At 70.6% G+C, this 57,671-nt stretch carries 35 protein-coding genes (1 of these 35 running past the window's edge); 16 read left to right on the top strand and 19 right to left on the bottom strand.

Going from position 1 to position 57,671, the window contains the following annotated elements:
* From ACIRVH_RS27385 to ACIRVH_RS27355, 7 genes are all read right to left on the bottom strand, one after another.
* Window positions 1-1,159 carry the 5' portion of a bi-domain-containing oxidoreductase gene (locus ACIRVH_RS27385; protein WP_403958121.1) on the bottom strand. The gene continues 1,013 nt to the left of window position 1, outside the view, so 1,159 of the gene's 2,172 nt are visible here — the first part of the coding sequence; the start codon lies at window positions 1,157-1,159; its stop codon lies off the left edge, out of view.
* A 17-nt stretch (window positions 1,160-1,176) separates the two neighbouring features.
* Complete coding sequence (gene asnB, locus ACIRVH_RS27380; protein ID WP_403958118.1) at window positions 1,177-3,111, bottom strand: asparagine synthase (glutamine-hydrolyzing); 1,935 nt, start codon at window positions 3,109-3,111, stop codon at window positions 1,177-1,179.
* 3 nt (window positions 3,112-3,114) lie between these two features.
* Window positions 3,115-4,635: a Wzz/FepE/Etk N-terminal domain-containing protein gene (locus ACIRVH_RS27375; protein WP_403958115.1), complete on the bottom strand. Its 1,521-nt coding sequence runs from the start codon at window positions 4,633-4,635 to the stop codon at window positions 3,115-3,117.
* Window positions 4,632-5,999 carry a Wzz/FepE/Etk N-terminal domain-containing protein gene (locus ACIRVH_RS27370; protein ID WP_403958113.1) on the bottom strand — a complete coding sequence of 456 codons (1,368 nt, stop codon included), beginning with the start codon at window positions 5,997-5,999 and terminating at the stop codon, window positions 4,632-4,634. The genes ACIRVH_RS27375 and ACIRVH_RS27370 overlap by 4 nt, the downstream gene beginning before the upstream one ends.
* Window positions 5,996-7,276, bottom strand: a complete 1,281-nt coding sequence (locus ACIRVH_RS27365; protein WP_403958110.1) for a glycosyltransferase family 4 protein — start codon at window positions 7,274-7,276, stop codon at window positions 5,996-5,998. Before ACIRVH_RS27365 ends, ACIRVH_RS27370 begins: the two co-directional genes overlap by 4 nt.
* Window positions 7,266-8,582: a nucleotide sugar dehydrogenase gene (locus ACIRVH_RS27360; RefSeq protein WP_403958107.1), complete on the bottom strand. Its 1,317-nt coding sequence runs from the start codon at window positions 8,580-8,582 to the stop codon at window positions 7,266-7,268. The genes ACIRVH_RS27365 and ACIRVH_RS27360 overlap by 11 nt, the downstream gene beginning before the upstream one ends.
* 79 nt (window positions 8,583-8,661) lie before the next feature.
* Window positions 8,662-10,131, bottom strand: coding sequence for a sugar transferase (locus ACIRVH_RS27355; protein WP_403958104.1), 1,470 nt, complete (start codon window positions 10,129-10,131; stop codon window positions 8,662-8,664).
* 955 nt (window positions 10,132-11,086) lie between these two features.
* Here ACIRVH_RS27355 and ACIRVH_RS27350 point away from each other — a divergent pair.
* Both ACIRVH_RS27350 and ACIRVH_RS27345 read left to right on the top strand, forming a co-directional pair.
* Window positions 11,087-12,952 carry a multicopper oxidase family protein gene (locus tag ACIRVH_RS27350; RefSeq protein ID WP_403958101.1) on the top strand — a complete coding sequence of 622 codons (1,866 nt, stop codon included), beginning with the start codon at window positions 11,087-11,089 and terminating at the stop codon, window positions 12,950-12,952.
* Window positions 12,953-13,105: 153 nt separating this feature from the next.
* A complete protein-coding gene (locus ACIRVH_RS27345; RefSeq protein WP_403958099.1) occupies window positions 13,106-13,759 on the top strand; it encodes a TetR family transcriptional regulator in 654 nt (217 codons plus the stop codon).
* A 114-nt stretch (window positions 13,760-13,873) separates the two neighbouring features.
* Here ACIRVH_RS27345 and ACIRVH_RS27340 read toward each other — a convergent pair whose 3' ends face one another.
* Entirely contained in the window at window positions 13,874-14,368 is a 495-nt protein-coding gene (locus tag ACIRVH_RS27340) for a MarR family winged helix-turn-helix transcriptional regulator (protein ID WP_403958096.1), read from the bottom strand.
* Window positions 14,369-14,426: 58 nt separating this feature from the next.
* Between ACIRVH_RS27340 and ACIRVH_RS27335 the strand changes: the two genes are divergently transcribed.
* Entirely contained in the window at window positions 14,427-15,368 is a 942-nt protein-coding gene (locus tag ACIRVH_RS27335) for an amidohydrolase family protein (RefSeq protein ID WP_403958093.1), read from the top strand.
* Between the two features lie 96 nt (window positions 15,369-15,464).
* Here the strand turns inward: ACIRVH_RS27335 and ACIRVH_RS27330 are convergent, their stop codons facing one another.
* Window positions 15,465-16,103: a TetR family transcriptional regulator gene (locus tag ACIRVH_RS27330; protein WP_403958089.1), complete on the bottom strand. Its 639-nt coding sequence runs from the start codon at window positions 16,101-16,103 to the stop codon at window positions 15,465-15,467.
* Window positions 16,104-16,235: 132 nt separating this feature from the next.
* Between ACIRVH_RS27330 and ACIRVH_RS27325 the strand changes: the two genes are divergently transcribed.
* Genes ACIRVH_RS27325 through ACIRVH_RS27315 form a run of 3 tightly spaced genes read left to right on the top strand, consistent with a single transcriptional unit; the run spans window position 16,236 to window position 19,722 of the window.
* Window positions 16,236-17,837: a bifunctional 3-(3-hydroxy-phenyl)propionate/3-hydroxycinnamic acid hydroxylase gene (locus ACIRVH_RS27325; RefSeq protein WP_403958086.1), complete on the top strand. Its 1,602-nt coding sequence runs from the start codon at window positions 16,236-16,238 to the stop codon at window positions 17,835-17,837.
* Between the two features lie 8 nt (window positions 17,838-17,845).
* Window positions 17,846-18,718: an alpha/beta fold hydrolase gene (locus ACIRVH_RS27320; RefSeq protein ID WP_403958084.1), complete on the top strand. Its 873-nt coding sequence runs from the start codon at window positions 17,846-17,848 to the stop codon at window positions 18,716-18,718.
* On the top strand, window positions 18,715-19,722 hold the full coding sequence (locus ACIRVH_RS27315; RefSeq protein WP_403958081.1) for a VOC family protein: 1,008 nt from the start codon (window positions 18,715-18,717) through the stop codon (window positions 19,720-19,722). The genes ACIRVH_RS27320 and ACIRVH_RS27315 overlap by 4 nt, the downstream gene beginning before the upstream one ends.
* Before the next feature lie 18 nt (window positions 19,723-19,740).
* On the opposite strand, the gene ACIRVH_RS27310 is transcribed toward ACIRVH_RS27315, so the two are convergent.
* Complete coding sequence (locus ACIRVH_RS27310; RefSeq protein WP_403958078.1) at window positions 19,741-21,519, bottom strand: non-ribosomal peptide synthetase; 1,779 nt, start codon at window positions 21,517-21,519, stop codon at window positions 19,741-19,743.
* Window positions 21,520-21,708: 189 nt separating this feature from the next.
* On the opposite strand from ACIRVH_RS27310, the gene ACIRVH_RS27305 reads away from it, so the two are divergent.
* Window positions 21,709-22,452: a tryptophan 2,3-dioxygenase gene (locus tag ACIRVH_RS27305; protein WP_403958565.1), complete on the top strand. Its 744-nt coding sequence runs from the start codon at window positions 21,709-21,711 to the stop codon at window positions 22,450-22,452.
* A 78-nt stretch (window positions 22,453-22,530) separates the two neighbouring features.
* Here the strand turns inward: ACIRVH_RS27305 and ACIRVH_RS27300 are convergent, their stop codons facing one another.
* Complete coding sequence (locus ACIRVH_RS27300) at window positions 22,531-24,114, bottom strand: (2,3-dihydroxybenzoyl)adenylate synthase (protein ID WP_403958076.1); 1,584 nt, start codon at window positions 24,112-24,114, stop codon at window positions 22,531-22,533.
* Window positions 24,115-24,127: 13 nt separating this feature from the next.
* Window positions 24,128-25,333 (bottom strand): cytochrome P450, encoded by a 1,206-nt coding sequence (locus ACIRVH_RS27295; protein ID WP_403958073.1) that lies wholly within the window; start codon window positions 25,331-25,333, stop codon window positions 24,128-24,130.
* 180 nt (window positions 25,334-25,513) lie between these two features.
* Here ACIRVH_RS27295 and ACIRVH_RS27290 point away from each other — a divergent pair, with 180 nt between their 5' ends.
* The 4 genes from ACIRVH_RS27290 to ACIRVH_RS27275 are packed head-to-tail and all read left to right on the top strand — an operon-like array spanning window position 25,514 to window position 29,007.
* On the top strand, window positions 25,514-26,233 hold the full coding sequence (locus ACIRVH_RS27290; protein ID WP_403958070.1) for a thioesterase II family protein: 720 nt from the start codon (window positions 25,514-25,516) through the stop codon (window positions 26,231-26,233).
* Window positions 26,230-27,318: an isocitrate/isopropylmalate dehydrogenase family protein gene (locus tag ACIRVH_RS27285; RefSeq protein ID WP_403958066.1), complete on the top strand. Its 1,089-nt coding sequence runs from the start codon at window positions 26,230-26,232 to the stop codon at window positions 27,316-27,318. Before ACIRVH_RS27290 ends, ACIRVH_RS27285 begins: the two co-directional genes overlap by 4 nt.
* Complete coding sequence (locus ACIRVH_RS27280; RefSeq protein WP_403958063.1) at window positions 27,305-28,684, top strand: FAD-dependent oxidoreductase; 1,380 nt, start codon at window positions 27,305-27,307, stop codon at window positions 28,682-28,684. Before ACIRVH_RS27285 ends, ACIRVH_RS27280 begins: the two co-directional genes overlap by 14 nt.
* On the top strand, window positions 28,675-29,007 hold the full coding sequence (locus ACIRVH_RS27275; protein WP_403958060.1) for an antibiotic biosynthesis monooxygenase family protein: 333 nt from the start codon (window positions 28,675-28,677) through the stop codon (window positions 29,005-29,007). Before ACIRVH_RS27280 ends, ACIRVH_RS27275 begins: the two co-directional genes overlap by 10 nt.
* A gap of 85 nt (window positions 29,008-29,092) precedes the next feature.
* On the opposite strand, the gene ACIRVH_RS27270 is transcribed toward ACIRVH_RS27275, so the two are convergent.
* The 4 genes from ACIRVH_RS27270 to ACIRVH_RS27255 form a co-directional block, all read right to left on the bottom strand.
* Window positions 29,093-30,031, bottom strand: a complete 939-nt coding sequence (locus tag ACIRVH_RS27270) for an FAD-dependent oxidoreductase (protein WP_403958058.1) — start codon at window positions 30,029-30,031, stop codon at window positions 29,093-29,095.
* Window positions 30,032-30,112: 81 nt separating this feature from the next.
* The gene (locus ACIRVH_RS27265; RefSeq protein ID WP_403958055.1) at window positions 30,113-32,491 is read right to left on the bottom strand and encodes an ATP-binding cassette domain-containing protein; all 2,379 of its coding nucleotides are present in this window, start codon (window positions 32,489-32,491) and stop codon (window positions 30,113-30,115) included.
* 184 nt (window positions 32,492-32,675) lie between these two features.
* Complete coding sequence (locus ACIRVH_RS27260) at window positions 32,676-34,061, bottom strand: DoxX family protein (RefSeq protein ID WP_403958052.1); 1,386 nt, start codon at window positions 34,059-34,061, stop codon at window positions 32,676-32,678.
* A gap of 63 nt (window positions 34,062-34,124) precedes the next feature.
* Window positions 34,125-34,823, bottom strand: a complete 699-nt coding sequence (locus tag ACIRVH_RS27255; protein ID WP_403958050.1) for a class I SAM-dependent methyltransferase — start codon at window positions 34,821-34,823, stop codon at window positions 34,125-34,127.
* Between the two features lie 316 nt (window positions 34,824-35,139).
* Between ACIRVH_RS27255 and ACIRVH_RS27250 the strand changes: the two genes are divergently transcribed.
* The 4 genes from ACIRVH_RS27250 (at window position 35,140) to ACIRVH_RS27235 (ending at window position 53,246) form a co-directional block, all read left to right on the top strand.
* Window positions 35,140-42,894 (top strand): amino acid adenylation domain-containing protein, encoded by a 7,755-nt coding sequence (locus tag ACIRVH_RS27250; RefSeq protein WP_403958047.1) that lies wholly within the window; start codon window positions 35,140-35,142, stop codon window positions 42,892-42,894.
* A 7-nt stretch (window positions 42,895-42,901) separates the two neighbouring features.
* Window positions 42,902-52,339 (top strand): amino acid adenylation domain-containing protein, encoded by a 9,438-nt coding sequence (locus tag ACIRVH_RS27245; RefSeq protein ID WP_403958044.1) that lies wholly within the window; start codon window positions 42,902-42,904, stop codon window positions 52,337-52,339.
* 46 nt (window positions 52,340-52,385) lie between these two features.
* Entirely contained in the window at window positions 52,386-52,598 is a 213-nt protein-coding gene (locus ACIRVH_RS27240; RefSeq protein WP_386575816.1) for an MbtH family protein, read from the top strand.
* A 267-nt stretch (window positions 52,599-52,865) separates the two neighbouring features.
* Entirely contained in the window at window positions 52,866-53,246 is a 381-nt protein-coding gene (locus ACIRVH_RS27235; RefSeq protein ID WP_386575815.1) for a winged helix-turn-helix domain-containing protein, read from the top strand.
* 120 nt (window positions 53,247-53,366) lie between these two features.
* Here ACIRVH_RS27235 and ACIRVH_RS27230 read toward each other — a convergent pair whose 3' ends face one another.
* The 3 genes from ACIRVH_RS27230 to ACIRVH_RS27220 all read right to left on the bottom strand — a co-directional run bounded on the left by ACIRVH_RS27230 (window position 53,367) and on the right by ACIRVH_RS27220 (window position 56,483).
* Complete coding sequence (locus ACIRVH_RS27230; protein ID WP_403958039.1) at window positions 53,367-54,554, bottom strand: erythromycin esterase family protein; 1,188 nt, start codon at window positions 54,552-54,554, stop codon at window positions 53,367-53,369.
* Between the two features lie 124 nt (window positions 54,555-54,678).
* Window positions 54,679-55,503: an ABC transporter permease gene (locus ACIRVH_RS27225; RefSeq protein WP_403958037.1), complete on the bottom strand. Its 825-nt coding sequence runs from the start codon at window positions 55,501-55,503 to the stop codon at window positions 54,679-54,681.
* Window positions 55,500-56,483: an ATP-binding cassette domain-containing protein gene (locus tag ACIRVH_RS27220; RefSeq protein ID WP_403958034.1), complete on the bottom strand. Its 984-nt coding sequence runs from the start codon at window positions 56,481-56,483 to the stop codon at window positions 55,500-55,502. The genes ACIRVH_RS27225 and ACIRVH_RS27220 overlap by 4 nt, the downstream gene beginning before the upstream one ends.
* 131 nt (window positions 56,484-56,614) lie before the next feature.
* Between ACIRVH_RS27220 and ACIRVH_RS27215 the strand changes: the two genes are divergently transcribed.
* Window positions 56,615-57,361, top strand: coding sequence for a TioE family transcriptional regulator (locus ACIRVH_RS27215; protein ID WP_403958031.1), 747 nt, complete (start codon window positions 56,615-56,617; stop codon window positions 57,359-57,361).
* Window positions 57,362-57,671: the final 310 nt, after the last annotated feature.

Raw genomic sequence — 57,671 nt, 5'->3', positions numbered from 1 at the left:
GCACGGCCACCGCGGGAGCCTCCGCTTCCACGGCTTGTTCGGGGTACCGGAACAGCACGGCCACGGCCTTCAGGTCGCCGCCCTTCAGCCGCTGGTACGTCTCGACGGCGTCGTCGAACTCGGCGATGTGGGAGACCAGGGGCTCCACGTCGACGCGGCCGCGGGCGACGAGGTCGAGGAAGCACGCCAGGTTGCGGCGCTCGGTCCAGCGCACGTAGCCGATCGGGTAGTCCCGCCCCTCGAGCTCGTACTCCGGGTCGTAGCGCCCGGGGCCGTAACTGCGGGAGAACCGGACGTCGAGCTCCTTCTCGTAGTACGCGTTCCACGGCAGGTCCAGGCGGCACTTGCCGATGTCGACGACCCGGCCGCGGTCCCGGCAGAGCCGGGCGGCCAGCTCGACGGGCTGGTTGCTGCCGCCGCCGGCGGCCAGGTACACCTGGTCCACGCCGTGACCGTCGGTGAGTTCGGCGACGGAGTTCTCCACGGCCGCGGACGCGGGATCGCCGCAGGCCGCCGCGCCCAGGCGCTCGGCCAGCTCGCAGCGCACCGGGTCGGGGTCGGCCCCGATGACCCGGACTCCCGAGGCGGCCAGCAGCTGCACCACCAGCTGCCCGATCAGCCCGAGGCCGATGACCAGCGCCACTTCGCCGAGCTGCGGCTCGCCCTGGCGGACGCCCTGCATCGCGATCGACCCGACGGTGCCGAAGGCCGCGTGCCGCGGCGCGAGGCCGTCCGGCACCGGGGTGTAGAGGTTCTTCGGCACCCAGTTGAGCTCGGCGTGCAGCGCGTGCTCGTTGCCGGCGCAGGCCACGAGGTCGCCGACCTTCACATCGTCGATCCCGGTGCCGACCTCCTCGACCACCCCGCACAGCGAGTAGCCCAGCGGTGTGTAGGAGTCCAGCTTGCCCATCACCTTGCGGTAGGTGGCGGGCAGCCCGTTCGTGGCCACGCTCTGCACGACCTTGGCCACCTGGTCCGGCCGCGAGCGGGCCTTGCCCAGCATCGACATGCCGGCCTCGGACACCTTCATGAGCTCGGTTCCGGTGGATATCAGCGAGTAGGCGCTCCGGACCAGCACACCCCCCGGCTTGCACCCCGGCACCGGCACGTCGAGCAGCGCCAGCTCGCCACTCTTGTAGTTCTGCACAACCTGTTTCACCCGAAGTCCTCTTGTCTCTACGCAGTCGAGGGAGAGTTCTGGCCGGCCCCGGAGGTCGCGCCGCGATACCAGTACTCGAGGGTCAGCACATGCCACAGATGTTTGGAGAAGTCCCGCTGCCCGGCGGCGTCCTCGGCGACCATGTGCGCCAGCGCGTCGCGGCGCAGGAGCCCTGAACGGACGAGCTCGCCGTCGTTCACCACCTCGCGCACCAGCGGTGCCAGATCCCGGCTCATCCAGGCGCGCAGCGGGGCGCTGAACAGGCCCTTGGGCCGGTACACGATCTCCCGGGGCAGGATCGAGGTGGCCGCCTCCTTGAGGACGGCCTTGCCCTGCCGTCCGACGATCTTGCGATCACCGGGCACGGCGAACGCCGCCTTGACCACCTCGACGTCCACATACGGCACCCGCACCTCGGTCGACGCGGCCATGCTCGACCGGTCCGTGTACGTGAGGTTCAGACCCGGCAGGAACATCCGGGCGTCGCCCAGGCACATGCGGTTGACGAAGTCGTCGAGGTCGTTGTCCTGGTAGACATCCGCATGCTCGGTCAGCACGTCCTCGACCGTCCCGGCCAGGTCCGGATCGACCAGGGCGAGCAGCTCGTCCTGGTCGTACATGGTGTAGCTGCGCCGGAACGCGGTCTCCTCCGGCAGATCGGCGAAGGAGAGGAACCGCTTCGCGAAGCGCACCGACCGGTACCCCCGGCGGGCCGTTGCGACCGGCAGCCGGTCCACGGCCCTGGACAGACCGCGCCGCAGGGGCCGTGGGACGCGCTGGTAGCGCAGCGCGATCAGGTTGGCCAGGTGCTTGCGGTACCCGGCGAACAGCTCGTCGGCGCCCATCCCCGAGAGCATCACCTTGACCCCGGCCTCCCGGGCGGCCGAGCAGATCAGGAAGGTGTTGATCGCGGCGGGGTCGCCGATCGGCTCGTCCAGGTGGTACGTCATCTGCGGCAGCAGGTCGAGCACGTTCGGAGCGATCTCGATCTCGTGCAGGTCGACGCCGAACCGCTCGGCCACCTGCCGGGCATAGCGCAGGTCGTCCGGCATCGCCTCGAACCTGGCGTCCTCGGCGCGGAACCCGATCGTGTAGGCGGAGATCCCGGGTCGGTCGCGGGCCGCCAGCGCGGTCAGGTAGCTGGAGTCCAGCCCGCCGGAGAGGAAGGTCGCCACGGGTACGTCGGAGAGCAGGTGACGCCGGGTCGACTCCTCGACGATGGCGGCGACATCCGGCTGCTCGCCGTCCCGGGCCCGCTCCCGGGCCTCGGCGGCGACGTCCCGGAGGTGCCAGTACCGGCCGCGCTCCACCCGGCCGTCGGGCCGGCACCTGAGCCAGCTCCCCGGCGGCAGCTTCTCCGCCTCGCGGAACGCGCACCGTGAGTCCGGCACCCAGTAGTACAGCAGCGAGGCCACCAGCGCCGCATGGTCCACCTGCAGCGACCCGCCGGTCACGGCGGCGAGCGCCTTGAGCTCGGAGGCGAACACCAGACCCTCGCCGCGCCGGAGCAGGAACAGCGGCTTGATGCCGAGCTGGTCGCGGGCGAGCACCAGTTCACCGGTTCGCTCGTCGAAGATCCCGAACGCGAACATGCCGCGCAGCCGGGGCAGGCAGTCCGTGCCCCAGCGCCGCCAGGCCTCCAGCAGCACCTCGGTGTCGGAGGTACCGCGGAAGCGCACCCCGGCGGCTGCCAGCTCGGCCCGCAGCTCGGGCGCGTTGTACAGCTCGCCGTTGTACGTCAGGACGAGGCCGCCCGAGACCATCGGCTGGGCGCCGGTCTCGGACAGGTCGATGATGGCCAGCCGGCGGTGCCCGAGGTGCACTTCGCCGTCACCGGCGGGGTGGCTGTACCGGCCCGCCCCGTCCGGACCGCGGTGGGCGAGGGTATCGGTGAGCCGGTCGGTCACGACCTTCCCGTCCGGCCATCGGTAAGTGCCTGCGATGCCACACATGTCCTACCGCGCCTCCTGGTCGCTGTCCGGGACCCGTGCCGACCACTTCGGCAGCCGCTCCGCCCGCCGCCGGCCCGCCCCATGCTGTCGGGCCAGCCGCTCGTTCTGGCCGCGTAGCGCGGTGTGCAGCCCGTCCCACAGCGTGCCGTCGGACCGGTCCCGCGGATCAGGGTCGATCAGCACCACACCGATCACCGGAATGCACTGGTCCGCGAGCTGCCGCGCCACGGTGTGCAGCCATGCGGCGCTGCCGTGCCCGGCCCGCACGACGAGCACGGTCTGAGTGCCGAGGTACTGGAGGTCGGTCCACGCCGTACCGGGCCCCACCGAGCCGACGCCGAGCCGGCGTTCCTGGTGCGGCACAGCCGCGGCACGGTCGCCGCTGACCACGGTCGGGTCGCCCGGCTTCGGGCGATGCTTGGCCAGCTGCGGGCCGGGCAGACCGTCGATGACGGTCACGGGCCCGTCCGCCGCCAGTGCCCTGGCCACCTCCAGGGCGATCACACTCGCGCTGCGCGCACAGCCCAGCTCCAGCAGCGACACGGGGTCCGCGGAGCCGCGCACGGTGCGGGCCAGGGACGTGGTGAGCCGTTCGCGTGCCGTCCGGATCCGTCGGCGCCGCCACAGCCTGCCCGACCGGCGGGGCAGCTCCGCGATGACGGAGGCGCCGAGGTTCGCCGCGATCTCCCGGCGCAGCACGGGGCGGTCCGCCACCACCGTGCCGACCGCGGCCACCGCGAGTCCGAGGACGAGCCCGAGGACGAGCCCGATCGCGGCGTCGGTGGCAGCGGTCCTGGGCAGGGAGTGCCGCACCGCGCGCGGGGCGTCCACGACCTGTGTGCCGGCGATGAGCTGGGGCGTGCCGATGCGCGCCTCCGCGGCGCGCTGGCTGAAATCGGAGATCCGCGAGGTCAGCTCGGCCCGGCGGGCGAAGAGCGACTCCAAGTCCGCCGACGCCTTCGGCCCGCTTCCCGACGACCCGTCTCCGATCGCCTTGTTGACCTGGGCGAGTTCGCCCTGCAGCCGGTCACGCTGGTCGAGCAGGGCCTTGGCTTCGGCGTTCGCGGCTTCCTGTATCCGCCTCACGTGGTCCGCGACGAACGCATCGGCCAGCGCCTTGGCGCGGGCCACCGCCTCCGCGTCGCCGTCACCCGTCACGGTGATCTGCAGCAGGTTGTTGGTCAGGCCGACAGCGCTGTAGTCCTTCATAAAGTCCTCCGGTTTCTCCGGGGACTTGACGGACTGCAGGGCCGTGGCGGCGATCCGCGTGGTCTGCAACAGCCCGACGTCGGTGCGGATCAGCGTTCCGGGGTCGTTCGGCTGGTCCTCCTGATGTGCGACCAGCACCTTGGCCACGGCGGTCGGAGGCGGCGGCAGCAGGATTGCCATCGCCGCGCCGACGAGCAGGCCCAGCAGCGCCGTGGAGCACCAGAGGCGGCGGCGCCGGCGCACCGCCACCACCAGCGCCTGCAGGTCCAGCAGCGGAGCGGTGGCCGACGACTCCGACGTCGTACTCGTCGTCACCCTGAACTTCCCTTCACCTTGTCGCCCACCGCGAGCACCGGCGTGCCGGTCTCCCGGGGACGGCCGGCGGACTGCGTCGGACGGGCCCGGACCGGGCTCGCGAGGACGATGCCGACGACCTCGTGCTTGGCGTCCGCACACGCCTCGGCGATGGCGGCGAGCTCGACCGCGGTCCAGTTGCCCGCACTGAGCACGACGAGGGCACCGGACTCGTTGTCGCGGTCCGGCACCAGCGGCTGGGACACCGAGACCTCCACCATCCGCAGCACCGGATCGCTCCCGGCCTCGGCGACGAGCTGCCCGGCGGCCCGGCGGGCGATCTCGTCGCCGTCCGGGACGACGACCAGCAGCCGCCGCAAGGAAGGCAGTTGGTCCCGGAGGCGGGCGCACACCCGCCGGTAGCGGATCTGCAGGCCGGCCTCGTCGCCCGACGTCTGCGGGGTGGGCAGGTCCCACCGGATGTCGGTGCCCAGCAGCCGGCGGATCCGGGCCCGTGGGCCGCGGCCTTGCGGGCGGTGCGCGGAGCGTTCACCCGGTACGTCGACGGTGCCGAGCAGCGTCGAGCCCAGCGCCGCGGCGATGTCCGGTTCGCTGCGCAGCCGACGGCTCATCCGCGCGGCGGTGAGATGGCCGATGACGGCGAGCAGGAAGAACAGCAGCGCCCCGCCGACGATGAGCTGCAGTCTCGTCGGCGGTGCCTCGCCGGTCGGCCGGGCGGCCGACCCCATGACGACCATGTTGGCCTTGTTGGCGGCCGGGGCGGCCTGGTCCAGCTTGTTGATGGCCTCCTGCAGCGAGGTGCGCAGCTTCTCCAGTTCGGTGCGAGACTGCACGCTCTCCACGGTCCGCCCCGGATCCGCCGCGTCGGCCAGGTCGGTGATACGGCGGTTGGTCTGCACCACCGACTGCCGCAGGGCCTCGAGCTGTTCGGCCGCTTCGGGGTCGGTGTTGCCGTCCGCGACCCGTGCGGCGAACGTGACGAACTGCTGAGCCACTTGATCGGAGAGCTGCTGTGCGCGCTCCGGGGTGTCGGCCGTGCCCGAGATCTTGATGATGTTCCCGTCGGCGGCCGTGGCGCTCACCTGGTCCCGCAGCTTGCTGCCGCTGGTTCCGGGCCAGTGGAGCGTGGCGGCCGCGCGGTCGACCACCACCGAACTGGTCGCGATCTCCTGCTGCGTGAGCAGCTCGCGCTCCTCCCACGCGCCCGGCAGCAGTACCGATGCCGACGTCGTGTAGCGCGGTGGAAACAGCAGAGAGGTGCCGTAGCCGGCGAGCGCGCCCACCAGAGCGAGGATGGTGAGGAGCCGCCAGCGCCGGCGGATGATCCGCCCGACCGTGACCAGGCGTATCGTGTCGTCGTTCAACTGCGCGGCCTCCGCCCTGCACGGTTCTTGTCGCCCGCCCGGACCGGAACGCGGTCACGGCAGGCAGCGGCGTAGGCGGCGAGCAGCGAGCGCTGGGAGTTCCGCCAGGAGAGCGGTCCGCTGATCCGCTCCTGGCCGATCTTGCCCATCAGGGCCCGCTTCTCCGGATCGTCCAGCAGCAGCGCGACGAGCCCGGCGAACTCGGCCTCGTCGTTGGCGGGCGCGTAGACGGCGGCGTCACCGGCGGAGACTCGCGCCTCCCGGAGGTCGAACGAGACGACCGGCCGGCCCATCACCATGTACTCCAGGACCTTGTTCATGGTCGACACGTCGTTGAGCGGATTGTGCGGGTCGGGGGAGAGGCACACGTCCGCGGTGGACAGGTAGCGCACCAGGTCGGCGTCCGGAATGCGCCCGGTGAACTGCACCTGCTCCGAGAGCCCGAGCTGCCGGGACAGCTCCACCATCGCGTCGAAGGTGTCGCCGGCGCCGACGAACACCGCATGCCAGTCGGTCCGCCCGAGCTCGTCGCGCAGTTTCGCGAGGGCCCGCAAGGCGTAGTCGACGCCGTCCTGCGGGCCCATGACGCCGAGGTAGCACAGCAGATGAGGCTTGCCGCGCTTCAACTCCGGCTCGGGCGGGACGGGGTGGAAGCGGTCGATGTCGGGCGCGCTGCGCACCACGAAAACGTCCTCGGGCCGCCGGCCGCCACGGCGCACCGCGACGTCCCGGTAGCTCTCGTTCGTGGCGAGCACGACGTCCGCGGCCCGGTAGGTCAGCCGTTCCAGTGCGCACACGCCGCGGTAGAGCAGATCTTCGCCGCGGCCGAACCGGGAGAGATACAGCTCGGGCACCAGGTCGTGCTGGTCGAAGACGAACCGCGCTCCGCGCCGCTTCAGCCACAGTGCCGGCAGGAACAGCAGGTCGGGCGGGTTGCAGGCGTGGACCACGTCGACCGGGCCGACCTTCCGGGCCAGCCGGACCGTGTGCCACAACGCCGATCCGTACTCCCGCAGGTAGCCGGCCGGCCCTCCGGTGGCCGCGCGCAACGGGTAGCGGTGGATCCGCACCCCGTCGATCTCCGCCTCCGGCTCCGTGTCCCGCTTGCTTCCCTGGGGGCAGATGACGTGCACCTTCCAGCCCGCGTCGCGCAGCGTCGTGCACTCCTGCCACACACGCCGGTCGAACGGCACCGACAGGTTCTCCACCAGAATCAGCGCGCGTCGGCCCGGCCGGTCGGCGCCGGCCGTGTCACCGAACGATGTGTCACCAAGCAAGGCCCACGTACCCCGGTTCGGCCCGGCGCGCCTCGGCGTCGGGAAGGCGGATGAGATCGACAACCACCGGGCTGCCACCATGGGGCAGCGCCGACAGCACGGCCGGATCCCTGGTCCCGACCAGGCACACCTCGGCGTGCTCGAGCACCTCGTCGACGGAGTCCGCGAGCAGCTGCGCGAGGTGCGGCAGCCGGGACTCGATGTACTCGCGGTTCGCGCCGAGCAGCCGGGAAAGACTCACGTTGGCGTCGTAGATCTTGAGGTCGTACCCCTTGCCGAAGAGCCGCTCCGCCAGCTCGACGAGCGGGCTCTCGCGGAGGTCGTCGGTGCCGGGTTTGAAGGACAGCCCGAACAGGCCCACCCGGCGCTTGCCGGTGCGCTCGACCAACTCCACCGCGCGCTGCAGATGGTCGGAGTTGGAGGGCAGCACATGGGCGAGGATGGGCACCGAGACGTCGGCCCGCTGCGCCGCGTGGACCAGGCTGCGCAGGTCCTTGGGCAGGCAGGAGCCACCGAAGGCGAAGCCGGGCCGCAGGTAGGCGGGGCTGATGTTCAGCTTGCGGTCGGCCAGGAACACGTCCATCACCTGGTGCGAGTCCACCCCGAGCGCCTGGCACACCGCGCCCAGCTCGTTCGCGAAGCCGATCTTGAGGCCGTGGAACGCGTTGTCCGCATATTTGATCGCCTCGGCCGTCGGGACCGGCACCCGGAACACCTCGCCGGGCAAGCCGTCGTACAGCGCCAGCACCGCGTCGCCGCTTGCCGGGTCGAGCTCGCCGATGACGGTCTTGGGCGGGTCGAAGAAGTCCCGCACGCTCGTGCCCTCGCGCAGGAACTCCGGGTTGACCGCGACCCCGATGTCCACGCCGGCCGTGCCGCCGACGTACTTCTCCAGGATCGGTACCAGCAGGTTCAGGCAGGTGCCGGGGAGCATGGTGCTGCGGAACACGACGGTGTGCCGCCCTCCCCGCTCGGCCAGCGCGGCGCCGATCTGCTCGGTGACCCGCTCCAAGTACGTGGTGCACAGGCTGCCGTTGGGCTCCGACGGCGTGCCCACACAGACCAGCGACACCTCGCTGTCCATGATCGCCTCGCGGACGTCGCCGGTGGCGCGCAAGGCTCCGGTCCGCACGACCTCGGCGATGAGCTCGCCGATCCGCTCCTCGACCACCGGGGCCTTGCCGTCGTTGACCAGGTCGACCTTCACCTGGTTCACGTCCACCCCGATGACCTCGTGACCCATGCTGGCCAGGCACGCGGCCGACACACAGCCCACGTAGCCGAGCCCGAAAACGCTGACTCTCATGACCCGTTCCTCCCCCCAGGCAGGCCCTCCCGGCCTGCGGTCCGCGCGCGGGCTGTACGACGAGGCCCTCCCCCGCGCATCAGTAGGCCCCCTGCCCGTAGAGCACTGCACGCAGCGTCTTCCACAAGATCACTGTGTCCAGGGCGAGCGACCAGTCCTCCACGTACCGCAGGTCCAGCCGGACCGCCTCCTCCCACGACAGGTCGCTGCGTCCGCTGATCTGCCACAGGCCGGTGAGTCCGGGCTTGACCAGCAGCCGCCGCCGGATGTCCGGCCCGTACGCAGCGGACTCCTCCGGTAGCGGAGGCCGCGGACCGACGAGCGACATCGATCCGGTGAGTACGTTGAACAGCTGCGGGAGCTCGTCGATCGAGTACCGGCGCAGCACTGCTCCCACCCGGGTCACCCGCGGATCCCGGCGGAGCTTGAACAGCGGGCCGGCGCCCTCGTTGCGGTCGGCCAGCCCGGCACGTGCCCCGTCAGCCCCGACGACCATGGTGCGGAACTTGAGAATGGTGAACTCGCGGCCGTCCTTGCCGACCCTGCGCTGGCGGTAGAACGCCCCACCGCGACTGTCCACCAGCACGAGCAGCCCGACGAACACCATCAGCGGCGCGAACAGCATCAGCAGGATCGCTGCGCCCATCCAGTCGACGACCCCTTTGACCGCCCGGCGCCCCCCGGTGAAGGTCGGCATGCTGACCCGCAGCAGCGGGATCCCGAGCACCGCGTCGACGTGCAGCCGCGGGCCGGCCACCTCCATCAGCACCGGGGCCACGACCATTTCGGCATCGCTGCCCTCAAGGTTCCAGGCCAGTCGCTGCAGCCGGTCCGGCGTCCAGTGCGGGTCCGGTGTGACCGCGACGACGCGGTAGCCGTCGTGGCGGACGTGCTTGGCGACGTCCTCCAAGCGGCCGACGACCGGCACTCCGTCCAGTTCGTCACCGTCGAGCCCTCGACCGTCCGGTGTGCACACCGCCGCCACCTGCCAGCCGATGTGCGGGAACTTGCGGGTTCGGGTGATCAGGTCGCATACGGTGTCCGGGCTTCCGGCAGCGAGCACCGGTCTCAGACACTGCCCTTCCTTCCGCTGTTTGTGCAGACAGAGGCGGAGCAGATACCGCGCGGTCATGGTGACGAGTGCGATCGCGGGGATCGCGACGAAGATCCAGAGCTTGATGTTGCGCGAGGTCAGGGCGATCCCGCCGAGCGCCAGCACGACGGTCGCCGTGAACAGCGAGCGCCCGAGCCGGCGGAACTCCTCGGCGCCCTGGCCGAGTACGGCCGGAGTCCACGCCCGGCTCACCGCGAGCGCACCCAGCACCAGCAGCTCGGTGCCGAAGGCGAGAATTCCCCACTTCTCGTGCCAGTTGGCCGCGTCCCGGGCCCCGAAGAAGTTGCCGATCGCCGCCACCACGAAGGCGGTGGCCACGGTGTCGCTGATGATCACGGTACGGCGGTACCGCTGCTCCCAGTCGATCGTGATTGCACCGTTCTCCAGACGCCCGCGCGCAGACGGAAACGGGCCGACTAGTCCCCCTTGCCGCACAGAACCCCCCAAGGTCCCCAGTGGTTCGACGTGTTCGCCTAGCACTGTTCCTCGCCCCGGGAGGCCCCCGCCCCCGGTGCTGTTCCTCCCCTCGGGAGGCCCCCGCCTCCCGCCGCGCTGTTCCTCCCCGCAGAAGGCCCCCGCCCCCTGCGCATGACATCCCGGCTATTTCAGAGCTACTTGAACAGCCCACCCCGGCGGCAGCGGACTCGCAGGTCCTGCCGGCCTCTCGAGGTGCGCGGGAACCCGTCGAAACCTCGGGCGCTCCCCGCACCCAAGGCCCCCTCCCGGGCTCCAAGAATTGATCACCCCCACGTCTGGCGCCGGGGACGCGACTGGTGGCTTTCCCTGGCGCCGGACCTATAGATCATTTTCTGGTTGCCTCTAGATCATTACTGGTCGCCTCGTGCTCGAACAGCTGAAGCACGGTCAATCTAGACCATCGGGGCCAGTATGAAGAGAGGGAAGTATGTAATTTGTGCTCAAGCTGTGTGGCTGGATCCATCGCTCGGTCACCGCCCACGGGTGCCTTCACGCCATCGCGCTCCGGCAGCTCGCCCGGCCCCCGGGTGCGGCTTCTGCGCGGCGGTCGACCCGGACGACGAGGCGCACGACTTGATCATCTCCGGGTGTACGCCGAGATGTCGGCCCAGTCGGTGGCGAAGGGCTCCTGACGGTCCCTGAGCGTCCGCGGGGGGCCGGTGGCCTCACCGGCTCAATAGCCATGCGCCAGGGCACGCGAGCCACCGGCAGTGATAATAATCAGGTTCCAATTCCGAATGATTTGGTCCCCATTTCAATGCCTGCCGAATTATTGCTGAGGTCGGCTCATTGAGTGGCTTTCCCGGACCGGACCGGCGTGCTGCGGCAGCGTTTCGAACCGGCCTTGTATGTCTTGGGCGTTACCTGAGGCGAGGGAAGGCTGGAGACGATGGTTGAGCGAAGGAAATTCCTCATGGCCGGCGCCATGGGGACTGCGGCCGTGCTTCCGCAGGGTGTACTGGGCGCGCGGACGTATGCGGCGACGGCGCACCCGCCGGCAGGGTGCAAGGATCCCGAGGGGACGCCGAACACCCCTCCGCTGAAGAAGTTCGTCGACCCGCTGCCCAGGCCGGTGGCGGCCGTCCCCGATCCTTCCGTCTATCCGGGCGCCGACTACTACGAGTTCACGATGCGTCAGGGCACGTGGCAGTTCCACCGAGATCTCGGGCCATCACCTGTGTGGGGCTACTGGGCCACGAATCCGCACGACCCTCACAAGCCGATCGGCATGGGCTATCTCGGGCCGACCCTCAACACGACCAGGGACCACCCGACGGTCGTCAAGTACCGCAACGAGCTGCCGACCACCCACATGTTCCAGGAAGTGATCCTGGCGATTCGTAACGGGAACGCCCTGGTCTTTCCGGACCCTCCGCCTCCCTACAAGCCCGTCCAGCCCTTTCCCGAGCACATCGACGTGTGGAACGTCGTACACCAGCACGGCGGTTACACAGCACCACAGTCCGACGGCCTGCCGCTGCAGGCGTTCAGCCCGAAGGGCTTCCACGCCGAGGGCTACACCACCCTGGACCCGGGCCGTGTGAAGTCCAACGAAGCGATCTACGGCTACACCAACCACGACCATTCGTGCATGCTCTGGTATCACGATCACGCCATGGGGATGAGCGCTCTCAACGTCTATGCGGGCCTTGCCGGTCTCTACTTCATTCGTGACCCCGCCGACGAGCGGCTCGGGCTGCCGCGAGGCGAATTCGAGGTCCCCCTCATCCTGCAGGACCGGACCTTCAACGTGGACGGCTCGCTCGCCTACACCATGGTCGACAGGGAAGGTGAGGACACCCCGGTCGTCAACGGGAAGGCCTACCCTTACCTGGACGTCGAACCGCGACGCTACCGGCTGCGCATTCTCAACGCTTCGAACGAGCGCTTCTGGCGGCTGAGGTTCGAGGCTCCCAGAGACGTACTTCTTCAGCCGCAACTGCCGTTCTGGCTGATCGGCACGGACGGCGGCTTCCGTGCTCCGCTACAGATGCTGGACTTCCTGATCAGTCCGGCCGAGCGGTACGACCTGATCGTCGACTTCAGCAAGGTGAAGGGCAGTGAAGTCACCTTGACGAACTACCCGGGAACGCAGGTCCACTTCCCCGGCATCCCCGGTTGCGGACCGGAGATCGCGGACATCATGAGATTCCGGGTCATCAAACCACTGTCCGGAGGTGGGGACAGGTCGACGCCGCCCGAGAAACTCAAGCTGCAGTCGGTCCCGCCCATCAAGCCGAAACCGCACACCCGTCGGCGGGAATGGGTCGTGTACCAGCACAAGCTCTTCAGGACGATGACGTTCAACGCGGTGCCGTACATGGCGCCGTCCCAGGACTTCATCAAGGAGGGCTCGACCGAGATCTGGGAGTACATCAACCCCAACCACGACGCCCACCCGATGCATGTCCACCTCGTCAACTTCCAGGTGCTGAACAGGCAGCCGATCGACGCGGCCCGCTACCAGACGGACTACAACAAGTGGATCTACGGTGGCCGCAAACCGGAGGACCACCCGGTGCTGGCCAACTACTTCACCGGACCACCGATTCCACCGGACCCGGACGAAGCGCTGTCCTACAAGGACACGGTCAAGGCCCCTGCGCAGATGGTGACCAGAATCATCATTCAGGAATTCATCCCGCCGACGGATGAGATCGCGTCGATTCCGGGCAGCGGCGCCACGCTCCCGGCGACGTACATCCACCACTGCCACCTCCTCGAACACGAGGACGACGACCTGATGCGCCCCTGGACGATCGTCAAGGCCGACGGCTGAGAGATTGGCGCCGCCCCTTGCGGGGCGTGAGGGGAAGCGGGAAGTGCCGAGCGACCTGGAGCGTCGGTGTCAGTCCCGACCTGGGAGATCGAGGTGAAGGTACAGTCTTCGGGTTCGCCCACCGTACGTGACAGTGAATGCGCCGAGGTATTCGTGAGCAAGCCCGCGGCCCGAGTGCCTCAGCGACGCAACGCGCGGTCCAACCGGGCGCGCATCCTGGCCACGGCGCGCCAGGAGCTCGGCCGCAACCCCGATGTCACGCTGGAGGAGCTGGCGCGGGCCTCCGGTGTCGTACGACGCACGCTCTTCGGTCACTTTCCCGGGCGCGCGGCGCTGTTGGAGGCGCTCGCCGAGGAGGCCTCCGAAGCTCTCAGGGGCACGCTGGCGGCCGGGGCGGCGCACTTCGGGGCGGACGAGCCGGCCGAGCGGGCCCTCGCGTACTTCGTGTTCTCGATCTGGCCGGTGGGAGACCGCTACCGGTTCCTGCTGGCGCTGGCCCGCCGCGACCTGGGCGCCGAACGCGTGGCCGAGATCCTGGCACCGGCCCGCGCCGAGGGTGCGGCCATCCTCGAACGAGGTCAGCGCGACGGCGTCTTCCACTCCCACCTGCCGCCGGCCGTGCTCAGCGCCGGCCTGGAGGCGATGACGGTCGCGCTGCTGGAGGAGGTCAACAGCGGGGCGCTGGAGGACGACGGGACCCGTACCGCCGTCACCACGCTCATCGCGGCCGGTGTGCCGGAGCGGGAGGCGCGTGCTGTGGTCGCGGAGGTCGCGTCGACGGTGGCCGCGGAGGCCGGTGCCGACTGATCCCTCGGCAACCCGGGGACGGCTGAGAGTGGTCCACCGCCGGTGGTGGCCTCGCGGTCGCGGAGCAGGTCGCCAGGATGCCGGCCGGTGGTCGCCGGCAGTCGGCCTCCTTTGCTATCGCAGGGAGTCCGGGCCGGTGTCGGAGACGAGTTCGGTGAGGCGGCGCAGAAGGGTGACCAGCTGGGTGCGCTCGGCCGGTGTGAACGCCTCGTAGGCCTGGGCCTGACGCTCCCGCAGCCGGGCCCGGAGCGTCGCCACCAGCTCGGCTCCCTTGTCGGTGAGGCTGACCAGGACCCGCCGCTCGTCCTCGGGGGACCGGCGGCGCACCACGATGCCCTTCGTCTCCAGCTGCTGCAGCATGCGGGTGGCGGTCGGGACGCTGACGTCCGCGCTGCTCGCCAGCCGGCCCACCGGGATGTCCTGCTCCGCGGCCAGTGGTTCGAGCAGCGCGACCTGGGCCAGGGAGAGTCCGCCGAAGTGCTCTGCACCCGCCGAACGGGCCCGTCGTACGGCGACGAAGAGGGCGTCGGTCGCCTGTGCGATCTCCTCCGCGCCGACCTCGCCGACGGCGTTCGGCGTGACCTGCTCACCGTTGTGTTTCTTGCTCACGGAGGTGTAACTTACCAGAGTAATAGTTAGCCATCTAAATATTAGGAGGCGAGAGGTCGTGTCCTCTCCGTACCGCATCGACGTCCATCAGCACCTCATCCCGCCGGCCTACCGGGACGCGATGGACCGTCACGGCGTGACGGCCGCCGGCTGGCCCACCCCCGCGTGGGACGCGGACAGCGCGATCGCGATGATGGATCGCCGGTCGATCGCCACCGGCATCCTGTCCCTCAGCTCCCCGGGCACCCACTTCGGTGACGACGCCGAGGCCCGCGCGATCGCCCGCGGGGTCAACGAGTACAGCGCGGAGCTGGCCAAGGACCGACCGGACCGCTTCGGGTTCTTCGCCGCCCTCCCGCTCCCGGACGTGGACGGCGCGGTCGCCGAGGCCGTCCACGCGCTGGACGAACTGCGCGCCGACGGCGTGGTGTTGATGTCCAACGTGCGGGGCCGCTACCTCGGTGACAAACTGTTCGAGCCGCTCTGGGCCGAGCTGGACGCCCGTGCCGCGGTGGTCTTCGTCCATCCCGACGCGCCGCCGATGCCCATGCTGGAGGGCATGCCCAGCCCGCTGCTGGACTTCCCGTTCGACACCACCCGGACCGCGGTGCACATGACGCTGGGCGGCGTGCTGAGCCGGTACACCCGGATGAAGGTGATCCTCTCCCATGCCGGCGGCTTCCTGCCGTACGCGGCCTGGCGGTTCACCGGCGGTGCCCAGTTCAACCCCGGCACCACGCCGATGGGCATCCTGACCGATCTGCAGCGCTTCTACTTCGACACCGCGCTGTCCTCCACGCCGTCCGCCCTGCCCTCGCTGCTCGCGTTCGCCGCCCCCGGGCACATCCTCTACGGCAGCGACTTCCCGTTCGCCCCGCAGGAGGCCGGCACGCTCCTCGACACCATGCTGGACGGCTACGACGGCTTCGAGCCCGGCCAGCTGGACGCGATCAACCGCGGCAGCGCCGAGGTTCTCTTCCCCCGGCTCGCCAGGGACTGATCGGGCACCACCTCGGGCGCGGAGTCCGGTTCCGCGGGAGAGTGTTTTCGCAGCGCTCACGGCCGACGGTGTCGGCAGCGTCGGCCGCGAGCGGCCTCAGAGCCGCGCCGGGCTGCTCGCGGCCATGCGGGTGGCCGCGTCGAAGATCAGACGCGCGTGCAATTCGAACATGGCCACCAGGTCGACGCTGTCGCCGGAGATCTCGCGATGGATGAACAGGCCGTCGGCGCCGGCCACGGCGTAGGTGGTGAGGGTGTGTACGGAGTCCTCGTCCAGGTCCGGGAGGAGGCTCTCGATCATCTCGGCGATCTTCCGCCGGGAGATGTCGCGAACCTGGAGGAACACCGTCCGGCCCCTCGGCTCCGTGGGGCGCCGCTCCAGGGCGAGCATCAGGCCGAGGCGCAGGAAGTCGGGCGCGTCGACGAGTGACCTCGCCACGTTCGCCGCCATGGCGGTGACCCGTTCCAGCGGCGTGCCCGTTTCTTCGCCGGGCAGCTCGACGGCCGTCAGCCAGGTCTCGAAGCTGCGCTCGATGACCGCGGCGATCAGGTCGTCCTTGTCCTTGAAATGCCAGTAGATCGAGCTGGCCGGCAGCCCGCACTTGGCGCTCACCGCCGCGATCGACGTGCCCTCGTACCCCCGCTCGCCCGCGATCTCCACCGCGGCGTCGAGGATCCGCTGCCGCGACTCCACCCCGTTCGCGCGCTTCTTGCGCGTCGTCTGCGGCCTGGTCATCGAGTGTGCCCTTTCTTCCGCCCCCAGCACTTGACCCTATCCCGCACCCGTCCTTACTGTAGCAGCCATTCCAATTGGAGTGACCGCTACAGCAAGAGCCGTGGGCGACAGGGACGACAGTGAGGTGGCCTGGTGACTGAGATCAGCGCCAAGGACAGAGCCCGGAACAGCACGTACGACGTGGCGGTGATCGGGTACGGCCCCACGGGGGTGACCGCAGCGAACCTGCTGGGAGGGATGGGGCTCAGGGTCGTCGTCCTGGAACGCGACGCCGAGATCTTCTCCCGCGCGCGGGCGATCTCCACGGACGAGGAGGTCGTACGGATCTGGCAGCGCACCGGCCTGGCGGAGCGGCTGAAACTGGACATGCTGGCCGAGCGGGCCCTCGACTTCGTCGACGCCCGGGGCCGCACCTTCCTCAGCGCCCACCCCACCCCGCGCGGCCACGGCCATCCGCCGCAGATGTTCATCTACCAGCCGGCGCTCGAGCAGGTCCTGCGCGACGGAGTCGACCGCTGTCCGAACGTCGAGGTGCTCCTGCGCCACGAGTGCCTGCGCCTGCGCCAGGACGGCGACGGCGTGGAGCTGACGGCCCTGTCCACCGTCGACGACTCCGTACGACGCCTGCGCGCCACCTACGTGATCGCCGCGGACGGCGGCTCCAGCCTCGCCCGCGCCCAGCTGAACGTCGGCTACGAGGGGCGGACGTACGAGGACCGCTGGGTGGTCATCGACACCAAGATGCTGAAGCCGTGGCCCGACCACGACCGGCTGCGCTTCCGCTGCGATCCCGCGCGGCCGGCCGTGGACTGCCCGACGCCGCTCGGCCACCACCGCTGGGAGTTCCCGATCCTGGCCGGGGACGACGAGAAGCGCCTGACCACCGACGACGCGATCTACGCGATGGTGTCCCGGTACGGCATCGGCCGGGACCAGATCAAGATCCTGCGGGCCACCGTCTACAGCCATCACGTCCGTTTCGCGGCCCGCTTCCGGGTGGGGCGGGTCTTCCTCGCGGGTGACGCCGCCCACGCCATGCCGCCGTGGATCGGCCAGGGCATGGCCGCCGGGGTGCGGGACGTGGCCAACCTGTGCTGGAAGCTGGACGCGGTGCTGCGCGGCGAGCTGCCCGAGTCGGTGCTCGACAGCTACGAGGCCGAGCGCAGGCCGCACGTCAAGGAGGTCACCAAGCGGGCGGTGTTCGTCGGCCGGATCATCACCGAGCGGCGCCGCGCGATCACGGGTGTCCGTGACACCGTGCTTCCCGTCCTGAAGCGGGCGCCGCGCTTCGCCGACCGGCTGCAGGACTCGAACTGGATACCCGTCGCCCACTACGCCGACGGCCTGCAGGCCCGCCCCCGCAGCAAGGCGTCCGGCCACCAGATACCGCAGCCCTGGGTGACCGGCCCCGACGGCAACCGGGTCCGGCTGGACGACGTGCTCGGCGGCCGCTGGCTGCTGCTGCACGGCGGACTGCCCGCGCCCCAGCCCGCCTGGGAGCGCCCCGGCGTCCCCTCGCTCACCGTCACGCCCGCCGGATCCCGCCCCGCCGAGGGCACGGTCGTCGACAGCGACGGCGTTCTGCTGCGCTGGATGAAGGAGCACCGGGTGACCACCCTCGCCCTGCGCCCCGACGCCTACGTCTACGCCGCCGCACCCGCCGGTGCCCAGCTGCCGCCTCCGCCGGCCGGGTTCGCGCCCACCGCCCGGCCGGCCACCGTCTCAGCCCAGTGAGGACCATCATGACCACACAGACCGAACCGCCGACGATGCGGGAATCCCTGCTCGACGTGGCCGGCAAGAAAATCTTCGTCACCGAGACCGGTGAGGGTCCGGCCGTGCTGCTCCTGCACGGCGGCGGCCCCGGCGCCTCGGGCGTCTCCAACTACGCCCGCAACATCGGCCCGTTGGCGAAGGAGTACCGGGTCATCGTCCCCGACCTGCCCGGCTACGGCCGCAGCACCAAGGGCATCGACGGCGCCGACCCGTTCGGCTGCCTCGCGGACGGGATCCGTGGTGTGCTCGACCGACTCGGCCTGGACAAGGCCCACTTGGTCGGCAACTCCTACGGCGGCGCGTGCGCTCTGCGCCTCGCGCTGGACACCCCCGACCGGGTCGACCGCATGGTCCTGATGGGCCCCGGTGGCGTCGGCACCACCCGTGCCCTGCCCACCGCGGGTCTCAACAGTCTGCTCAACTACTACTCCGGGGACGGTCCTTCGCGGCCGAAGCTGGAGAGGTTCATCCGCAACCACCTCGTCTTCAACGCCGCCGACGTGCCCGAGAGCGTCATCGAGGAGCGTTTCCGGGCGAGCATCGACCCCGAGGTCGTCGCGGCCCCGCCGCTGCGGCGGCCCTCCGGTCCGAACGCCCTGCGCACCATGTGGAGGATGGACTTCACCCGGGACCAGCGCCTGGCCCGGCTGCCCGTGCCGACCCTGGTGCTGTGGGGTGCCGACGACAAGGTCAACCGGCCGTCCGGCGGCCGCATGCTGGCGGAGCGCATGCCCAACTGCGATCTGTACGAGGTCGCCAACACCGGGCACTGGGTGCAGTTCGAACGCGCCGAGCTGTTCAACCGGCTGTGCGCCGACTTCCTGGCAGGCCGCCGATGAACACCACCGCTTCCGTCTTCGGCGCCGTCCACCTCGGCTACCTCGTCATCGAGACCAACCGCTTCACGGACTGGCGCCGCTTCGGCACCGACGCCATAGGCATGCACCACGAAGACCTCTCCCGCGACCTCATGCGCTTCCGCCTCGACGACCAGGACTGCCGGTTCCTGATCCGGCGCGGCCCGGCCGAGGACGTCGTGGCCACCGGCTGGCACGTCGACGACCACGGCAGCTTCGAGCAGATCGAGGCCCGTGTCCGGGCCCACGGCGTCCCCTGCGTCGAGGGCAGCGCCGAGGAGGCCGCCCTGCGCGGCGTCGAACGCCTCCTGCGTTTCCCGGGGCCCAAGGGCATCACCCAGGAGATCTACACCGCCCCGGTGAAGTCGGGGGAGCCGCTGCGCATGCTGGCCTCCGGCTTCGTCACCGGCGACTCCGGCATGGGGCACATCGCGCTCACGTCCACCAAACCGGCCCTGCTCCGTGGCTACTTCGACACGGTCTTCGACGCCCGTCTCACCGACTACATCGACGAGACCATCAGCGGCGTCAAACTCAAGATCCGCTTCCTGCGCGTCAACGAACGGCACCACTCCATCGCGATCGCCGCCGTCCGCGGTCTGCCGATCGACCCGATCCGCACCCGCGTCCAGCACCTCAACGTCCAGGTGTCCACCCTCGACGACGTGGCACGCAGCTACGAGCGCGTCTGCGAACTCGGCTTCGACATGGCCCTCTCCGTCGGCCGGCACACCAACGACAAGGAGCTGTCCTACTACGCACGCACCCCCTCGGGCTTCGAGTGGGAGGTCGGCTGGAACCCCGTCGTCGTCGACGAGTCCACCTGGGAGCCCAGCACCCACCAGGGCATCAGCATCTGGGGCCACACCCCGGTCGGCCGGACCATCGTCGACAAGCTCGACCAGTTCCGCTTCGGGGCCCGCTCCCTCGCCCGCCCGGAGAAGACCGTCCCCGCCCTCAGCGGCGCCGGTATCCCCGACGACTGAGGGCCGGCGACGCGCACCTCACGGCTCGTGGTGTGTGCCGGTGCGCCCTTCGGCCGCCTCCACGAGAACCGCCAGTTCCTCCAGCGTGGCGGCCTGGAAGATCGTCCGCATCGGGATCACGACGTCGAACTCCTTGCGGATTCTCCGGGCCAGCAGCGTGGCCAGGACCGAATGACCGCCGAGCTGGAAGAAGTTGTCGTCGGGCCGTGCCTCCGGGACCGCGAGGATCTGCTTGACGAGGTCGTACAGGTCCGTGCCGGCGAAGGCCGCGGTTTCCGGCACGGGCGGGTTGGCGTCGGCCTCGCGGAGGGCCGTGCGGTCGACCTTGCCGTTGGGGGTGGTGGGAAAGCGGTCGAGGACGATGACGGTGTACGGCACCATGTGCTCCGGCAACGACCTGGCCACGTACTCCCGTAACTCCGCGCCGGTGGCCTCCGCTCCCGCCGACGTGCTCACGTAGCCCACGATCCGCGCGGTCGCGAGATCGCCCTCCACCACGACACAGGCGAGGTCCACGGCGGGATGCGCGGCCAGCCGGGTCTCGATCTCGCCCAGTTCGATGCGGAAGCCACGGAGTTTCACCTGGTCGTCCGCCCGGCCCGCGAAGAACAGCTCTCCGTCCGCGCGACGCCGGCCCCGGTCGCCCGAGCGGTACATCCGGCTGCCCGGCGGACCGGCCGGGTCGGCCACGAACCGCGCGGCGGTCAGCCCGGCCTGGTTCAGATACCCGCGTGCCAGTCCCGGCCCCGCCAGGTAGAGCTCGCCCTCGTCGTCCGGACCGGCCTCGGCCAGCCGCTCGTCGAGGATGTGCACGGTGCTGCCGGGGAACGTCCGGCCGATGCTGATGTCGTCGGGTCCGGTGATCCGCCCGATGGAGATGCCGACGGTGACCTCGGTGGGGCCGTAGCCGTTGAGCAGGGACCTGCCCTCGGCCCAGGTCCGCACGAGGGACGGGGAGAGGGCGTCACCGGTGGAGACGAGTGTCCCGCCGGGCAGGACGCCGTCGGCTTCGGTGACGCTGAGCGCCACCGGGGGCAGTGTGGCGTGCGTGACCTTGTTCTCGGTCATCGTCTCCCGCAGCGGCTGGCCGGGCAGCAGGTCGTCGGCCGGTGCCATCACGAGTGCCGCACCGGACAGCAGGGCCAGTGAGATGTCCCAGAAGGCGGCGTCGAAGCTGATCGACGCCCACTGCAGAACGCGGTCGCCCGGGCCCGCCCCGATCTGCTCGGTCTGGCTCGCCACCAGGCCGGCGACGCCACGGTGCGTCACCGCGACGCCCTTGGGCCGGCCCGTCGACCCCGAGGTGTAGACGACGTACATCAGGTGGTCGACGCGCAGCTCGGCGAGGCGCTCCCGATCGGACACGTCGTGGTCGGCGTGCGCCTCGCGCTCCGCGCGGAACGCGGGGTCGTCGAGGACGACCTCCGGCACGCTGTCGTCCGGCAGCATGAGTGCCGTGTGCTCCGCCGCGCGGATCAGCAGCACCGGCCGCGCGTCGGCCACCATGTGCGCCAGCCGCTCCACCGGATACGCCGGGTCGAGCGCGAGGTAGGCGCCGCCCGCCTTGAGTACCGCGAGGAGCACCGTGATCAGGTCGGCGGACCGGGGCACGGAGACGGCGACCACCGAGTCCGGTCCCACGCCACGGGCGATCAGGTACCGTGCCAGCCGGTTGGCCGCGGAGTTGAGAGCCGTGTAGCCGACGGCCTTGCCCTCGAACAGGATGGCGGTGTCGTCCCCCGCCTCGGCGGCGACGGCCTCGAAAAGCCGGGGGACGGTGTGCTTTGCATCGCCCATTTCGCGTCCATTCAGTGATGCATTGAAACGACGACGATTTTTCCTGGCGCTCATGCTTCCCCATCATGATGGCCTGCCAGGGCGGTGAGCCGCCCCGTTGAATGAGAGGTGACAGATTCTGACCTTCGGTCGGTTTCACCGTGTTACCAAGGGGAGTCAACGCCCGGCGAGCGGAGGCCCCTACCCGTGATGAGTAATTCCCATTCCGCCTACTGCGGCTATCGTGATTACTTGGTTCTCGAAACGTTGCTCGACGTTCAGAAGCCGCTCACGGAACAGCATGACGAGTTGCTCTTCGTCGTCGTCCATCAGTCGCACGAGTTGTGGTTCAAGGAGCTGCTCCACGAACTGGACGCCCTCCAGGTGACCTTGTGCAAGGCGGACAGCGGCCCCGCCCTGCGGACGCTGCGCCGGATTCGGGCGATCTTCCGGGCGCTGACGGCGCAGATCGACGTGCTGGAGACGATGACCGCCGACCAGTTCGACACGTTCCGCGACCAGTTGGTGGGCAGCGGCTTCTACTCGGCGCAGTTCCGTGAGATCGAGGTGGTGCTCGGACGGCGTGACGGGACGGCGGCCGAGCACTTTCCCGAGGGCAGCCGGGAACGGGCGCGCATCGAGGCGCGGGCCGACGAGCCCACCCTCTTCGACGCGTTCCTCGGCTATCTCGACGCCAAGGGTTACTCGTCCCACGACCTGCCCTCCGCATTGCACGGCCTGCACGGCGACGACGGTGTGGTGGAACAGATCTGCCAGGGCCTGGTGGATCTCGACCAGGCCTTTCAAGAATGGCAGTACCGGCATGTCGTTCTCGTCCAGCGGATGATCGGAAACAAGATCGGCACGGGGGGAACGGCTGGCGCTGAGTTCCTTCGCAAAGCGATATTCACGCCTTCTTTTCCCGCCCTGTGGCAGGCACGGCACGGCGAGTAGAGGCACAGGCGGCAGGGCCGGCGCGTTCGGCGACGGGCCCTGCCGCACGTTCAAGGCATCCGCACCGTCACGGCATCCTCACCTCGCCGACGAGACGGCGAGCGCTCGCAGGGCCTTCTTGTCCACCTTGCCCATCGGGGTGCGCGGCAACCGGTCGAGGGGGACCAGCCGGTCGGGAATCTTGTAGGTGGCCAGACCGCAGCCCCGGAGGAACTCCTTCATCGCCGATGTGCGGACCTCCGACCCGGTCAGCACGAGGAAGGCGTACGTCCGCTCGCCCAGCACGGTGTCCGGCACGCCGACCACGGCCGCGTCCTGGACGGACGGGTGGGTGCGCAGCTGCCGCTCCACCTCCTCCGCCGAGACCTTCTCACCGGCGCGGTTGATGACGTCCTTGATCCGTCCGACGATCGTGATGTTGCCCTCCGGGCTGCGCCGGACGAGGTCGCCCGTGCGGAAGAACCCGTCCGGTGTGAACGAGCGGGTGTTCTCCTCGGGGGCCCGGTAGTAGCCGCGGATCGTGTACGGGCCGCGCGCGATCATCTCGCCGGCCTCCCCCTCGGGCACGGGGTTCAGGGACTCGTCGACGATCCGGACCTCGTCGTCCCGCGACATGGGCCGGCCGTCCGTACCCGTGATCACGTCGTCCGGGTCGTCGAACCTGGTATGGGTCAGCAGGCCCTCGCTGATGCCGTACCAGCGCATGATCCGGCACCCGAGGACTTCTCCCGCCCGACGGGCGAGCGCCGGGTCGAGCGGGGCGCTGCCGACCTGAATGAGCAGGTGCGACAGGTCGGGCTTCTGCCCGGCGTCGGCCCACAGCCGTAGCACGGAGGGCACGACCGTGGTCACGGTGACGTGCTCGCGACGGATCAGCGCGAACACCTCGTCGGGCCGCACGCTCGACGTCAGGACCGCCTTGCCGCCCAGCAGAAGGCTCCCGAACACCCCCGGGCAGGCGAGCGCCGCCTGGTGCGCGACCGGATTGACGGCGAGGTAGGCCACCTCCCGGCCCACGTGCATCGCCTCCGCCGTGGCCCGCATGACGTAGCCGTAGTCGTCATGGCCCCGGGGGATCAGCTTCGGCAGTCCGGTGGTGCCTCCGGAGAGGAGGAACAGCGCCGGATCCGACGGGTCGACGCGGGGCAGCGGGACGTCGTCGCTGCCCAGTGACTCCAGTGCCGTGAACTCCTGGGCGTCGCCGCTGACGAGGACGTGCCGGACCGAGGGGATCTCCCGGGCGATGTCGCGGTAGTCGAACCCGCCGAACTCGTCCTTCACGGCGTAGGCCACCGCTCCGGAGTGGGCGCACAGGTGGGATATCTCGGACTTGCGGTGCCCGGGCAGCGCCAGGACAGGTATCGCTCCGGCCCGCAGCAGAGCGAAGACCAGGACGACGAACTCGGGGATGTTGGGCAGGTGGACGACCACCCGGTCGAGCGGCCTGATGCCCAGTTCGATCAGGCCGCCCGCCAGCCGGTCGGCCCGCCGGGACAGCTCCGCGTAGGTCGTCCTGTGCCGGTCGCAGACCACGGCCACGCGGTCGGCGTGGCGCCGGCAGGACTCGTGCAGCAGGTCACCGAGCGGCCGGCCGAGCCAGATGCCCCGCCGGCGGTACTCCTCCGCGACGCGGTCGGGCCAGGGGACGAAACCGTCGAGCATGAGGCGTTCCCTTTCAGGAGGCGGAGCGCGACTGGAAGGCGACGGGGAGACTGCCGTAGCCGTACAGGAAGTTGGAGTAGATGCGCTGCGGCTCCCCGTCCAGCTCGATGTCCCGTACGGACGTGACGAGCGCCTGCAGCAGCGCGCGCAGCTCGGCGCGGCCCAGCGCCGCACCGACGCAGAAGTGCGGACCGTGGCCGAAGGTGAGGTGCTTGTTGGGGCGGCGGGACAGATCGAGGGTCCGGGGCACGGCGAAGACCGTCTCGTCGTTGTTCGCCGAGGTGTTCCAGAACGTGACGATGTCCCCGGCGCGCACCTGCTGCCCGCCGAGGCAGAAGTCGCTCAGCGCCGTGCGCGCGAAGTGCATGCCCGGCGTCGCCCAGCGCAGCAGCTCCTCCACCGCGGTGTCGAGGCCGATCGTCCCCTCGCACAGCCCGCGCCACTGGTCGGGGTACCGGGTGAAGGCGAGGACCGAGCTGATCGCGGTCATCCGCGACGACTCGTCCCCGCCCAGGAGGAGGCTGTAGCAGTTGAGCGCGATCTCCTCCGGGGTGAGCGGGCGGCCGTCGACCTCGGCGGTGGCGATCATGCTGATCACGTCGTCGCCCGGCTTCGCCCGGCGCTCGAACCCCAGCTCCATCAGATAGAGCACGATCTCGTTGCGTGCCTCCAGCGCGTCCAGCCGGGCGCCCTGCTGATGCTCGGACGCCAAGGCCTCCTTGCTCCACAGGAGCAGCTGCTTGCGGTCCTGCGCGGGAATGGACAGCAGGTCGCAGATGGTGTTCATCGGGATGTGCTCGGCGACCTCGGCGGCGAAGTCGAAGCTGCCCAGCTCCGTGACGGTGCTGATCAGCTCCTGCGCGCGCTCCTCGACCTTGCGCACCACGTCGCCGAGCACCCGGGGCGAGAAGGCGCGGAGCATCAGGTTGCGCAGATGCCGGTGCCAGGGCCGGTCGGAGACGGCGAGCATCTTCCCGCCCGCCGAATCGCCCCCGCGCAGCAGCACGTCGAGGACGTTGCCGCGGGCGGAGCTCAGCCGCTTCCAGTCGCCGTAGCAGGACAGGACGTCGTCGTAACCGGCCACGACCCAGAAGCCGGGTCGCTCCGCGGCGGCCGGATGCCAGTACACGGGGCTCTCCCCGCGTACCCGGAGCCAGAACTCGTAGGGGTCGTTCCTGACGAAGGTGGCCGGGTCGGTGAGATCGAGCGACGGGCTCATCCGGGATCCTCCTTTTCCCCGCATCGTCATGCCCCGGCCCCACGGCGCCCGTGATGTCTTGCCGACATCTTTCGCGGATCCCGTGATTTCGTGCGCGGCGGAAAACATGGGACGGGACGGGTTAGCCGATGGCCGACGAGAAAGGCGGAGATGATGAGCCGGATACGGGAACGGGGCTGGGTGCGCTCTCTGACCACCGTCGAACGCCCCGGACTTCGTGTGGTGTGCTTCCCGCATTCCGGGGGTTCGGCGACGGCCTTCGGTGAATGGTCCACCGCGATGCCGCCCGGCGTGGAGCTCATGGCCGTCCAGTACCCCGGCCGCGGTGACCGGTTCGGGGAGCCGTTGGTGGACGACGTGGCCGCGATGGCCGGGCACGCGGCGGCGGATCTGCTCCGGCTTCCCCCGCGCGACTACGTGCTCTTCGGGCACAGCCTGGGCGCGGTGGTGGCCTACGAGACCGCCCTGGTCCTGCGGGACGCGGGCGAGGAGCCGCGCACGCTGTGCGTCTCCGCCTGCGAACCGCCCGGAAGCGTGGAGGACGGAGACCTCCACCTGGCACCCGACGACGAGTTCTGGTCGACGCTGGTGGGGCTGGGCGGTATCGAACCCGGGATCGCCGAGCACGCCGAGCTGCGCGAACTGCTGCTGCCGACGCTGCGTTCGGACCTGCGGGCCCATGCGGAGTACCGGCCGCGCCCCGGCGCCAAGCCGCTGTCGTGCGCCGTGCGTTGCTATCACGGTGCGGGCGACCCGCTGGTGGACGAGACGCGGCTGGGGGAGTGGGCGGAGGCCACCTCCGGTGAGTTCACGGTGCGTGCGCGACCGGGCGGGCACTTCCACGTGACGACCGACGTGGCGGAACTGGTGGCGGACATCGTGTGCCAGGGCCGGGCATGAGCGGTGATGCGAAAAGGATCACCGTCATTCCCGGTGACGGCATCGGGCCGGAGGTGATCGAACCCGCGCTGGCGGTTCTCGACGTGCTCGCACTCGGTGTGCGGCTGGACGTCCTCGACCAGGTGAACGCGGAGACGTACCTGAGCACCGGAAGTGCCCTGTCCCAGGCCGACATCGACCGGATCCGGAGCAGCGACGCGACGCTGCTCGGCGCGGTCGGGGATCCCCGGCTGGGCGACACCGCCTATGTGCGGAGCGTGCTGACCACACTGCGCTCCGAGCTGGACCTGTACGTCAACTACCGCCCCGTACGGCTGTGGCACGACCGGCTCAGCCCGCTGCGCGACGGCACCCGACGCGGCATCGACTGCGCGATCGTCCGGGAGAACACCGAAGGGCTGTACAGCGGCGTAGGCGGCAGCACGCGCACCGGGTCCCCGCAGGAGATCGCCATCGACGTGGACCTCAACACCCACCACGGCGTGTCGCGCATCCTGGACTTCGCCTTCTCCGTGGCACGACGGTCGGTGTGCGTGGTGGACAAGGCCAACGCCGTACGCAACGGCGGCCGGTTGTGGCAGCGCTGCTGGCACGAGGCGGTCGCACGGCACCCGCGGTTCGACACCTCGCATCTCTACGTGGACGCCGCCGCGATGAAGTTGGTGACCGACCCGACCGCGTTCGACGTCATCGTCACGAACAACTCGTACGGCGACATCCTGAGCGATCTCACCGCCGCCCTCGCCGGCGGCCTCGGCGTCGCGGCGTCGGCCAACCTCAACCCCACGACCGGGCAAGGGGTCTTCGAGCCGGTGCACGGCAGCGCGCCCGACATCGCGGGCACCGGGGTCGCCAATCCGTTCGCCGCCCTTCTCTCCACGGCGCTGCTGGTCGAACACCTGGGTCATGACGAGGAGGCCGACGCGGTGCGCCGGGCGGTCGCCGCCGCCATCGAGGCCGGAAGAGTCACCCCCGACCTCGGCGGGTCCCTGGGAACGAAGGAGGTGGCCGCTGTGGTCCTGGCGGAACTGCGGCAGCCGGACGAAGGCCGGACGAGGGGACGGCGCTGCCATGCGGGGGCCTAGCCGAGGTCGCGCCGAGGGGAGTCCGGAGACCGTCGTCGTGGGGGGCGGCCTGGTCGGCGTGGTCACGGCCATGTACCTCGCCCCCCGGTTCGGTCCGGTCACGATCCTGGAGAAGCGGGCGGACCCGCGCCACGCCGGCGGCGGACAGGGTCGCTCCCTCACGGTGATGCTGTCCGCGCGCGGCTGGCGCGTCCTGTCCGACCTGGGTCTCGACAGGACGGTGCGGGAGATATGCGTCCCGCTGCACGGGCGCTGCGCGCACCTGCCCGACGGCAGCTCCCACGTCACCCCGTACAGCAGGGACGGGCAGCCGATCTGGTCGGTGGAGCGCGAGCGGCTGCACCACATCCTGCTGGACGCCGCCGACGCGACTCCCGGCGTCAGCATCCGCTTCGGGCAGCGGGTGCGCTCCGTGGACCTGGACAAACCGGCCGTGCTGGTGGAAGACGCCCCCGGTGAGCGGCGGTTGACCTGCCGTCGCGTCCTCGGCTGCGACGGCGCGCACTCCACGGCCCGTGCCGCACTGACCGCCCGCACCGCACCGGCCGAGGTACGCAATCTCGAGCTGGCTTATCAGGAGATCGACGTGCCGGGCGGCTGGCTCGACAGCCGCACCATGCACTACTGGCCGACCGGCGACGCACTGTTCGCCGCGTTCCCCATGCCGTCGGGGGAGTACTCCGGCTCCCTGTTCATGCGTCTCGAAGGGCCCGCACCGTCCTACGCGACGGTCGGCGGCGGCAACGAGCTGTACGAGGTGTTCGCCGACCGCTTCCCCGAACCGACCGCCGCCATCCGGGACATCGCCGAACAGCTCGCCACCAAGTCCGTCTCCACCCTCACGGTCGTACGCTGCGACCGATGGGTCTGGCGGGACAGGCTGGCGCTGCTCGGGGACGCCTGTCACGCGATGGCCCCCTTCATGGGGCACGGGATGAACTGCGGCTTCGAGGACGCCCGTACGCTCCTCGACTGCCTCGACTCCACCGCGGACTGGACGGCGGCCCTGGCCGCCTACGAGAAGTCACGGATCGAGGACGCCACCGCGATCTCCCACCTCTCGTACCAGCACTACCACATCATGGCCAACCCGCCGCAGGAGGAGACCGCACACGGCAAGGGAGTCCTGCGGAAGCGTCTCGTCGACCTCTTCCCGGACCGCTTCGTGCCCCTGTACGAGCAGTGCGCCTTCACGGAGGAGAGCTACGCCTCGGTGCTGAGGAACGACCAGCGACTGGACCGTCTCGTGGAGAACCTGCTCAGCCGGCACGGCGCGGAGCTGGTCACGGCGCCCGACAGCCGGCTGCGCGCCTGCCTGCCCCTTGACCCGAACACAGTCACCCTGGAGGACTCCGGATGTTCGTGATCCTGTTCAAGTCGCGGCTCACCGATCAGGCGGGCGAGGACTACTACGCCACCGAGGACGAGATGCGGCAGCGGGTCCGTGCCATCGCCGGGCCCGACCTGGTGGACGTCCAGCACTACACCGGCGAGGACGGTGAGCGCCTCGCGGTCGTGCTGTGGCGCAACGCGGAGACCCTGGAGCAGTGGCGCTCCGACCCCGAGCACCAGGTGGCGCAGCGGCTGGGCCGGGAACGGTGGTACTCCTCCTACGAGTTGATGGTGGCCGAGGTGCTCAGGACCAGCGCGCACACGGCCCCGGAGAAGCCGTCGGACGAGTCGCAGTAGCGCCGTACCTCACGGCACGTCGTCGTGGGGGGGGGGGGGGGGGGCGCCCCCCCCCCCCCCCCACGACGACGTGGTGTGCGTCTGGTCAGCCGCGGACGGCCTTCATGATCGACGATGCGTGGATGGCCTCGGCCGCCGTGGCACCCGCCGCGGCCGCCGCGGTGAACGACTGCTTCCACCGGGAGGCCAGGTCCCCGGCCGCGTACAGGCCCGGGACGCCGGTGCACTGGGTGTCGTCGACGCTCAGGTAGCCCGCGTCGTCGACCGCCAGCTTCAGCTCGTCCACCGCCCGTGCGACGACGGGCTGTTGCCGCTGCGTCGGCGTCCACACCAGCGTCTCCCGCTCCAGGACGCGGCCGTCGTCGAACTCGACCGCGTACAGCACCCCTTGACGGTGCAGCAGGCGGCTGATCGTGCCCGTGACGACGTCACCGCCCATGCTCTGCGCGGCGGTGCGAGCGCTCTCCAGGCCCGGCATCGACTCACGGCAGATGGCGACCGTGTCGCTGCTCCACGCACGGAACGCCACCGCGGAGAACGTGGCGAGTTCCGCGTTGTCCACGACCACGCCCCAGCGCCGGTCGGCGTTCTCCTCGCCGAGACAGAACGGGCAGTGGATCACGCTCCGGCCCCAGCAGTCGGAGAACCCGTCCACCTGCGCCGGATGGCTGTCGACGACACCGGTGGCGAGCAGGACGGAGGAAGCCTCGACGGTGTCGCCGTCGTCGAGTCCGACCTGGAAGCGACCGTCGTCCGTGGTGCGCACGCTGTCGACCTCGGCTTCCCGAAGCTCCACGGTCGCGTACCGGGAGAGTTCCTTCCAGGCGCGCGAGCGGATCTCGGCGGGAGTGGCGCCGTCCAGACCGACATGCCCGTGGACGCCTCCCGACGCGCTGTTCCGCGGCGCGCGCCGACTGTCCACGAGGACCACGCGACGGCGGTACCTGGCCAGGGCGAGCGCCGCCGTGAGCCCGGCCGGGCCGGCCCCTACGACGACCGTTTCGGTTTCGCTGTTCGAGGACATGCGTCGGTACCTTCCGTCGGGAACTTGGCCGGGCCCCGTCCCGGTTCTGCCGGGACGGGGCCGCACAAGGCGAGGGGCTGCTCAGCCGCCGACGTACTCCGCCAGATGCTCGCCGGTGAGGGTCGAGCGGGCGGCGACCAGGTCGGCGGGGGTGCCCTCGAAGACGATCCGGCCGCCGTCGTGACCGGCGCCGGGGCCGAGGTCGATGATCCAGTCGGCGTGCGCCATGACGGCCTGGTGGTGCTCGACGACGATGACCGACTTGCCGGAGTCGACCAACCGGTCGAGCAGGGCGAGGAGTTGCTCGACGTCGGCGAGGTGCAGGCCGCTGGTCGGCTCGTCGAGGATGTAGATGTTTCCCGTACCGGCCATGTTGGTGGCCAGCTTGAGGCGCTGCCGCTCGCCGCCGGACAGGGTGGTGAGCGGCTGGCCGAGACTGAGGTAGCCCAGCCCGACGTCGCCCAGCCGGGTCAGGACGGAGTGCGCGGCCGGCGTACGCGCCTCACCGGTGCGGAAGAACTCCTCGGCCTCGACCACCGGCATCGCGAACACCTCGCTGATGTCCCGGCCGCCGAGGCGGTACCTGAGCACCGACTCCTGGAACCGCTTCCCCTCGCACTCCTCGCAGGTGGTGGCGACACCGGCCATGATCGCCAGGTCGGTGTAGATGACGCCGGCGCCCTTGCAGTGGGGGCAGGCGCCCTCGGAGTTGGGGCTGAACAGCGCCGGCTTGACGCCGTTGGCCTTGGCGAACGCCTTGCGGATCGGTTCGAGCATTCCGGTGAAGGTCGCCGGGTTGCTGCGCCGGGAACCCTTGATGGGCGACTGGTCCACCGTCACCACGCCGTCCCGCCCGGCCACGGAACCGTGGATGAGGGAACTCTTGCCCGAGCCCGCGACGCCGGTGAGCACGGTGAGGACGCCGAGCGGGATGTCCACGTCGACGTCCCGCAGGTTGTGGGTCGCCGCGCCGCGCACCTCCAGCACACCGGACGCCCTGCGCACCGACGGCTTGACCGAGGCCCGGTCGTCCAGGTGCCGTCCGGTGACGGTGCCGCTGGTCCGCAGCGCTTCGACGGTGCCCTCGAAGACCACCTGGCCGCCGCCCGTACCGGCCTTCGGACCGATGTCGACCACGTGGTCGGCGATCAGGATCGTCTCCGGCTTGTGCTCCACGACGAGCACGGTGTTGCCCTTGTCGCGCAGCCGGAGCAGCAGCTCGTTCATGCGCTGGATGTCGTGCGGGTGCAGACCGACCGTGGGCTCGTCGAAGACGTAGGTGACGTCGGTGAGCGCGGAGCCGAGATGGCGGACCATCTTGACGCGCTGTGCCTCACCGCCCGAGAGCGTGCCCGACGCCCGGTCGAGCGAGAGGTAGCCCAGCCCGATGGAGACGAACGAGCTGAGGGTCTCGTCGAGAACCTTCAGCAGCGTCGCGACCGACGGGTCGTCGATGGCGCGGATCCATGCGGCCAGATCGCTGATCTGCATCATGCAGGCGTCGGCGATGCTGACGCCGTCGATCTTCGAGGACCGGGTCAGCGTGCTGAGCCGGGTGCCGTCGCACTCCGGACAGACGGAGAACGTCACCGCCCGCTCCACGAAGGCGCGGATGTGCGGCTGCAGGGCTTCCTTGTCCTTGGTCAGGAACGACTTCCGGACCCGCGCGAGCAGGCCCTCGTAGGTGGTGTTGATCCCCTTGACCTTGACCTTGACCGGGTCCCGGTGCAGGAAGTCGTCCCGCTCCTGGTCGGTGTAGTCGCGGATCGGCTTGTACGGGTCGAGGAAGCCCGACTCGGTGAACGACTGCACCACCCAGCCGTCGGGCTTCCAGCCGGGGACGGTGATCGCGCCGTCGGCCAGCGACTTGGAGTCGTCGTAGAGCCGGGCCGGATCGATGTCGGTGACGGAGCCCATGCCCTCGCAGCGCAGACACATGCCGCCGACGACACTGAAGCCCTTCTCGATCTTCTTCCCGTTCACCACCAGCGTGCCCGACGCGTCGGCGGTGGCGACGTTGAAGGCGAACGCCTTCTGCGAGCCGATGTACGGCTTGGCGAGCCGGCTGAACAGGATGCGCAGCAGCGCGCCCGCGTCGGTGGCGGTGCCGACCGTGGAGCGGGGACTGGTGCCCATCGGCTGCTGGTCGACGATGATCGCGGTCGTCAGCCCGTCGAGGACGTCGACCTCGGGGCGCGCCAGTGTGGGCATGAAGCCCTGGATGAAGGCGCTGTAGGTCTCGTTGATCAGCCGTTGCGACTCCGCGGCGATCGTGTCGAACACCAGCGAGCTCTTGCCCGAGCCGGAGACACCGGTGAACACGGTCAGCCGGCGCTTGGGGATCTCGACGTCGACGTTCTTGAGGTTGTTCTCACGCGCACCGTGCACGCGGATCAGATCGTGGCTGTCGGCAGCGTGCAGCGCAGACGACTCTAAGTCCGTCCTCGTGCCGGCGGTCATGGCGTCCCTCCCAGGTGTTGGCCACGGCACGCCGTCGTCGTAGGGCCCGAATCGAGCTGATGGTGACCTCGTTCGCCGGACACGTTGCGCGTCGGCACGAACGCCGGAATGCCGTTGTTGTGAGAAATGTGTCAACTGAGGTCATCGGATACCGCTACTGCGGCACGAAGCTACCACGCCACCCTTACGCCATGTACGAGTTGTCCTGCACCCAGTGGAAACCGCGGTCGACGAGAGGAAATGTGGCGAGATCCAGTCGGTGCAGTCGTATCCGAAGCAGGGAGCCGTCGACTTCGCCTTCCAGAGTCAGCTCGTCGTCGGCGGGACGCTGCAGTGCGAAAGTCGCGTTCCACTTCGGGTCGGCGATATTGAGCAGGCTCATCGAATGGCTGTCCAGGTCGACCGCCGCGACGTAGCCGCCGTCGAGAGAATCGTCCATGCGCTGGATGGTGACGGCGTCGGCGGAGTCGAAAACGACGCGATGCCATCGTTGTCCGTCGGTCGTCAGCGGCGGCTGTCGCTCACCGTCGACCGTGAATTCCTCCACGTTCCAGATGCCGTACAGTTCGGGCTTTTCCCGTCCGCCGCCGTATGTCTTCCAGACCGACCAGTCGTTGCGCAGCTGTGCGCGCAGCAGCCACAGACCCGCCGCGACCTGCGCGGCCGCGGCGATCCGGTTCGCGCCGGGCGTGCGGAACAGCTCCTGCCGGGACGACGGGCGGACCGTCCGGTCCGACAAAAAGGCTTCGGCCAGGCGCGCCGACTCCGGTGCCAGCAGCACCAGACTCAGCAGGAGCAGATGGAACGAATGGATTTTCACCGGGACGTCGAACGTCATGTTCAGAAGGAACACCTGGGTCAGTTCCATCGCGCACAGCAGTGCACCCAGTGTCGCCGTACGCGGCACGATCAGCAGCAGTCCGCCGGCGATTTCCGCGCAGCCCAGCAGGACTTGGTACGGCTTGGAGGAACCTGTCTGCGCCCAGAGCACGCTCATGGGGCTGAAATTGCCGAACGGTTCGACGAGTTTGGTGAGTGGCATATGGAACTGCAAAGGAATGGCTTTGGCGGCACCGTAGGAGAACATCTGCCCCGCGAGACAGAACCGGACGACCGGCCGGAACCACGAGTCCAGCGTCTCGTAGTTCGTCCGGCGCCGGTCAAGCAGCGACCAGATCGGTGTTGCCGCGGCGGCGCCCAGCAGCCAGGTGAACTGCCCCACCCACGCGTTCAGGTCGTCGCCGCCGTCGAAGCGTTCGCCCAATTCCTTGTCGAATACGTGAGCCGCCACCCACTTCCGCACCGGACGCATCGACCAGAGTTTCGCCCAGGCGTCGGCCGCCTCCTGCTTGTGCCCCAGTCCGCCACCCCGCAACGTCAGGAAGATCTGGGGTGTCGTCAGGCAGTAGGACCCCGCGTAGACGAAGGCGAACCGGAAGGCGCCCCGGGCGACACCGCTCCACTGCGACGCGTTCGGCGGGGTGCCCGTCCGCGGGCTCCTGCGTCTGGCCGCCCGGTTGGGCTGTGAGGATGCCAGGAGCCGTAGCAGCTTGCCTGCGCGTGCCTTCATGAGTCATCACCTTCACACGGGCCGGATGCGCGGTTCGGACTGTTCCCGGTCGATGGAACCGGGTCAGCTGCGGCGGAATCGGCCCAGCCAGGCGGGCAGTTCGAGCGGTTCCGACGCGGACGGGAGGATCCCGTACATGGTCGTGTCGGTGACGGACTCGACGGTCCAGCCGTCGGCGAAGCCCCGGCGCAGGTCGTCGGCGGTCCGCTTGGGGCCGGGCGGCTCCGACGCCGGAATCCCCTCGATCACCTCGGCGAGCCGCGCCTGCATCTGCGCGGCCCCGCGATCGCTGACCTCCAGTACATGCACGCGTGCCCCCGGGCGGCAGACGCGGTGCAGCGCCGCCGCGTAGGTCCGCAGCCTGTCGGCGTCGAAGGTATGGGCGAGGCCGCAGTCGACGACGGTGTCGAAACGCCCGTCGTAGCCGACGAGTTCGAGGGCGTTGGCGACGGCGAAGGTGGCGTCGAGTCCGCGCTCCTCGGCCTTGCCCCGCGCGATGGCGACCGCCTCGGACGACAGGTCGAGCCCCGTCACCGTGTAGCCCCTGCTCGCCAGATGGAGTATGTCCTCGCCGGTGCCGCAGCCCGCGTCGAGCACCGCACCGCTGATGAGTCCCGCTTCCTCGAGTGCGACGAAGGCCGGCTGCGGCCCGCCGATGTCCCAGGGCGGACGCTTGCCGAACGGGCTCTCGCCGCGGTAGACGGCGTCGAAGACATGGGTCAGCGCGTCGATTCCGTCGGGCTGGGAAGCGGGTTCAGTCATGCGGCCATGATTGCGCCGTCCACGGTTCCGCTTTCGATCTCTTGCCGACTTCTGTCAAAGCCCGACGGACCCCGCCCGATGGACCGCCCGACGGGCCCTCGCCGGCCACCGTCCTTCCCGGAGCCGTCGACGCCACGGTGCGGCGAATGCCGTCCTGATCAGGTCGTTCCAGCCGACTGCGGGCCCTACGTCCGGGTCTGGTTGGGTTTCTGGCCGACATCTTTCACGTCGGTTGATCCACCTCAGAGCGACGACGACGATCAGGCACAGCGACTGGCCGCTGATCTGGATACCACATTTACAGGGGGGACTCTGGATGGGTTACACCGGCGTCACGGCGGTGCAGGAGGCCATGTGGCTCCAACAGGAGCTGGCCCCCGACCGGCCGAACAATGTGGTGACCCTGTGGGACGTCGACGGTGACCTGGACATCCCCCTCATCACCGAGGCGCTGCGGACGGCGGTGTCCGAGGCCGGAGCGCTGACGCTGAACTTCCGCCGGGACGAAGGCGGTCTGCGCGCGGTGGCCCGCGATCCGGAGCTGCCGGAGCCGTTCCACTTCGACGTCAGCGGCGCCGGCGAACCCGGCGACGCGGCCCGGGCCGTGGTCGCCGAGCTGGTGAGCCGGCCGTTCGACCTGAGTGCGGACGCCCTCTTCCGGATCGGTTCGATCCGGCTCGGCGCCACCCGCCACCTCGTGGTTCTCGTCTTCCACCACATCGTCACCGACGCGTTCGGCGTCGTCACGCTGCTGTCCCGGCGGATCGCGGAGATCTACCGTGCGCTGCGCTCCGGTTCCGCCGTACCGGAGCTGTCCGCGAACGCGCGGGGAGACGCCCGGCAGAAGGACGCCGCGTACCGGGCGTCCAAACGGTTCGCCGAGGCCGAGGAGTTCTGGCGGGACTACCTCGCCGACGAGCCGACCGCGGCGCGGCTTCCCGCCGGCGTCCGTCCCGCCGGCGCCGGCCGGGCGGCCGGGCACTGGGACGGCCTCACCGAGCCGCTGGGCATGACCACCCGCACCGCGCGGATCCCGGCCGCCGAACTCGCCGCCCGGAGGCGCACGGCCGAAGCACTGGGGACGAGCCTGCCGGACCTGCTCGCGGCGGCGGCGACCGCGTTCCTGCAGCACATGTGCGCCGTGCCGGAACCGCTGCACGAGTTCACCGTCAACCACCGCGTCGGCGCCCTGCGGCGGTCGCTCGGCCTCCTCTCCAACCGGGTGCCGATCCGGGTCGAGGTGCCGCCCGCTGCGACCCTCGTGGAGCTGGCCGAGGCACTCGGCCAGGAGCGGCGGCGGGTGCTGCGGCACGCCGGCCACGACGTGTCCCTGATCAAGCGGGCCACGGGGCACGCCGGTTCGGTGCGCAGCCCGTTCGGCGCCCTCGTCAACATCATCCCCTTCGTCGAGGCGCTCGATCTCGCGGGCAGCGTGGCACGGTTCGCCGGCGGCACATTCGGTGTGATCGACGAGGTGATGGTCTCGACCTACACCGACGGCGGGCCCGACAGCGACCTGTTCGTCCGCTTGGACGCCCCGCGGGCGCACTACGGGGACCAGGACGTCGCCGGTCTCACCGACAGGTTCGTGACCTTCGTCCGGGCCGCCCTGGCCGACCCGCGCGCCCGGCTCGGGGACGTCAGTGTGCTCAGCACCGCCGAACGCCACGCGCTCCTCACCGAGTTCGCCGGACCTGAGGTCACCCCGACGGGCCGGACGCTGACGGAGCTGCTGGAGCGACAGGCCGCCGCCACGCCCGACGCGATCGCGGTGACCTTCGAGGACACCTCCCTGACCTATCGGGAGCTGGCCGACCGGTCCGGTCGGCTGGCCCGCATGCTCGTCGAGGGCGGCGCAGGGCCCGAACGATTCGTCGCCGTCGCGATTCCCCGGTCGCCGGAGCTGGTCGTCGCGCTGGTCGCCGTACTGAAGGCGGGCGCCGCCTACGTCCCGGTCGACCCCGACTACCCCACCGCCCGCGTGGAGTTCATGCTCGCCGACGCCGCGCCGACGCTGCTGCTGTCGGTCAAGGGCACGGCGGACCGGCTGCCCCCGACGGACATCCCCCTGATCACGGTCGACGAAGCCCGGCTCACCGACGGGCCCACCGCGCTCGCGCCGCACTCCGTCGAGCACCCGGCCTACATGATCTACACGTCGGGATCGACCGGCCGGCCCAAGGGCACCGTCATCACGCACGCCGCGATCGTCAACCGACTGCTGTGGATGCAGGACCGCTACCGGCTGGACGGCTCCGACCGGGTGCTGCAGAAGACCTCCGCCTCCTTCGACGTGTCGGTCTGGGAGTTCTTCTGGCCGCTGATCACCGGCGCCGGCCTCGTCGTGGCACGGCCCGACGGGCACCGCGACCCGGCCTACCTCGCCGAGCTGATCCGGCGCTCCGGGGTCACCACAGTGCACTTCGTTCCGTCGATGCTCGCCGAGTTCGTCAACGACGAGGCGGCGGGCGCCTGCACCGGCCTGCGCCGCGTCATCTGCAGCGGCGAAGCGCTGCCCGCCGAACTCGCCGCTCGTTTCCACGAGTTGCTGGGCATACCGCTGCACAACCTCTACGGGCCGACCGAGGCGGCCGTGGACGTCACCGCGTGGCGGTACCGGCCCGGGGCGGGCACCGTAGCGATCGGCACGCCGATCTGGAACACCGCGCTGTACGTGCTCGACAGCCGGCTCGGACTGGTCCCGCCCGGGGTGTACGGCGACCTGTACATCGCGGGCTCCGGCCTCGCCAGGGGATACCACGACCGCTCGGCCCTGACCGCGGAGCGCTTCGTCGCCTGCCCGTTCGGCCCGCCCGGGCGGCGCATGTACCGGACGGGCGACCTGGCGCGCTGGAACGAGAACGGCGAGCTGGAGTTCGCCGGACGCGCCGATCACCAGGTGAAGATCCGCGGCTTCCGGGTCGAGCCCGCGGAGATCGAGGCGACCCTGGCCGCGCACCCCGGGGTGGCGCAGGCCGCCGTCCTCGCCCGCCGCGGCCGCGGCGCCGACGGGGCCGCCCAGCTCCTCGCCTACATCGTGCCGACGACCTCCGGCGGCATCGGCACGTCCGGCGTGGACTGGGACCTCCACGCCGGGCTGGACATCGCCGAGCTGCGGGGATTCGTCGCGGCCCGGCTGCCCGCCCATCTGGTACCCGCCGCGTTCGTGCCGCTGGACCGGCTGCCGCTGACCGCGAACGGCAAGCTGGACCGGGCCTCGCTGCCCGCACCGGAGTTCACCGGCCAGGCTCACCGGCCGGCCCGCACCAGCGAGGAGCACGTCCTGGCGGCGGCGTTCGGCGAGGTGCTCGGGATCGGCCGGATCGGGGTGGACGACGACTTCTTCACGCTCGGCGGCGACAGCATCCGGGCCATCCAGGTCGTCGCCCGCGCCCGGGCCGCCGGCCTCGCGCTCAGCCCGCGCACCGTGTTCGAGTGCCGCACCGTGGCCGCGCTGGCCGCGGCCGCGACCCGGGACACCGCCCCGACGGCACTCGCCGAACTCGACGGCGGCGGCGTCGGCCTGCTGCCGCTGCCGCCGATGGCACGCCTGGTCGACGAGCGCGGGCCCGGTCTCGACCGGCTCGCCCAGTGGCTGGTGCTGGAGGTGCCGGCCGAGACGGACCGCGACAACCTCACCGCCACGGTGCGCGCCGTCCTCGACCGGCACGACGTACTGCGATCCCAACTGGTCGACGACGGTCTGCTGGTGCACCCGCCCGGCTCGGTCGACGCGGCCCGGCTCATCAGGCGGGTCGAGTGCCCGGGATACTGGAGCGGGGACGCGTGGCAGGCGCTGCTGCGCACCGAGGCGGCCGCCGCGACACGCGACATCAAGGCCTCGGACGGCACGATGCTCCGGCTGGTGTGGTTCGAGCCGGACACCGGCGGCCCCGGACGGCTGCTGGTCGCGGCGCACCACCTGGTCGTCGACGGCATGTCCTGGCGGGTGCTGCTCCCCGACCTGGCCGAGGCGTGGCGGCAGGCCCGCACCGGCGAGGCGCCGGAACTGCCGCCGGTGGGGACGTCGATGCGGCGATGGCTGCGCGCGCTGACCGACGAGGCGACCCGGCCCGGGCGGGCCGCGGAGGTGTCGCTCTGGCGCGACATGCTCGCCGCTCCCGCGGCCGCGGTCGGATCCCGGCCGTTCGACCCGAAGTCCGACGTCACCGCGGCCACGGAAACCGTGCGCGTCCAGCTCCCCGGCGACCTCACCGAGGCCGTGCTGACATCGGTGCCGGCGGCGTATCGCAGCGGCGTCGACGACGTGCTGCTCACCGCCCTCGTCCTGGCGCTGGCCCGGCACCGGCGGGGCGTGACCGACGACGCCACGCTCGTACGCCTGGAAGGCCACGGCCGGCAGGAGGAGCCGGCCCCGGGCGCGGACCTGTCCCGCACGGTCGGCTGGTTCACCACCGTCCACCCGGTCCGGTTCGACCTCTCCGGCATCGATGTCGACGAGGCGATCGCCGGGGGAGCGGCCGCCGGTGACGCCCTCAAGCGCGTGAAGGAGCAGCGGCGGGCGCTGCCCGACCAGGGCATCGGCTACACCCTGCTGCGCTACCTCAACGACGAGACCGCGGCGGTGCTGCGCCCGTACCCGGCGGACGAGATCGGCTTCAACTTCCTGGGCCACTTCTCCTTCGACGCCCCGGAACCGGCACGCGGCCCCGGATGGACACCCGCCCCGGAATGCGCCGAACTCGTCGCGGCACCCGACCCCGACATGCCGGCGCTCAGCGCACTCGAACTCAACTCCCTGGTGACCGACACCGGGGACGGCGCCCGGCTCACCGCCCTGTTCACCTTCGCCACCGGCGTGCTGCCCGCCGACGGGGTCCGCGCCCTCGCCGACACCTGGTGCGCCGCCCTGCGCGGCCTGCACACCCTGGTCACGACGGGCGCGTCCGGCCTCACCCCGTCCGATGTGGCCCCGGTGCACGTCGGCCAGGCCGAACTGGACACCTGGCAACGGCGGTTCGGCCGGGTGAGCGACGTGTGGCCGCTCACCCCGCTGCAGGACGGCCTGCTGTTCCACACGATGCTCGCGGACACGGCCTCCGAGGCCTACCAGACCCAGTTCGTGTTCCGGCTCAGCGGCCCGGTGGACGCGGTGCGGCTGCGGGCCGCGGGCCAGGCCCTGCTGGAGCGGCACCCGAACCTGAGGGCCGCGTTCCTGTCGAGCGCGACCGGCGAGTCCGTGCAGATCGTGGTGGACGACGTCCCCCTGCCCTGGCGGCAGGTGGACCTCACCGGCGACCCCGAGGCCGAGACACGGCTCGAGGAGATCCTCGCCGAGGAGCGGGACACCCGCTTCCGCCCCGACAGCCCGCCGCTGCTCCGGCTCACCCTCGTCACGCTGGGGCCGGAACGGGCCGAGCTGGCGCTCACCGCCCACCACGTGCTGCTCGACGGCTGGTCGGTACCGCTGATCGAGCGCGAACTGATGGACCTGTACGCGACGGGCGTCCACGGCACCCACCCGCCGCGCCCCCACGGCTACCGGGACTTCCTGCGGTGGCTGTCACGGCAGGACGCGGAACGCTCGGCCCAGGCCTGGGCCACCGAGCTGGCCGGCGTGGCGGAGCCGACCCTCCTGGCGCCCACGGCGCACCCCGCCGGCGGCGGCAGCGGGCAGGTCGACGCGGCACTGAGCGGCGAGGACGCCACCAGGCTGGCGCGTCGGGCCGCCGAGTGGGGCGTCACCCCCAACACCCTGGTGCAGGGCGCGTGGGCCGTCGTACTCGCCGAGCTGACCGGTCGCGAGGACGTGTTGTTCGGCACCACCGTCGCCGGCCGGCCGTCCGAGCTGCCCGGCGTGGGCACGATGATCGGCCTGTTCATCAACACGGTGCCGGTGCGGGTGCGGTGCACGCCGGCCGACCGCCTGCCGCAGCTGCTGGGGCGGCTGCAGGACGCCCAGGCGCGGCTGCTGGACCACCACCACCTCGGGCTCGCCGACATCCAGCGGTCGACCGGGCTGAGCGCGCTGTTCGACACGCTCGTGGTCTTCGAGTCGTTCCCCGTCGACCGCGTCGGCCTGTCGGCGGCGGGCGCATCGGCGGACCTGGCGGTGACGGGCATCCGCCCGTACGCCCCACCGCACTACCCGCTGACCGTCATCGCGGCGGCCGACCCGCTGCTGCGCCTCTCCTTCCAGTACCAGCGCGACGCCTTCGCGCGCGCCGAGGTGGAGGTGATCGCCGACCGGCTGGTGCGGGTGCTGCGGCAGTTCGCCGCCGACCCGGAGACCACCGTCGGCGCGATCGACGTGCTCTTTGACGCGGAACGCGAGCAGGTGCTGCACGGCTGGAACGACACCGCGACCCCGCCGCCCGAGCGGACCGTCCCCGAGCTGATCGCCGAGCAGGCGGCCACGACACCGGACGCGGTGGCCGTCGAGCACGACGGTCACCGGCTGACCTACCGGGAGCTGGACGAGCGTGCCAACCGGCTTGCGCACTGGCTGATCGAGCAGGGCGTGGGGCCGGAGTCGCGCGTGGTGGTGCTGCTGCCTCGCTCGCTCGACCTGGTTGCGGCGCTGCTCGCGGTGTGGAAGGCCGGCGGCGCCTATGTGCCGGTGGACCCGGAGTATCCGGCCGCGCGGGTGCGGTCCGTGGTCGAGGACAGCGCACCGGTGCTGGTGCTGGACCCACGGCGGCTGGCCGAGGCGGACCTGTCCGCCCACCCCGCCCACGACCCGAGGACCGCGGTCGGCTTCCACCACACCGCCTACGTCATCTACACCTCCGGCTCCACCGGAAGGCCCAAGGGCGTGGTCATCGAGCACGGCACCCTGAGCAACCTGCTCACCGGCATGCGGGACCGTTTCTCGCTGTCGCCGCACGACCGGCTGCTGGCCGTCGCCACCGTCGCGTTCGACATCGCCGCGCTGGAACTGTTCCTGCCCCTGCTGACCGGTGCCCGGGTGGTGCTGGCCGGCAAGGACACCATCACCCAGCCCTCGGCGCTGCTCGACCTCGTCCAGCGGGCGGGCATCACCCTCATGCAGGCCACCCCCGCCCTCTGGCAGGTGCTGGTCACCCACGCCCCGGCCTGTCTGACCGGGCTCCGCGTGATCACCAGCGGCGAGGCACTGCCCACACCCCTGGCCCACACCCTGTGCGAGCACGCCGCCGAGGTCACCAACCTCTACGGCCCCACCGAGGCCACCGTCTACTCCACGGCCGCCCGCCTCGATCCCGGCACCGCCGGCATGCCGCCCTCCATCGGCGGCCCCGTCACCAACGCGCGGATCCTCATCCTCGACCGCACGCTCCACCCCGTGCCGCCCGGCGTGACCGGTGATCTGTGGATCGCCGGGCACGGCCTGGCCCGTGGCTACCACGGCCAACCGGGCATGACCGCGGAGCGGTTCGTACCCGATCCGTTCGGTCCGCCGGGCACGCGGATGTATCGCAGCGGGGATCTGGCCCGCTGGACGGGCACGGGCGAGGTCGAGTACCTCGGGCGCTCCGACCACCAGATCAAGCTGCGCGGGTTCCGCATCGAACCCGCCGAGATCGAGCGCACCCTGACCGGTCATCCGGCGGTCCGCCAGGCGACCGTCGTCGCCCGCGAGGACAACCCGGACGACCGGCAACTGGTGGCGTACCTGGTGCCCGAGCCGGACGCCACCGTCCCGCCCCCGGAGCAGTTGCGGACGCTGGTGGGGGAGCGGCTGCCGCAGTACATGGTCCCGGCGGCGTTCGTGGTGCTGGCGGAGCTGCCGCTGACACCGAACGGGAAGCTGGACCGCCCGGCACTGCCGCGGCCCGAGTTCGACGGTGACGAGTACCGGGCTCCGCGCACCCCGCGGGAGGCGGTGCTGTGCGGGCTGTTCGCCGAGGTGCTGGGAGTGGAGCGGGTCGGCATCGACGACGACTTCTTCGCACTGGGCGGACATTCGCTGCTGGCCACCCGTCTGGTGGCACGGGTGCGCGCCGAACTGGGCGTGGAGATCCCGATCCGGATCCTGTTCACCGCCCCCACCGTTGCCGAGCTGACCGACCGTTGGCACGAGATGTCGGCCTCTTCCCGAAAGCCGCTGCGCAGGATGAGCGAAAGGTAGAAGCGCCATGATTCCCCTCTCTTACGCGCAGCGGCGGATGTGGTTCATCAACCGCTTCGAGGGCCCTTCCTCGACGTACAACATCCCGCTGCTCCTGCGGTTCCACGGAGCGCTCGACACGGCCGCGTTACGCGCCGCGTTCCAGGATGTGATGGCCCGCCACGAAGTCCTGCGGACGGTGTTCGACGACGTGGACGGCCGGCCGTTCCAGCGTGTCCTCGTCCCGGCCGAGATCGAGCTGCCCTGGCAGGACTGGGGCCGGGTCGCGCCGGACCGGGTGCCGGGTGTGGTGTCTTCGGCGTCCGGCAGTTGGTTCGACCTGGCGGTCGACGTACCGCTGCGGGGATCCGTCGCCCAGTGCGGTGAACAGGACTTCGTGCTGGTGCTGGTGATTCACCACATCGCCGGTGACGGCGGATCGCTGGCGCCGCTGGCGCGGGACATCTCGGTGGCGTACCGGGCCCGCGTGGCCGGGAGCGTCCCGGAGTGGTCCGAGCTGCCCGTGCAGTACTCCGACTACGCGTTGTGGCAGCAGGAACTGCTCGGGGACGAGTCCGATCCGCAGAGCGTCCTGTCGGTTCAGGCGGCCTACTGGCGCGAGGAGTTGGCCGGGGTTTCACGACCGCTGTCGTTGCCCCTGGACCGGTCCCGTCCCGAGGTGGCGAGCTTCCGTGGCGGATCCGTGGAACTCGGACTCCCGAGCGAGGTGCGGGCGCGGGTCGAGGAGCTGGCGCGGGCGCGTGGCGTGACGGTGTCGATGGTGTTCCAGGCCGCGCTGGTGATGTTGCTGCACCGGCTGGGCGGCGACGAGGACGTCACCGTCGGCGCCCCGATCGCGGGCCGCACCGACGAGGCGCTGAGCGATCTGATCGGGTTCTTCGTCAACACCTGGGCGCTACGGGTCCAGGTGAGCGAGGACCGGTCGTTCGACCGGGTGCTGGAACAGGTACGGCAGAAGGCGCTCGCCGCGTACGACAACCAGGACGTGCCGTTCGAGCGGCTGGTGGAGCTGCTGCGACCGGAGCGGTCGACCGCCCATCACCCGTTGTTCCAGGTCGTGCTGGCGTGGCAGAACAACGCACGGCCGGAGCTGGACCTGCCGGGTGTGACGGTGTCCATGGAGCCCGTGCCGACGGGCTCGGCGAAGTTCGACCTGTTCTTCAACCTGGCGCCGGACGAGTCCGACGGTTCGGTCGTGGGGGAGATCGAGTACGCCACCGACCTCTTCGACCGCTCGACGGTCGAGGGCTTCGCGGCGGGGTTCGTCCGGGTGGTGGAGCAGGTCGTGGCCGACCCGCAGGCCACCGTCGGCGCACTCGACGTACCGGCCGGCACGCAGCAGGTGGACGCCACCACGACCGCACCGCGCGAAGCCGCGGGCCGCCCGCTCGGCGCCGAGGAACGCCACAGGATCCTCGTGGAGTGGAACGACACGGCCCGCGACTTCCCGTGCCCGGGCCCGGTTCACGTGCTCTTCGAGGAGCAGGCCCGGCTACGGCCCGACGCGACAGCCCTGCGCTGGGCCGGCGGAACCATGACCTACGGCGAGCTGAACCAGCAGGCGAACCGGATCGCCTGGGACCTCAAGGAGCGCGGCGTCGGCCCGCAGACCGTCGTCGGGGTCGGCATCCGCCGCGGCCCGGCCATGATCGCCGCCGTGTTCGGCGTGCTCAAGGCAGGCGGCGCCTACCTGCCCCTGGAACCGTCCTTGCCGGCCGAGCGCGTCGCCGACATGCTCGCCGACGCCGAAGCGACCACGGTGCTGTCCACCTCGGACACCGAACGCTGGAGGGTCCCGGACGGCGTCCAGGTCATCGAGGTGGACCAGGTCCGGGCGGCACAGGCGGCGCTCCCCGATCCGGAGCCGGTCGCCGGGCCGGACAACACCGCGTACATCATCTTCACCTCCGGCAGCACCGGAAAGCCCAAGGGCGTCGAGGTCACCCATCGCCCCGTGCACAACCTGCTCAACTGGTGCTACAACACCTTCGACTTCGGCCCCGACGACGTGGCCCTGTGCGTCACCTCGCTCGGCTTCGACCTCTCCGTCTTCGACATCTTCGGCCTCCTGGGCTGCGGCGGCGGCCTCTACATCGCGGACGCCACCCAGCAACGCGACCCCCAGCTCCTGCTCGACCTGCTGCTCACCGAGCCGATCACCTTCTGGGACTCGGTGCCGACCACCCTCAACCAGGTGGCCTCCCTGCTCTCCGGGAACACCGGACACCGGGGAACCGACGACCTCCGCGTCGTCTTCCTCTCCGGTGACTACACGCCGTTGTCGCTGCCGGACGAGGTCCGCAGGGTGTTCCGGAACGCGGAGATCATCAGCCTCGGTGGCGCGACCGAGGCGACGGTGTGGTCGAACTACTTCCGGGTCCGCGAGATCGACCCGGACTGGCGCAGCATCCCGTACGGCCGTCCCATCGACAACGCGCGCTACTACATCCTCGACGAGGACATGGAGCCGTGCCCGGTCGGTGTCGAGGGCGATCTGTACATCGGCGGGGACTGTCTGTGCGTCGGCTACGCCAACCGTCCGGACCTGACCGCGGAGCGTTTCGTCCGTGATCCGTTCAGCGGGCGGGACGGTGACCGGCTCTACCGGACCGGTGACCGGGCCGGCTTCTTCCCGGACGGCACCATCTGCTTCCTCGGTCGTGCGGACAACCAGGTCAAGCTGCGCGGGTTCCGCATCGAGCCCGGCGAGATCGAGCACACCCTGACCCGTCACCCGGCCGTTCGTCAGGCCATCGTCACCGCCCGGGAGGACCAGCCGGGTGACCTGCGTCTGGTCGCCTACGTCGTCGCCGACCCCGGCGCACTGGACTCCGCGGGCGGGGCGGAGGAGCAGGTCGGGGAGTGGCAGGAGGTCTACGACCAGGCGTATTCCACCGACGCCGAGCAGGAGCTCGGCGAGGACTTCGTCGGCTGGAACAGTTCCTACACCGGTGAGCCGATCCCGCTGGAGGAGATGCGTGCCTGGCGGGACGCGGCGGTGGACCGTGTCTTGTGCTGGTCGCCGAAGCGTGTCCTCGAACTCGGTGTCGGCTCCGGTCTCCTGCTCGCCCACATCGCCGGCCAGGTGGAGGAGTACTGGGCCACGGACTTCTCCTCGCAGGTGATCGAGCGGCTGCGGGACCAGGTGACGCGGGCCGGTCTGGCGGACCGGGTTGAGCTGCGGTGCCAGGCCGCCGACGACCTGTCCGGCCTTCCACGCGGCCAGTTCGACACCGTGCTCCTCAACTCGGTCGTGCAGTACTTCCCCAACGCCGACTACCTGGAGCAGGTCCTGAACGGCGCCAGGGAACTGCTCGCGCCGGGTGGCCGGATCGTCCTCGGTGACATCCGGCGAGCGAGCTCGTTGCCGGTCCTGCAGACGGGCGTTCAGCGGGCCAAGCACGCGGAGGCGACACCGGCCGTGCTGCGCAGCGCGGTGGAGCAGGCCGTGCTCCTGGAGAAGGAACTCGTCGTCGACCCCGACTGGTTCCTGCGCTGGTCGGAGCGGACCGAGGGCGTCGCAGTCGATGTCCGGGTCAAGGACGGCAGCGCGCACAACGAGCTGACCCGGCACCGCTACGAGGTGGTGCTGCACAAGCCTGGCAGCGCCGAACCGCTGCCCCTGGACGCCGTCCCCACCGTGGCGTGGGACGGAGACCTCGACCGCCTGGCCGACCAGGTGGACAGCCGGGCCGAAGCAGTCGTACGGATCACCGGTGTCCCGAACGCGCGCCTGTCCGACGAGGTCGCGGCGGCGCGCGAGCTGGGCCAGGAGGACTCCGTCGCGTCGGAGGTGCCCGCGCTCGATCCGGGCGACGTGCCCGCGTGGGCCGCGGTGCACGGATGGGACGCGGTGGTGACGTGGTCGGCGGACGCGGTCGACCAGGTCGACGTGCTCGTGTTCCGGGACGCCCCGGTGGCCGGCCGGATCCTCACCGGCACGTACCTGCCGGCGGCCGGCGAACGCACCCTGGCCAACGACCCCGTGGCCGCCGGTGCCATCACCGCGCTGCTGCCCACGCTGCGTGCGTACCTGCGGGAGACCCTGCCCGAATACATGGTGCCGGCGGCGATCGTGCCGATCGGCAGCGTGCCGCTGACGGACAACGGCAAGCCGGACCGGCGCGCGCTTCCCGTGCCGGACTACTCGGCCGGCAGCGGCGGCCGGGCCCCGTCCACGCCCGAGGAGGAGTCGCTGTGCGCGCTCTTCGCCGCGGTGCTCGGACTCGACCGGGTCGGCGTCGACGACAACTTCTTCACCGTCGGCGGGCATTCGCTGCTGGCCACCCGACTGGTCAGCCGTATCCGCGCCGTACACGGCGTCGAGATCCCGATCCGGCTGGTCTTCCAGGCGCCCACGGTCGCCGAGCTGGCGGACCACCTGACGTCCCTGAGCAATGTCCGCCCGCCCCTGCTTCCGCACGACAGGCCGGAGCGGCTGCCGGTCTCCTTCGCGCAGCAGCGGCTGTGGTTCATCCACCGGTTCGAGGGGCCGTCGGCGACGTACAACGTCTCGCTGGCGCTGCGGATGCGTGGTGACCTCGACACGGTCGCGCTCCGCCGGGCCGTGCACGACGTCGTGGTGCGGCACGAGTCCCTGCGCACCGTCTTCGGCGAGGCGGACGGACAGCCGTACCAGCAGATCCTGGAGCCGACCGCGATCCAGGTGCCCTGGGAGGAACGCGCGGTCACGGAGACCGAACTCCCCGACGCCCTGCGGGAGGCTGCCCGCCTGCCGTTCGACCTGGCCGGTGAGATCCCGTTCCGGTCCTGGCTGTTCCGGATCAGTGAGCTGGAGTCGGTGTTCCTGATCGGTGCGCACCACATCGCGGCGGACGGCTGGTCGGCTCTCCCGCTCGCGCAGGATCTGACCGCCGCGTACGAGGCCCGGCGGGACGGCCGGACGCCGGAGTGGGAGCCGCTCCCGGTGCAGTACGCGGACTACACCCTGTGGCAGCGGGAGCTGCTGGGGAACAGCGACGCCCCGGGCAGCCTGTACCGGCGGCAGCTGGACTACTGGACCACTCAGCTGGCCGGCCTGCCCGAGACCGTCGACCTGCCCACCGACCGGTCACGGCCCGCTGTGGCGTCGTACGCCGGTGATCTGGTTCCGCTCGCACTCGACGAGCAACTCACCGAGGGTGTGCGGCGGCTGGCCCGGGAGACCGGTGCCACGGTGTCGATGGTGCTGCAGGCGGGGCTGGCCGCGATGCTCACCCGGCTCGGCGTGGGCACGGACGTGCCCATCGGTTCGCCCATCGCCGGACGCACCGACGAGGCGCTCAACCGGCTCGTCGGCTTCTTCGTCAACACCTGGGTGCTGCGCGCGGACACCTCCGGCGACCCCGGCTTCGCCGAACTCGTCCGCCGGGTCCGGGAGATGAGCCTCGCCGCCTACGACCACCAGGACATTCCGTTCGAGCACCTGGTCGAGGTGCTGAACCCGGTGCGGTCGCCGGCACACCACCCCCTCTTCCAGGTGTGTCTGGCGCTGCAGAACAACGCGCGGCCCGAGTTCGCCCTGCCGGGCCTGGCGGTGTCCGAGGAACCGTTCAGCATGGGCACCTCGCGCTTCGACCTGTTCGTCAGCCTCACCGAACGGGACGACGACGGGCCGGCCCGCATCGAGGGCTTCGCCGAGTACGCGACCGAGCTGTTCGACGCGGGCACGATCACCACGTTGCTCGACCGCTGGCTGCACTTCCTGCGCCAGGTGGTGGCCGCTCCGGAGACGTCCATCGGGGCCGTGGACATCCTGGCCGACGGCGAGCGCGCGACGCTGGACCGGTGGGGCGGGCAGGGCCGGGACGCCGGGTTCCAGGCCGGCACCGTTCACCAGCGGTTCTCCGCCACGGCCGCCGCGACCCCGGACGCGATCGCGCTGGTCTCCGCGGACGGCACGTGCCGCTGGACCTACGCCGAGCTGGACCGCTGGTCCAACCGCGTCGCCCACCATCTCCGGGCCCGCGGTGCCCGCCCGAACACCCGGGTGGCCCTCGTACTCGAACGCTCGCCCCTCCTCGTCGCGGCGATCCTCGGCGTGCTGAAGACGGGCGCCGCCTACGTGCCGGTCGACCCCACCTATCCGCCCGAGCGCATCGAGTTCATGCTCGCCGACCTCGCTCCGGCCGTCACCGTGGACGAGGGACTCGCCGACGAGGACCTCGGCCAGTGTCCGGACTCGCCGCTCGACGCCGACGGCGTGGGGGAGCAGGGTGTCGCGTACGTGATGTTCACGTCCGGCTCGACCGGCCGACCCAAGGGCGTGGAGGTGACGCACCGGAACGTGGTCGACCTCGCGCTCGACAGCTGCTGGGCCACCGGCGCCCACCGCCGTGTCCTGGTCCACTCACCGCACACGTTCGACGCGTCGACGTACGAGCTGTGGGTGCCGCTGCTCGGCGGCGGCACCGCCGTGGTGGCGCGTGCCGGACGGCCGGACACCGCGGAACTGGCCCGTGTCGTCGTCGAGCGGGCGGTGACCGGACTGTGGCTGACCGCCGGTCTGTTCGCCGTGATGGCCGAGCAGCACCCCGAGTGCTTCACGGACGTCGCCGAGGTGTGGGCGGGCGGTGACGTGCTCTCGCCCACCGCCGTCCGCCGGGTCCTCGACGCCTGTCCCGGCCTCACCGTGGTGAACGGGTACGGCCCGACGGAGACCACCACCTTCGCCGCCCGGTACCGGGTGTCCTCGGTGGACCGGTGCACCGACCCGCTGCCCATCGGCGAACCGATGGACGGCAGCCGGCTGCTGGTCCTGGACGACCGGCTGCGGCCGGTGCCGCCCGGAGTGGTGGGTGAGCTGTACATCGGGGGCGACGGAGCGGCCCTCGGGTATGCGGGCCGGCCGGGCCTGACCGGAGAGCGGTTCGTCGCCGACCCGTTCGGGCCGCCCGGGGCGCGCATGTACCGCACCGGCGACCTGGTGCGCTGGAACACGGCCGGGAGCCTTCAGTACGTGAGCCGGGCCGACGACCAGATCAAGCTCCGCGGCTTCCGCGTGGAGCCGGGCGAACTGGAAGCGGTGCTGCGTGAGCGCGAGGGGGTGGCGCACGCGGTGGTGGCCGTACGCCGGGACCGCCTCGGTGAACGCAGCATGGTCGCCTACGTGGTGCCCGACGCGTCCGCCTCCACCGGCCGTGACGCGGTCGAGCAGGTCGGCGAGTGGCGTGGGATCTACGACGAGATGTACGGCGGGACAGCGGTGGGCCCGGGCGGAGTCGGCGAGGACTTCACCGGGTGGAACAGCTCCTACACCGGACAGGCCATCCCGCTGCCCGAGATGCGGGCCTGGCGTGAGGCCGTGCTGGGGCGGGTACGGGCCCTGCGCCCGCAGCGGGTGCTGGAGATCGGCGTCGGCTCGGGCCTGCTGCTGGGACCGCTCGCACCGGAGGTGACGGAGTACTGGGGCACCGACTTCTCGGCACCCGTCATCGAGCGGCTGCGCGCCCAGGTCGGGGCCGACCGGCGGCTGTCGGACAAGGTGTCGCTGCGCTGCCAGGCGGCCGACGACCCCGACGGACTGCCGACCGGGTTCTTCGACACGGTGATCCTCAACTCGGTCGTGCAGTACTTCCCGGACGCCGACTACCTCGCCCGGGTGCTCGACCTCGCGATGGACCGGCTCGCGCCCGGCGGGCGCATCGTGATCGGCGACGTCCGCAACTACCGCACCCTGCGGATGTTCAGCGCCGCGGTCCACCGATCCCGGCAACCGGACGACGGCCCGGCCGCCGTGCAGGCCGCCGTCGAACGCGCGGTGCTGGGCGAGAAGGAACTGGTCGTCGACCCGGGCTACTTCACCCGCTGGGCCTCGGCACGTCCGGAGGCCGTCGCCGCCGACATCCGCCTCAAGCAGGGCAGCCACCACAACGAGCTGACCCGCCACCGCTACGAGGTCGTGCTGCACAAGGAGCCCACCCGCTCGCTGCACCTGGCGGACCTGCCCGCGGCGGTCTGGGGAGCGGACGTGCGTGAACTGGCCGATGTGGAGACCGTGCTGGCCCGGCACGGCGGCCAACTGCGCCTGACCCGTGTCCCCAACGCCAGGCTGACCGGCGAGGCCGCCGAATGGGGCGCCCGGGCAGAGACGGGGGGCATGCTCGACCCCGCCGAGCTGGAGGCGTGGGGCGCGGTACGCGGGCTCGCGGTGTACTGCACCTGGTCGGCGCAGGCGGCGGACTGCTTCGAGGCGGTCGTCCTGCCCGACGTCGACGCCCGGTGCTGCGACGGCGTGTACCGGCCCGCCGACGCCCCCTCGTCCCGCCTGGTGAACGTTCCCGCGGTGTCCCGCCGCGTGTCCCGGCTGCCTTCGCGGCTGCGGGAGGAACTCGCCGGCCGGCTCCCGGAGTTCATGATGCCCAGCGAGATCGTCGTCCTCGACCGGCTGCCGCTCACCGAGAACGGGAAGGTGGACCGGGCCGCGCTGCCCGAGCCCGACCCGACCGGCGGCGACTACCGCGCCCCGCGCACGCCGCGCGAGGAGGAACTCGCCGGACTCTTCGCCGAGGTGCTCGGCCTGGACCGGGTCGGCATCGACGACGACTTCTTCGCCTGCGGCGGCCATTCCCTGCGGCTGACCCGTTTGGTCTGGCAGATCCACGAGAAGCTGGGCGTGGACGTGCCGATCCGGACCGTGTTCCAGTACCCCACGGTGGCCGAACTGGCGGCGCAGCTGTCCGCGGACGCGGAGGTGGGCTTCGAGGACCCGTTCGCCGTGCTGCTGCCCATCCGCACCGAGGGGGAGAAGCCCCCGCTGTGGTGGCTGCACCCGGGCGGCGGGCTGAGCTGGCCCTACCTGGGCTTCGCCCGGCACATCGACCCGTCCTGGCCGCTCTACGGCATCCAGGCGCGCGGCTTCGACGGAACCACACCGCCGGCGACCTCCATCGAGGAGATGGTCCATGACTACGTGGGGCAGGTGCTGGAGGTCCAGCCGAGCGGCCCCTACCACCTGCTGGGCTGGTCCTTCGGCGGCACCCTGGCCCATGCCATGGCGGCGGAACTGCAGCGCCGCGGACACGAGGTCGCGCTCCTGGCGCTGCTGGACGCCGCGCCCTCCAGCCACTTCGCCGATCTCGAAGCCCTCGACGAGGCCATGGTGCGCCGATTCCTGGCCAATTACATGGGCCATCTGGCCGGAATGGAGGAATACCCGACCCTGGTCGCCACGGCCTCCTCCATCTTCGTCGGTGAGATGGAACAGATGCGCCGGTTCACCTCGCCGCGGTACCACGGCGACGTGGTCTTCTTCAACGCACTCCTCGACCCGGAGACGCACGACAAGCGGCAGCTGGAGGAGGAACTCGAGGTGCTGTGGCAGGAGTTCGTCGACGGCCGAATCCAGCGCTTTGACATCCCCTGCGCTCACAACGAAATGTACTGGCCGCGTAACGCGGCTGAAATCTGTCGTGTCATCAACCAGATTCTGGGCACGGCGCGATGATCTGGGCCAAACCCTTGACCGTTGGAACGATATCTGGAGGATTAGGGTGAGTATCAACCCGTTCGACGACGAGAATGGCCAGTTCTATGTGCTGGTCAACGACGAGGACCAGCACTCGCTGTGGCCCGCCTTTTCCGAGGTGCCGGCCGGCTGGCGCATTGTCTTCGGTCCGGCGGGACGGGCGGAGAGCGTCGCCTACGTGGAGGAGAGCTGGACCGACATGCGGCCCCGCAGTCTCCGGGAGGCGATGAACCGGTAGGTCGCGCGCCGTCGTGAAAGGCGCACGCTCGGGGCGGTCCGGAACGGATCGGTACCGCCTCCCGGTTGCAGGCCGAACAACCTAACATGGCATTAGAGGCATGGACCTGACCAATCCATGAGCGTCAACGGGGAGGCTTGTGCTGTGGCTGGCGCAAACAGCGACGTGATGTTCGTCCGATGGCCGGCACAAACGGACCTGCGGAATCGATGTAGGAGGGAGGGGGTGCCCCGCCTTCTCGTCGTAGAGGGAGGTGCACACCCTCCCGTGTGCAACGACCCGTTCGAGGACTGGGTGCGTGCGCCCATATCCCGAGAGGATTTGGACGCCCGCGTCAAGGCGTTACAGAACCGGCTCGACAGCCGCCAGGTTCCGACTCTGGATTCGGCCGGAACGCTGTGTTTCGGACCGCACTCGATCACCATTTCGAATGCGCAGACCGAATTGATGGAGCTGCTGATCGAGCACTTCGGTGAGGTCGTGTACCGGCACGAACTCACGCAGCGGCTCGCCGACCGGGTGCCGATGCCCACGAGAAACTCGCTCGACCTGCACATCATGCGGCTCCGCCGCCGCCTGTCCCCGATCGATCTGGTCATCAGGACCGCGTGGGGACGCGGCTATGTGCTGGAGAACGCGGCCGCCTGACGGCGTGCGCACCTACGACACCGCGTGCCGCAGTCGAGCCACGCGGTGTCGAGCCGGGAGAACATCACCCGTTTGCCGGCCGACGTCCCGACGGATGTGTCGGCGCGGTGCCGTGACCGATCACGAAGTGACTGCCGGCACGGGCAGCAGTGCGTCCTGTGCCTGCTTGGTGGCGGCCGTACCGTCGCTGATGTGCAGGACCGCGTCGGCTCCCTCGAGGATCGTCCGGTCGAGCGGGCGGTAGCCCTGCTGCGGGGCGATGTCGGTCCGCGTGCGGGCGGGAGCGTCCGTGACGTCCGTTGCCAGATCCCAGGCGGTGGTACCGCTCTGCAGCAGGCCCTCGTAGGTGTCGGGCTCCGGATCCAGGAGCCCGAGAGCCTCGCTGCGGCCCAGGCTGCCGGCGACGAAGCCGTACTGCTCGCCCATCAGCGGCCCCAGCACGGTGCCGGCACCATGCCAGTTGAGGTCCAGGTCCGGCTGGCACCAACTGCTCGGATTGCGCTGGAAGTGGAGGTTGTGGCCGAAGACCAGGGTCGGGCCCCGCCGCGCCTCGGCGCTGCGGACGTCGAGGAGGCTCTGGGCGATGAGCGAGTCCCGGGTGGCGAGCAGACGGGAGATCCGTGCGGCGTGCTCGAGGCTCTGCGCACACTGCTTGTGGTATCGCAGCAGGCCGAGGCCTGCGGTCAGGTGCGTCCTGGCCCTGAACCACTCGGCGTGCGCGTCCGCCGCGGCCGGCTCCGGCTCGCGTGCGTGCAGCAGGGTGAGCATGGCGTCGGCGATCGAGCGCGCCTGCTCGGCCTCGGCCGTGGCACCGAGCGACAGGGCCGGGTCCATGACCGCTTCCGTGCGGCTCCAGCCCTCGTCGTCGCCGAGGAGGTCCGCGAGGTCGACGCCGAGTTGCAGATAGTCCCGGGTGTGCTCGAGATAGCGCCGCGGGCTGGGGGCGCTGTGGTTCTCCGTCGGGGTGTCGAAGCCGTGGAACGCCAGGCGCTCCTCCGACGGCCGGTTCTGGTTGTGGGTGCGCATCCACGTGATCAGCTGCCGGTTGGGCTCCTGGTCCCCGAAGCCGTGGGAGAAGCCCTCGCGCATGACCACGTCGAGGCTTCCGGCTCCCCCCTGGACGAAGTCGTTCACGGCGAGCGCGGCCACGCGGTCGGTCTCCAGGGCGATCGACCGGAAGCCACGGTCGACCAGCTGGACGAACAGCTCGTTGCGGACCCACCCGAAGGCGGGCTCCTGGTGGGTCGGCTCACCGAACGCCAGCAGGTCACATGAGGCGACGGTGAGGTCGTGCAGGTTCTTTCTCATGTGTCTCAATTGAACCACTGCAAGACCGGTTGAGACTTCCCGAAGCTCCGGCCCGCCAAGCGGGCTCGGTTCCGTCGGGAAGTCTCAAACCGTCGAGCAACCCAGGGGGGATCGGGCCGGGGAATCAGCGTGAGCTTGATGCGTACTTGCGCACCGAGAGCGGGGCGAAGAGCAGGATCAGGCCGATCGACCACGCGACCGTCTGCAGGACGTAGCTGCCCGCCGGGCCGCCGCTGAACAGCGCGCGCAGCGCGTCGACGGCCGCGGTCATGGGGCTGTGGGCGGCGTAGGCCTGGAGCCATCCCGGCATCGTGCTGGTCGGCACGAACGCCGAGGAGATCAGAGTGAACGGGAAGATCCACACGGCACCCGCCGCCTGGGCGGCCTCCGCGTTGGGCACCGACAGACCGATGAAGGCACCGAACCAGGACACCGCGTAGCCGAACAGCAGCAACAGCAGCATGCCGCCCAGCGCCGGAAGGAACCCGCCCAGGAAGCGGAATCCGACGAGCAGGCCGATGAGCACCGTCACGGCCACGGTGACGGCGTTGCGGAAGATCTCCGACACCGTACGGCCGACGAGCACGGCGGAGCGGCTCATCGGCATCGAACGGAAGCGGTCCATCAGACCCTCGCGCATTTCCGTGGCGATGCCGATGGTGGTGCCGGCGGCCGATCCGTAGAGCGCCATCTGGACGAAGATGCCGGGGAGCAGGAACTGGGCGTACCGTCCGCCCCCGATGTTGATCGCGCCGCCGAAGACGTACGTGAACAGCAGGATGAACATGACCGGTTGGAGGAGCGAGAAGCTCACCAGCTCGGGGCTGCGCAAGGTGTGCCGGATGTTCCGCAGCGTCATCTCCCACACATCGGAGAACCACCAGGAGACTCCGCTGCGCGGCTTCGTGTCGGCCTTGCCGCTCTGCAAGGTCAGGGCCGGGGACGTCATGAGCGCTCGTTGTCCTTCCCGCTGCTCTGCTGGTCGGTCCTGTGCTCGGCGGAGTGACCGGTCACGGTGAGGAACACGTCGTCGAGCGTGGGGCGGCGCAGCGCCACGTTGCCGATCGCGACACCGGAGTCCCTGAGCAGATGCAGGAGATCGGGCAGCGTGCCGCCGTCGGCCAGTGGCGCGTGGACCACCAGCGTCTCCGGGTCGGCGGTCGGTTCGATGCCCAGCCGCTCCCGCAGGAGTCTCGTGGTCTCGTCGAGGGCGGCGCCGTCGATGAGGGTGATGCCGACCCAGTCCTGGCCCACCTGCGCCTTCAACTCGTCCGGCGTGCCGCCGGCGATGACCCTGCCCTGGTCGATCACCGACAGCGAGTCGGCGAGCTGGTCCGCCTCCTCCAGGTACTGCGTCGTGAGCAGCACGGTGGTGCCCTCGGCGACCAGCTCGCGCACCATCTGCCACACGGCGATGCGGCTGCGCGGGTCCAGGCCGGTGGTCGGCTCGTCGAGGAAGATGAGTCCGGGGCGCGCCATGAGGCTCGCTGCGAGGTCGAGCCGGCGGCGCATCCCGCCCGAGTACGTCTTCGTCTGCCGGTCGGCCGCCCGGCCCAGGTCGAAGCGCTCCAGCAGCTCGCTCGCCCGTGCCCTGCTGTCGGGCTTGGACAGCCGGAACAGCCTGCCGATCATGTGCAGGTTCTCGCGCCCGGTCAGTAACTGGTCCACCGCGGCGTACTGCCCGGTGAGTCCGATGACGGCCCGTACTCTTCGTGGGTCGCTGCGCACATCGATGCCGAACACCTCGGCCGTCCCGTCGTCCGGGGTGATCAGGGTGCTCAGGAGGCGGACGGTGGTCGTCTTGCCCGCGCCGTTGGGGCCGAGCAGACCGTGTACGGTGCCCTCCGGCACGGTGAGTTCAAGGCGGTCGAGTGCCATCACCGAGCCGAAGCTCTTGCACAGTCCAGCCACTTCGATCGCTGCTGGCATTTACCGGATTTCCTTTCCGCGCTGTGCCGATTCCCGAACTTCCCTGTTCATGAAGTTCAAGCGTATACCTGCAATCCCGATTGAAACTTTGAAAGAAAAGTCGCAGGAATAGTGCGCTAAAGTCTCAATCCATGGATCACCTGCGTCCCACCGACCTGGCCCGTGAGCACGGCATCTCGACCCAGGCGGTCCGCAACTACGAGCGGGACGGGTGCATCCCGCTCGCCGACCGCACCCCGTCCGGCTACCGGGTCTACACCGAGGCGCACGCGGCCGCCCTGCGCGCCTATCTGGCGCTCGTCCCGGCGCACGGTTACGCCGTGAGCGGGCAGATCATGCGGGCGCTCAACACGGGCGAACTCGACACCGCGCTCACGGCCGTCGACCGCAGTCATGCCCAACTGCTGCGCGACCGGGGAACACTGGACGCGGTCGGACAGGCCGTCGCCCACCTGACCAGCAGCCCCGACACCGGCGCGCACACCCCGGTGAGCAGCGAGACCTTCAGCATCGGCGAACTGGCCCACCGCCTGGGCGTCACCGCGGCGACCCTCCGCAACTGGGAAGCGGCGGGCATCCTCGCCCCCGACCGCGCACCGGTCACCGGCCACCGCGCGTACGGCGCCCCCGAGATCCGCGACGCGGAACTGGCCCACCTCCTCCGGCGCGGCGGCTATCAACTGGAGCAGATCGCCACCGTGGTCCAGCAGATCCGCACCGCCGGCGGCACCCAGGCACTGTCCGCCGCCCTCGACGACTGGCGGCGACGCCTCACCGTCCGAGGCGTCGCGATGCTCAACGCCTCCGTCCAACTCGCCCGGTACGTAGCCCTGCTCGACATCACCCCGCCCCAGCATCAGGCGTCGCACCGTCGGTGAGAACGGGCGGTGTTCGCGTTCTGACCGGGAGGCAGGGGCACGCGCTGGCGGACCTGAGGATCCAGGTGGGCGGCGGCATGCCGGCCGACGAGGTACGCGCGAAGTTCCTGGAGCTGCGCCGGCAGCACCGGGAGCGGAACGTCTTCCGACGAGCGGGGTGCGCCGCTCACGGGACACGGTGAGGCGAACGGGGTTCCAGGGCCTGACCCGCGTGATCTTGAGTTCTAGCGGTCGTCGCAACATCCCAGTTCAAGGGGTGCGATGGACTTCGAGGTCCGAGGAGACCGGAAGCCGCAGGGAGCCAGGAAGC

Origin of the sequence: Streptomyces sp. NPDC101165, from assembly GCF_044768135.1 — a bacterium.
Lineage (GTDB): Bacteria > Actinomycetota > Actinomycetes > Streptomycetales > Streptomycetaceae > Streptomyces.
Note: the sequence above shows the minus strand (reverse complement) of the source record. Positions and strands in the feature narration are given on the sequence as shown.

What these genes read in the sequence shown, in the direction of transcription:
- asnB (WP_403958118.1), bottom strand. Translation starts at nt 3,111, where the DNA reads ATGTGTGGCATCGCAGGCACTTACCGATGGCCGGACGGGAAGGTCGTG.
- ACIRVH_RS27360 (WP_403958107.1), bottom strand. Translation starts at nt 8,582, where the DNA reads ATGAGAGTCAGCGTTTTCGGGCTCGGCTACGTGGGCTGTGTGTCGGCC.
- ACIRVH_RS27350 (WP_403958101.1), top strand. Translation starts at nt 11,087, where the DNA reads ATGGCCGGCGCCATGGGGACTGCGGCCGTGCTTCCGCAGGGTGTACTG.
- ACIRVH_RS27330 (WP_403958089.1), bottom strand. Translation starts at nt 16,103, where the DNA reads ATGACCAGGCCGCAGACGACGCGCAAGAAGCGCGCGAACGGGGTGGAG.
- ACIRVH_RS27320 (WP_403958084.1), top strand. Translation starts at nt 17,846, where the DNA reads ATGACCACACAGACCGAACCGCCGACGATGCGGGAATCCCTGCTCGAC.
- ACIRVH_RS27315 (WP_403958081.1), top strand. Translation starts at nt 18,715, where the DNA reads ATGAACACCACCGCTTCCGTCTTCGGCGCCGTCCACCTCGGCTACCTC.
- ACIRVH_RS27310 (WP_403958078.1), bottom strand. Translation starts at nt 21,519, where the DNA reads ATGGGCGATGCAAAGCACACCGTCCCCCGGCTTTTCGAGGCCGTCGCC.
- ACIRVH_RS27305 (WP_403958565.1), top strand. Translation starts at nt 21,709, where the DNA reads ATGAGTAATTCCCATTCCGCCTACTGCGGCTATCGTGATTACTTGGTT.
- ACIRVH_RS27300 (WP_403958076.1), bottom strand. Translation starts at nt 24,114, where the DNA reads ATGCTCGACGGTTTCGTCCCCTGGCCCGACCGCGTCGCGGAGGAGTAC.
- ACIRVH_RS27295 (WP_403958073.1), bottom strand. Translation starts at nt 25,333, where the DNA reads ATGAGCCCGTCGCTCGATCTCACCGACCCGGCCACCTTCGTCAGGAAC.
- ACIRVH_RS27285 (WP_403958066.1), top strand. Translation starts at nt 26,230, where the DNA reads ATGAGCGGTGATGCGAAAAGGATCACCGTCATTCCCGGTGACGGCATC.
- ACIRVH_RS27280 (WP_403958063.1), top strand. Translation starts at nt 27,305, where the DNA reads ATGCGGGGGCCTAGCCGAGGTCGCGCCGAGGGGAGTCCGGAGACCGTC.
- ACIRVH_RS27275 (WP_403958060.1), top strand. Translation starts at nt 28,675, where the DNA reads ATGTTCGTGATCCTGTTCAAGTCGCGGCTCACCGATCAGGCGGGCGAG.
- ACIRVH_RS27270 (WP_403958058.1), bottom strand. Translation starts at nt 30,031, where the DNA reads ATGTCCTCGAACAGCGAAACCGAAACGGTCGTCGTAGGGGCCGGCCCG.
- ACIRVH_RS27265 (WP_403958055.1), bottom strand. Translation starts at nt 32,491, where the DNA reads ATGACCGCCGGCACGAGGACGGACTTAGAGTCGTCTGCGCTGCACGCT.
- ACIRVH_RS27260 (WP_403958052.1), bottom strand. Translation starts at nt 34,061, where the DNA reads ATGAAGGCACGCGCAGGCAAGCTGCTACGGCTCCTGGCATCCTCACAG.
- ACIRVH_RS27255 (WP_403958050.1), bottom strand. Translation starts at nt 34,823, where the DNA reads ATGACTGAACCCGCTTCCCAGCCCGACGGAATCGACGCGCTGACCCAT.
- ACIRVH_RS27250 (WP_403958047.1), top strand. Translation starts at nt 35,140, where the DNA reads ATGGGTTACACCGGCGTCACGGCGGTGCAGGAGGCCATGTGGCTCCAA.
- ACIRVH_RS27245 (WP_403958044.1), top strand. Translation starts at nt 42,902, where the DNA reads ATGATTCCCCTCTCTTACGCGCAGCGGCGGATGTGGTTCATCAACCGC.
- ACIRVH_RS27230 (WP_403958039.1), bottom strand. Translation starts at nt 54,554, where the DNA reads ATGAGAAAGAACCTGCACGACCTCACCGTCGCCTCATGTGACCTGCTG.
- ACIRVH_RS27225 (WP_403958037.1), bottom strand. Translation starts at nt 55,503, where the DNA reads ATGACGTCCCCGGCCCTGACCTTGCAGAGCGGCAAGGCCGACACGAAG.
- ACIRVH_RS27220 (WP_403958034.1), bottom strand. Translation starts at nt 56,483, where the DNA reads ATGCCAGCAGCGATCGAAGTGGCTGGACTGTGCAAGAGCTTCGGCTCG.
- ACIRVH_RS27215 (WP_403958031.1), top strand. Translation starts at nt 56,615, where the DNA reads ATGGATCACCTGCGTCCCACCGACCTGGCCCGTGAGCACGGCATCTCG.